This window comes from Ramlibacter montanisoli (assembly GCF_013087525.1).
GTDB lineage: Bacteria > Pseudomonadota > Gammaproteobacteria > Burkholderiales > Burkholderiaceae_C > Ramlibacter > Ramlibacter montanisoli.
On record NZ_JABFCS010000001.1, the window covers coordinates 3,444,792 to 3,499,482 of the forward strand.

Consider the following 54,691-nt stretch of genomic DNA (forward strand, 5'->3'; position numbering starts at 1 on the left):
GCCACCTGCGCGGCCGACGGCACGCCCAACGTCGCCTACATCTCGCAGGTGTTCTACGCCGACGAGCGCCACGTGGCGCTGTCCTTCCAGTTCTTCAACAAGACGCGGCAGAACATCCTGGCCAACCCGCGGGCCACCGCCCTGCTGCTCGACCCGGGCACCGCGCAGTTCTACCGCCTCCACATCCGCTACCTGCGCACGGAGACCGACGGCCCGCTGTTCGAGGGCATGCGCGCGCAGCTCGCCGGCATCGCCTCGCACAGCGGCATGCAGGACGTGTTCCGCCTGCTCGGTTCGGACGTGTACGAGGTCGAGCGCATCGAGGTGCTGGAAGGCGAACCGCTGCCTCCGCGGCCGCCGCGCACCGGGCTGCTCGGGGCGGTGCGCCGTGCCGGCGAAAGGCTGGCGCGCTGCGCAAGCCTGGACGAGGCCCTGAACGCGGTGCTGGCCAGCCTGAACGACTTCCTCGGCATCCGCCACGCGATGGTGCTGATGCTCGATGCCGGGGCGCAGCGCCTGTACACGGTGGCCAGCTGCGGCTACGCGACCTCCGGCGTCGGCTCGGAGATCCGGGTCGGCCAGGGCGTGATCGGGGTCGCCGCGCGGGAACGCACGCCGGTGCGCATCGGCCACATGACCAGCGCGGCGCTGTACACGCAGGCCATGCGCAGCAGCCTGGATGCCAGCGCCCCGGACTTCCCGGCGGTCGCCGAGATCCCCTACCCGGGTCTCGCGCAGCCGCACAGCCAGCTGGCGGTGCCGATCCAGAACGGCGGCCGCATCCTGGGCGTGCTGTTCGTGGAGAGCACGCAGGAACTGCAATTCAGCTACGAGGACGAGGATGCGCTGGTGGCGATCGCGGGCCACCTGGGCGCGGTGATCGAGCAGATGCAGGCGGCCAACGACGCCGCCGACGCGGGGCGGCCCCGCCGCCCCACTCCCCGGGTGCGCCGGCCGCCGAAGCGCCCATGGTGGTGCGCCATTTCGCGGCCAACGACAGCATCTTCCTGGGCGACACCTACCTGATCAAGGGCGTGGCCGGCGCGATCCTGTGGAAGCTGCTGCGCGACCACCGGCAGCTGGGGCGCACGGAATTCAGCAACCGCGAGCTGCGGCTCGACCCGGCGCTGAAGCTTCCCGACGTCTGCGACAACTTGGAGGCCCGCCTGCTGCTGCTGCAGCGTCGGCTGGCCGAGCAGGGCGGCGGCCTGCGCATGGAGAAGACGGGCCGCGGCCGCTTCCGCCTGGTGCTGGCGCGCCCCGTGGAACTGGTGTCCTCGTAGGCAGGGGTGCGCCGGCGGGCGCCCCCGGCACCCCTCAGGCCTCCACCAGGCCGCGCACCGGCGCGATGCCCAGCGCCCGCGCCAGCTTGGTCCACTCCGCGGCCGTGAGGTGCGGCAGCGCCGTATCGACGATCGCGTCGAACACCTCGGGCGGCGCCTTGGCGCGCACGTCCGCCAGCATGTGGAAGCGTTCCAGCGGGTTCATGAACGGCACCAGCCAGCGGGCGATCGCCATCATCTCCTGCGGCGGGATGGAGGCCACCAGCGCGTCGTGGATCGCCACCAGCTCGGCGTCGGTGTAGCGCGCCCACAGCACGGCGCCGTGGGCCGTTTCCTCGACGTGCATGTGCTCGAAGTTGCCAGCCACGAACAGGGCCAGTTCGCGGTACAGCTCCAGCGCGTCGGCGTGGCGCCGGGCGGGCGAGGCGGCGCCCATTCGCGCCGCCATCTGCGCCAGCCTTTCGATGTGCCGCACGTGGTCCTCGTGCTCGTGCGCGATGCGGTCGCTGGCGCCCGGTGCGCGCGCCTCGATCGCGGCGTGCACGAACGCGTTCTCGTGCGCCAGATGCGCGCCGCAGAAGCCGAGCAGCTGCAGCACGCGCTCTTCGGTGCGCGCGACCTCGGCATCGTCGGCGGGGTCCATGCGGCCGACGGCCAGCAGGGTGTCGGCCATGAAGGCGCGCAGCGCCTTGTGGATGCCGGTGTACATGTCGAAGCGAGGCGCTTCGGCGGCCGCGACGCGGGCCAGTTCCTGGGAGGTGATCTTCATGGGCTTCTTTCGCTTGGGAGACGGCAGGTTCGCCGCGGAAAGAAGTCTAGGAACGCGGCCCCGCGCGCGTTCTGAAGAAAGCCTTAAGCGAACCCTCAGCAAACCTTAAGCGGGCACGGGCTCCGCCGGGACGTGAACTGCTTCACGCTGCGCCTGCGCCGACTGCCTGATCATCTCCGCCGCCTTCTCCCCGATCATGATCACCGGCGCATTGGTGTTGCCGCCGACGATGCTGGGCATGATGGACGCATCCACCACCCGCAAGCCCTCGATCCCGCGCACGCGCAGCTGCGCGTCCACCACGTCCATCGGCCCGTTGCCCATGCGGCAGGTGCCCACCGGGTGGTAGATGGTGTCGGCGTGGTTGCGCACGAAGGCTTCGATGGCCGCGTCGTCGCGCGCGCCGGCGGAGGTGGCGAGCTCGCGGCCGCGGAAGCCCGCCAGCGCCGGCTGCTCCAGGATGTGGCGCATCACCTTGAAGCCACGCACCAGGCGGCGCACGTCGTCGGCATCGGCCAGGAAGTTCGGGTCGATGCGCGGCGCGGCCAGCGGGTCCGGGCTGTGCAGCTGCAGCGTGCCGCGGCTCTTCGGGCGCAGCAGGCAGACGTGGCAGGAATAGCCGTGGCCGAACACCGTCTTGCGGCCGTGGTCCACCAGCTTGCCGATCACGAAGTGCAGCTGCAGGTCCGGGATCGCTTCCTCCGGCGCGCTGCGGATGAACCCCCGCCTCGGCGAAGTTGGTCGTGAGCAGGCCGCTGCGCTGCCGGCGCCATTCGAGGATGCCCTTGACCGTGTTGACGATGCCCCGGGGCGACAGGCCGAACAGGTCGGTGAGGTGCGGCGCATCCACCACCTGCACCACGTCCACGTGGTCGTGCAGGTTCTGGCCGACGCCGGGCAGGTGGTGCTCGATCGGGATGCCGTGCTGGCGCAGGTGCTCCGCCGGGCCGATGCCCGAGAGCATCAGCAGCTGCGGCGACAGCAGCGCGCCCGCGCTCAGGAGCACCTCGCGCCGGGCGCGCAGTTCCCGGTCGTGACCGTCCTGCCGGAAGGTGACACCGACCGCGCGCCGGCCTTCCAGCAGCACGCGCGTGGCGTGGGCGCCGGTGAGCACGTGCAGGTTGGCCCGGTGGCGGTTCGGCGCCAGGTAGGCCTTGGCGGCGCTGAAGCGCTCGCCGTTCTTGTGGGTCACCTGGTAGAGGCCGACGCCTTCCTGCTCGGCGCCGTTGAAGTCCCTGTTTTCCGGGTAGCCCGCCTGCTTCGCCGCCTCCACGAACACCGGGCCGAAGCGGTGCGGGCTGCGCAGGTCCATCACGTTCAGGGGACCGTCGGCGCCGTGGAAGGCGTCGGCGCCGCGCTCGTTGTGCTCGGACTTGCGGAACCAGGGCAGCACCTCGTCCCAGGACCAGCCGGCGTTGCCTTCGGCCGCCCAGCGGTCGTAGTCGCTGCGGTGGCCGCGGGCGTAGATCATCGCGTTGACGGAGCTCGAGCCGCCCAGCACCTTGCCCCGCGGCTGGTAGCCGCTGCGCCCGTTCAGGCCGGCCTGCGGCACCGTCTGGAAGCCCCAGTTCGCCTGCCCGTTCTTCGCCAGCAGCGCGAGCCCGGCCGGGCAGTGGATCAGCACGCTGGTATCGGGCGGGCCGGCCTCGAGCAGCGCGACCTGCACCTGCGGGTCCTCGCTCAGGCGGGCGGCCAGCACGCAGCCCGCGGAACCGCCGCCCACGATCAGGTAGTCCACGGCGGGGGAGGCATAGCGGCCATCGATCTCTCCTCAAGCTGCGCCCAGTCTAGGGAAACCCTCGCCCGCCCGGCCGGGTGGCTGCTCTAATGTGCGTCATGGAAAACGCCATGCCGCCCGCCGAGGGCACCATCACCACCGAGCGGCGCGGCGCGCTGCTGCTGGTGGGCATCAACCGGCCCGCCAAGCGCAACGGCTTCACGCCGCGCATGTTCCGCGAGCTGGCACAAGCGTACACCCTGCTGGACGACGATCCCGCGCTGCGCGTGGGCGTGCTGTTCGCGCACGGGGACCACTTCACCGCCGGCCTCGACCTGCCGACCATCGCCCCTTCCATGCAGAAGGGCGAGAAGCTGTGGCCGCAGGACGCCGTGGAGCCGCTGAACCTGGGGACGCCCGGCTACCGCCGCCGTACCAAGCCCATGGTGGTCGCGGTGCAGGGCATCACCTTCACGCTGGGCATCGAGCTGATGCTGGCCGCCGACATCGTGGTGGCGGCCGACGATTGCCGCTTCTCGCAGCTGGAGGTCCAGCGCGGGATCATGGCCACCGGCGGCGCGACCCTGCGCATGGCCGAGCGGGCCGGCCTGGGCAATGCGCTGCTGCACCTGCTGACCGGCGACGAATTCGGCTCCGCCGAGGCGCTGCGCCTGAACTTCGTGCAGAAGGTGGTGCCCAAGGGCCGGCAGCTCGACGAGGCGATCCGCATCGCCGAGAGCGTCGCGGCCCAGGCGCCGCTGGCGGTGGTGGCCACGCGCCTCAATGCCCTGAAGGCGGTGGAGCGCGGGCCGCTGGAAGCCATGGCGGAGTTCGTCTCCGTGCAGCAGCGCCTGTCGCGCACCGAGGACGCGGCCGAGGGCCTGAAGTCCTTCGTCGAGAAGCGCCCGTCGCGGTTCAGCGGCAGGTAATTCCCTCGCTGCCGCGCCTGTCATTCCGGGCCTGACCCGGGATCCATTCCCCTGTTGCCCGCATTGAATTGCACGCAATTCAATTTCGAGCTACAGTTCATCCCATGCCGGCACGCAAGCTCTCCCCCGACCAGGCCCTGCTGCTGGACAACCAGCTGTGCTTCGCCTTGTATTCCGCCTCGCTGGCCATGACCAAGCTGTACAAGCCGCTGCTCGACGAGCTGGGCCTGACCTACCCGCAGTACCTCGTGATGCTGGTGCTGTGGGAGACCGACGGCCTGATGGTCTCCGAACTCGGCCAGCGGCTCACGCTCGACTCCGGCACGCTCACCCCCTGCTCAAGCGGCTCGAATCCTCCGGGCTGGTCAGCCGCCTGCGCGCGGTGGAGGACGAGCGCCGCGTGCACATCCACCTCACCGCCGCGGGCCGCAAGCTCAAGGCCAGGGCCGCCAAGGTCCCGGGCTGCGTGCTGGCGGCCAGCCAGTGCTCCATTCCCGAGCTGTTGCAGCTCACCGGACAGATCCGCACCCTGCGCGAGCGCCTCGCGGCGTGAACGCACCGTTTCCACCCGCTTCGACGAAGCATTTCCCCACCAAGGACAAGACATGACCACGCCCCTGAACAAGGTTCTCTACACCGCCCGCACCCACGCCGTCGGCGGCCGCGAAGGCAGCGGCCGCTCCGACGACGGCCGCATCGACGTCAAGCTGTCCTCGCCCGGCGGTCCCGGCAACGGCACCAACCCCGAGCAGCTGTTCGGCGTCGGCTACTCCGCCTGCTTCATGGGCGCGATGAAGGCGGTGGCGCCCAAGCTCGCCATGACGGTGCCGGCGGAAACCGCGATCGACACCGAAGTGGACCTGGGCCCGACCGCCAACGGCTACGGCATCGCCGTGCGCATGAAGATCACGCTGCCCGGCGTCGAGCGCGCCAAGGCGGAGCAGCTGGTGGCCGAAGCGCACAAGGTCTGCCCCTACTCCAACGCGACCCGTAACAACATCGCCGTCGACATCAGCGTCGCCTGAGGTCCCGCGGCGACAATGCCGCATGACCGCAGACGCCCGCCATCCCTACGAGACGCTCACGCCCGACGTCGTGCTGGACGCACTGGCGTCTGTGGGCCTCTACGGGGACGGGCGGCTGCTCGGGCTGAGCTCCTACGAGAACCGGGTCTACCAGATCCACCTGGAGGACCCGTTCGAAGGCTCGGCCATCGTGGTGGCCAAGTTCTACCGGCCGGGCCGCTGGAGCGAGGCGCAGATCCTGGAGGAGCACGCCTTCTCCGCCGAGCTGCAGCGCTCCGAGGTGCCGGCGGTGGCGCCCTTTGCGCCCGGCGGCCGCACCCTGCACACCTTCGCGGGCTTCCAGTTCAGCGTGTCGCCGCGGCGCGGCGGCCGTGCGCCCGAACTGGACGACGCCGAAGTGCTGGAGTGGATCGGCCGCTACCTCGCGCGCCTGCACACGGTGGGCGGCAAGTCCGCCTTCAGCGTGCGGCCGGCGCTGGACGTGCACACCTTCGGCGAGGAGCCGCGCGACTGGCTGCTGGCGCACGACGGGATCCCGCTGGACGTGCAGGGCGAGTGGCAGCGCGGCTGCGAGCTCGCGCTGGCACAGGTCCGCACCGCCTTCGACGTCGCACGCGAAGCCGGCGTGAAGCACCTGCGCCTGCACGGCGACTGCCATCCCGGCAACATCCTCTGGACGCCCGATGCGGGGCCGCACTTCGTGGACCTGGACGACGCGCGCACGGGCCCCGCGGTGCAGGACCTGTGGATGCTGCTGTCGGGCGACCGCGGCCAACGGCAGAAGCAATTGGGTGCGCTGGTGGACGGCTACGAGCAGATGCGCGACTTCGACCGCGCGGAACTCGCGCTGATCGAGCCGCTGCGCACGCTGCGCCTGATCCATTACAGCGCGTGGCTGGCGCGCCGCTGGGACGACCCGGCCTTCCCGATCGCGTTCCCGTGGTTCGGCAGCTCGGATTACTGGCGCGGGCAGGTGCAGATGCTGGAGGAGCAGCGTGAGGCGATGGAGGAGCCGGCGCTGGTGGCGTGAGCTACTTCAGCGGGTTCTCCAGCACCCCGATCCCGCCGATCTCGATCTTCACCACGTCCCCCGACTTCAGGTACTTGGGCGGCTTGTAGCCGATGCCCACGCCGGCCGGCGTGCCGGTGGCGATCAGGTCGCCCGGGTACAGCGTGATGCCGGCGGAGATGCACTCGATCAGCGTCGGGATGTCGAAGATGAAATCCTTGGTGTTGGCGTCCTGGCGCAGCTCGCCGTTCACCCAGCACTTCACGTCGGTGTTCTGGCCGTCCATCTCGTCGGCCGTCACCAGCCACGGGCCCATGGGGCAGAAGGTGTCGAAGGACTTGCCCAGCAGCCACTGCGAGTGGCGGCCCTGCCAGTCGCGCGCCGTCATGTCGTTGATGATCGTGTAGCCCCACACGTGCTTCATCGCGTCGGCCTTGCTGATGCCCTTGCCGCCCTTGCCGATCACCACCGTCAGTTCCCTTCGTAGTCGATCGCGGTGGAGACTTCGGCCGGGATCACGATCGCGTCCTTGGGCCCGATCACCGACTCGGGCACCTTCGAGAAGATGATGGGTGCCGACGGAATGTCGCCACCGGACTTCGCGCTCGAGTCGAAGCCGCTGCCCGCGAACTCCTTGGCGTGCGCGTGGTAGTTCTTGCCGACGCAGAACACGTTGCGGCGCGGACGCGGGATCGGCGCGGTGAGCTGCACCTGGTCCAGCGCGATGGCCTTGCCCGTCGCCAGAAGCGCGCGTCCTGCGGCCTGCGCCTCCACCAGAGGCAGGGCGCCGAGCGCCGCTTCGGCGGCCGAAAACTGGAAGGGCTCGATGCTGCGGGCGTCAGCGGAAATGCGGCCCACGCCCTGCTGGCCCTGGTAACGATATGCTGCGATCTTCATCGGGAAAACTCTCTTTCTCGGCCAGAACGGCGCTCTGTAGCATGCTAACAAAACGTCCCTCAGGAGTTCCCCCAATGTTCCGTCGAATTTTCCTGGCTGCGGGCCTTGTTACCGCCGCCGGCCTCGCTGTCGCGCAGGCTGCCTACCCGACCAAGCCGATCACCATGATCGTGCCCTTCCCGCCGGGCGGGCTGGCCGACACGGTCGGGCGGCCGGTGGCGGAAGCGATGGCGCGGGACCTGGGCCAGCCGGTGGTGATCGAGAACAAGGGCGGCGCGGGCGGCGGCATCGGCATGGCGCAGGCCTCCAAGGCAGCGCCCGACGGCTACACGGTCCTGATGGCACTGTCCTCGTACAGCGTGCTGCCCGAAGCCGACCTGCTGCTCGGCCGCCAGCAGATGTACGCGTACAACTCGCTGCGGCCGATCGCGCGCTTCACCGCCGACCCGACCGTGCTGGCCGTGCGCGCGGACGCGCCCTGGAAGAGCGTGAAGGACTTCGTGGAAGACGCGCGCAAGCGGCCCGGCGCGATCAACTTCGGCTCCTCCGGCAACTACGGGACCATGCACGTGCCGATGGAGATCCTCAAGCAGGTCGCCGGCGTCAGCATGACGCACATCCCCTACACCGGCGCCGGCCCGGCCGTGGTCGCGCTGCTGGGCGGCCAGGTCGACGCGCTGTCCACCGGCCCCGCGACCGTTCTGCAGCACGTCAAGGCAGGCAAGATCCGCGTGCTGGGCCACTGGGGCACCACGAAGTTGGAGACCATGCCCGAGGTGCCTTCGCTCAAGCAGGCCGGCTACAACGCCGAGTACGCGCAGTGGTCGGGCCTGTTCGTGCCCGCCGGCACGCCGGAGCCCGTGGTGCAGCGCCTGCGCCAGGCGGCGCGCGCGGCGGCCAACGACCAGAAGGTGAAGGACGTGATCATGAACGCCGGCAGCCCCATCCTTTACCAGGACGCGCCGGACTTCGAGAAGTACGTGCAGGGCGACGTCAGGCGCATGGCCAGCGTGGTCAAGCGCATCGGCAAGGTCGAGTGAAGGAGCCTCCCATGAAGCGCCACCTGTTCCTGCGCTGGCTGGCCGCCGGCGCCTGCGCCGCGGGCCTGCTGCATGCCCTGCCTGCCGCCGCGCAGGAATGGCCCACGCGCCCGATCCGCATCGTCGTGCCCTTCGCCACCGGCGGGTCGGCCGACGTGTACGCGCGCTTCCTGGCGCAGCGGCTGCCGGCGATCCTCGGCCAGCCCGTGGTGGTGGAGAACCGTCCCGGCGCCGGCGCGGTGATCGGCACCGACCTGGTGGCCAAGGCTCCGGCGGATGGCTACACGTTGCTGCTGATGTCGAACACCCACACGGTGAACGAAACGCTGGTGGCCAGCAAGCCCTACAACCTCACGCGCGACTTCGTCGCCGTGGCGCCGATCAACTACGCGGACCTGATCTTCGTCGCCCATCCCTCGGTGCCGGCGGCCAACGTGCGCGACCTGCTGAAGATGGCCAAGGAGCGGCCGGGCAAGTTCAACTACGCCTCGTCGGGCACCGGCACGCCTTACCACATGGCCGGCGAGCTGTTCAAGGCGATGTCGGGCGTGTACCTCGTGCACATCCCGTACAAGGGCAGCTCCGGTGCGCGCACCGACCTGCTCGGCGGCCAGGTCGACCTGATGTTCGACGCGGTCACCACCATGGTGGAACAGGTGAAGGCCGGCAAGGTCAAGGCGATCGCCACCACCGGCAAGTCGCGTTCCGCCGCGCTGCCCAACGTGCCCACCGTGCACGAGTCGGGCGTGCCCAACTACGAAGCGACCATCTGGCTGGGCGTGCTCGCACCCAAGGCCACGCCGGCCGCGGTGGTCAGCAAGCTGAACGACGCCATCACCAGGATCGTGTCGCAGCCCGAGGTCCAGCAAGGCTGGACCCAGCAGGGCGCCACCGCGATGGTGATGAACCCGCAGGTGTTCGACAAGTACGTGCAGGACGACATCCAGAAATGGGCGAAGCTGATCCAGTCCGCCGGCATCAAGGCGGACTGATGACGAAGACGCTGCGCATCCTGAGCGGCGGCGCCGCCCAAGGCCTGGTGGGCCGGCTGCAGGCGGAGTTCGAGAAGAAGCACGACTGCCGCATCGAGGGCAGCTTCGGCGCGGTCGGCGCCATGCGCGACAAGCTGCTGGCCGGCACGCCCTGCGACCTGCTGATCCTCACGCAGGCGCTGGTCGACGAACTGGCGGCGCAGGGCCGCGCGCAGACCGCGTCGGTCACGCCGGTGGGCCGGGTGAAGACCGGCGTGGCGCTGAAGGAAAAGCATGCGCCGGTGGCGATCCGCACGCCGGAAGACCTGAAGGCACTGCTGCAGGCCGCGCCCGAGATCTACTTCCCCGATCCGGCCAAGGCCACGGCGGGCATCCACTTCATGAAGGTGCTGCAGGCACTCGACCTCGCCGGCGACCCGGCGAAGCTCAAGACCTACCCGAACGGCGCCACCGCGATGGCGGCGCTGGCGCAGGCGAGCGAGCCCGAGGCCGTGGGCTGCACGCAGGTGACCGAGATCCTGATCACGCCGGGCGTGCGCCTCACCGGCCTGCTGCCCGCGCCGCACGAACTGGTCACGCTCTACACGGCGGCCGTGGCGACCGACGCGCAGGAGCCGCAGCTGGCGCGCGCGCTGGTCGAGGAACTGACCGCGGCCGGCGCCGCCGAAACCCGCCGCCGCTGCGGTTTCAGCGAGGCGTCCCAGGCCTAGCCGGCACGCGCTTGCGCGCAAAAGTTGGCAACCGGGCCGTCGCCGACCAGGGTTTACCCCAGCCTGCCCGACAGGGTCGATCCGCCCTAATCCGTTCACATTTAGTAACGGAGAGATACAAATGGATCGTAGCCGTCGCCTGACTTCCGCCTCGCTCCTGGCTGCCTTCGGCGGCCTGGTGCTGCCCGGGTGCGCCAGCCGCACGCCGCTGGCGGAGGACAAGCCCACCGTCCACATCCTGAGCGGCGGCGCCGCGATGGGCCTGGTGAACCGGCTGCAACCCGCCTTCGAGGCGCAGCATGGCTGCCGCATCTCCGGCACCTATGGCGCGGTGGGGCCTGATGCGCGAGAAGCTGCTGGCCGGCGAGCCCTGCGACCTGCTGATCCTGTCGCAAAGCCTGATCACGAACCTGGAAGGCAGCGGCCACGCCGTCGCCGCCAGCTCGCGCCCGGTGGGCCAGGTGAAGACCGGCGTGGCGCTGATGGATGGCCGTGCGCCCGTGAACATCCGCAACGAGGCCGACCTGCGCGCGCTGCTGTCCTCCGCTTCCGCGCTGTACTTCCCCGATCCCGCCAAGGCCACCGCCGGCATCCATTTCATGAAGGTGCTCAAGTCCCTGGGCCTGGACCAGGACACGGCGAAGCTGCGCGCCTTTCCGAACGGCGCCACCGCGATGGCCGCGATGGCCAAGGCCGGCGACCCGAACGCGATCGGCTGCACGCAGGTCACCGAGATCATCATCACGCCCGGCGTGAAGCTGACCGGGCTGCTGCCCCCGCCGCACGAGCTGTCGACGGTCTACACCGCCTCGGTCACGAAGGCGGCGAAGCAGGCGCAGCTGGCGCAGGCGCTGGTCGCGCGCCTGATCGCCGCCGAGCACGCGGAGACGCGCCGGATCTCCGGCTTCGTCTGACGCTGGCTCAGGCCAGCAGCGCGTTCACCCGCTTCACATAGGCTGCCGGGTCCTCCGGCAGCCCGCCTTCGGCCAGCAGCGCCTGGTCGAACAGGATGTGCGCCAGGTCGTGGAAGGCCGGCGAGCCATCCAGCTTCTTCACCAGCGGGTGCGAGGCGTTCACTTCCAGCACCGGCTTCGTCTCGGGCGCCTTCTGCCCGGCCTGCTTGAGCAGGCGCGCCAGCTGCAGGCTCATGCCGCCATCGCTCACCACCAGGCAGGCCGGTGAATCGACCAGCCGCGTGGTGACGCGCACGTCCTGCGCCTTGTCCTTCAGCGCTTCCTTCAGCTTGGCAAGCACCGGCTTGAAGGACTCGGCGGCTTCTTCCGCGGCCTTCTTCTCGGCCTCGTCCTGCAGCTTGCCCAGGTCCACCTGGCCCTTGGCCACCGACTGCAGCGGCGTGCCCTCGAACTCGTTCAGGTACGACAGCGCCCACTCGTCGACGCGGTCCGTCATGTACAGGACCTCGATGCCCTTCTTGCGGAAGATCTCCAGCTGCGGGCTGTTGGCGGCCGCGGCCTGGGTGTCGCCGGTGATGTAGTAGATCGCGTCCTGGCCTTCCTTCATCCGCGCCTTGTAGTCGGCCAGCGAGACGGCGACCGTGTCGCTGGCCGTGGATGCGAAGCGCAGCAGCTTCGCGATGCGCTCGCGGTTGGCCGCATCCTCGCCCAGGCCTTCCTTGAGCACGGCTCCGAACTCGCCGTAGAACTTCGCGAAGCGGCCCTTGTCCTCCTCGCCCGCGCCTTCCTCGCGCTCGGCCTTCGCCAGGTCCTCCAGCATGGACAGCACGCGGCGCGTGTTGCCCTCGCGGATCGCCTTCACGTCGCGGCTTTCCTGCAGCAGCTCGCGGCTGACATTCAGCGGCAGGTCGGCGGAGTCCACCACGCCCTTGACGAAGCGCAGGTAGGCCGGCAGCAGCGCTTCCGCGTCGTCCATGATGAACACGCGCTTGACATAGAGCTTCACGCCCGCGGCCTTCTCGCGGTTCCACAGGTCGAAGGGCGCGTGCGAGGGGATGAAGAGCAGCTGCGTGTATTCGGTGCTGCCTTCCACCCGGTTGTGGCTCCAGGCGAGCGGGTCCTCGTAGTCGTGGCTGACCGACTTGTAGAACTCCCGGTACTGCTCCGGCGTGATGTCCTTCTTGGGCCTCGCCCACAGCGCGGTCGCCTGGTTGACGGTCTCCCATTCCTCGGAGAGCAGGTGTTCGCCGGGCTTGCCGTCCTCGCCTTCCTTCCACTCCTCCTTGCGCATCAGGATGGGCAGCGCGATATGGTCGGAGTAGCGGCCGATGATGGACTTGAGCTTCCAGCTGGAAAGGTAGTCCAGTGCGTCCTCGCGCAGGTGCAGCGTGACGCTGGTGCCGCGTTGCGCGCGCGTGATCGTCTCGACCTCGAAGTCGCCGGCGCCGCCGCTCACCCAGCGCACGCCCTCTTCCGGCTTCAGCCCCGCGCGGCGCGACTCGACGGTGATCCTGTCGGCCACGATGAAGCCCGAATAGAAGCCGACGCCGAACTGCCCGATCAGCTGCGCGTCCGCCTTCTGGTCGCCCGACAGCCTGTTCATGAACTCGCGGGTGCCGCTCTTGGCGATGGTGCCCAGGTTGTCGATGGCTTCCTGCTGCGACAGGCCGATGCCGGTGTCGGCGATCGTGAGGGTGCGCGCGTCCTTGTCGAAGGAGACGCGCACCTCCAGCTTGGGCGCGTCCTCGTACAGGCCGGGCTGGTGCAGGGCTTCGAAACGCAGCTTGTCGCAGGCGTCCGAGGCGTTGGAGATCAGCTCGCGCAGGAAGATCTCCTTGTTGGAATACAGGGAGTGGGTGACGAGGTGCAGCAGCTGCGCGACCTCGGCCTGGAAGGAGAGGGTCTGTTTCTGGCTCATGGCGTTGGGTGGGAATGCGGCGCTCACGAGCTAGGGGCAACCCGTGAACTTTTCAAGGCGGCTGATGCTACTGCACCCCGACGTGAATTTTTCGACGTTTCCCGCCGAGTATCGGCGCCCGGCGGCTCGGAAGTCGTGCAACGAGTGGTTACAGTGCATTCCTATGAGGATCGAGCTGCCTTCCACTTCCTGGGCCGACACGGTGCAGCGCGCCGAGGACGACGCGCACACGCTGACCGTGGCCACGCAACCCGCCACCGAGTGGCTGGGTGGCTCCTGGCGTGCCGAGCCGCAGCAGGCGCTGCGCACGCAGGTCAGCGAAGCGGAGCCGGTGTTCGTCACGATCACCTTCTGAAACCCGCCTCTCCATGAAAAAAGGGCTGCAGTCGCAGCCCTTTTTCATTGCGGCGCGTGCCGCTTCAGAAGCTCAGTTCGCCCGAGGGGATCTTGCCCAGGCGCAGCGCCTCGACCGCTTCGGCACGCACTTGCTGGACCTGCAGCGAGGACTTCAGCGGCGCGGCGACGCGCGAGCCGGCCGGCTCGATGCTGCGGGTGCGCGACACCTGCGCGGCTTCGGCCATCACTTCGGCGCGGGTGCGCTGGCCTTCGAACTTGATGACGTACTGCGACGCATCGGCATCGTCGGCGCGGGCGACGCCGGTGGCGGAAGCGGCGATGGCCAGGGTGGCGAGCAGGAACTTGGCATTCATGGCAGTGACCTTTCAGTGAGTGGTGGAGGCATTCATCGGTGGCGGCGGGAGGCTTCTTCTTTTCCCCCGCGACCACCGTGATCTCACTGTAGGCAGCGCTCTTTAGGCGAGGCTTAGCGCTTTCTTAGCCAGGGATTAGCGCGCCTCACGCGGCCGCCTCGATGCGCGCGATCAGGCCGCTGCGGTCCTGGCGGTTGCGCAGCGTGAGCAGCAGGCCCGAGCGCTGCGCGGCCGCCTGCGCGATCGCCAGGCCGAGGCCGCTGCCGTTGACGCCGTTGCCCGGCACGCGGAAGAAGCGGTCGAACACGCGCGGCAGCATCTCCTGCGGGATGCCCGGTCCGGTGTCCACCACCTCCACGGCGACGCGGCCCTGGTCCTGCAGCAGGCGCACGTCGACCACGCCGCCTTCGGGCGTGTAGCGCAGGGCGTTCTCGATCAGGTTGTCCAGCAGGCTGCGCAGGTCGCCGGCGGCGCAATGCAGCGGGATCGGCGCGTTCTGCTCGTTGCCGACGAACCCCAGGTCGATGCCGCGCTGGTCGGCCAGGCCGATCAGCGTGTTCATGCTCTCGCGCAGCTGCGTGCGCAGGTCCACGATGGCGGGCCCGTCGGCACCGGCGGCCTCCTGCCGCGACAGGCGCAGCAGCTGGTCCACCAGGCGCTGCGCGCGCCGCACGCCGGCCTCGAGCTGGCCGAAGCGGTCGGCGGCCTCGACGCAGTTGACATGCTGGCGCATGTTCTCCACCTGCAGGCCGATGGCTGCGATCGGCGTGCGCAGTTCGTGCGCGGCGTCCTGCACGAAGCGCCGTTGCGTCGCGAAGGCGTCGCGCAGCCGCCGCAGCAGGCTGTTGAAGGACTGCACCAGCGGCTCGATCTCGCTCGGGATGTTCTTCACCGACAGCTCGGAGATGGTGTGCTCGTCCTGCTGCGCGGCCTGGCGGCCGATGTCCTGCAGCGCACGCGACATCGCGCGCGCCACGCACCACAGGGCGAACATCGACAGCGGGATCAGCAGCAGGATGGGCGCGATCGCCGCGCCGGCGCGCTCCGCGGCGAGCTTGGCGCGGAAGCCCTCGCTCTGCACCACCTGCACGGCCTGGCTGCCCGGCTGGTAGGCCGGCAGGGTGTACACCCGCCAGCTGCGGCCGTCCTGCTCCACGTCGTGGAAGCCGGGCGTGGCCTGCAGGCCGAGCTTCAGCTCCGGCCAGGTCGTCACCTTGGGGGCGCCGCCGACGTCGTAGGTCTGCACGACGTAGGCACCCCACTTGAAGACGCGTTCGGCGTCGAGCGACGCCGGCTGCGCGCCGCGGTTGTCGGACAGCGCAGTGGCCAGCTGCTGCATCTGTTCGTCCATGAACATGTTGACCATGCGCGAGAACGACCAGTAGGAGACGACCGCGCCGATGGTGCCCACCGCCAGGAACAGCGGCACCAGCCAGAGCATCAGCGCGCGCCGGATCGAGCACATCGGCCCGTTGGGGAAGACCTGCCATTTCATGATGCGACTCCCATCGTGCCGCCGGTCACGCGCCAGCCCAGCCCGCGCACGTTGCGGATGGTGTCGGGACCGAGCTTGCGCCGCATGCCGTGGATCAAGACGTCGACGGCGTTGCTGCTCACCTCTTCGCCCCAGCCGTAGATGCGGTTCTCCAGCTGCTCGCGCGAGAGGATCGCGCCCGGGCGCTCCAGCAGTGCGTGCAGCAGCGCGAATTCGCGTGCGGAGAGCTGGGCCCGTTCGCCCTGCACCAGCACTTCGCGGGTGGTCAGGTCCAGCTGCACGGCCGCATTGCCGATCAGCGAGTGGGCACTGCCGTCGCGGCGGCGGATCACGGCGCGCATGCGCGCCAGCAGCTCGCGCATCTCGTAGGGCTTGAGCAGGTAGTCGTCGGCGCCGAGGTCCAGGTTCTCCACGCGGTCGTCCAGGCCGTCGCGCGCGGTCAGCACCAGCACCGGCGTGGCGTCGCCGCGGCTGCGGGCATGGCGCAGCACTTCCACGCCATCGCGCTTGGGCAGGCCGAGATCGAGCAGCACGCAGGCGTAGTCGCCGTCCGCCCAGGCGCTCTGCGCCAGCAGTCCGTCCTTGACCCAGTCGACCGACCAGCCCTGCGCGGACAGCGCCTCGCGCAGGCTGTGCCCGATCATTTCGTCGTCTTCCACCAACAGCACACGCATAGACGCCCTCCAGCGGCGAGGCCTGAAGCTTAGGAGACCAGTCTTATCCCTGCGTTAGGTGGGGCGCTGCAACAGTCCGCAGAGCCGTTCGTCCAACGAGGGTTTACCCGCCCGTCCCCGTACCCTTGCCGTTCATCGCCGCCACGCCCTCCGGAAGAGGCATGAATGTGACAAAACGTGTATCCGGCATCCGCTCGTCCTTGTAAGTCTTTGATTTAGCTGACGCGGCACGTTGCAAGACGTTACTTATCCACCTACATTCCTAACCACGGTAGGGGAGATGCCTAACCGCCACTAGCCACCTCGTTAACTTTAAAGGAGTCGTTGGAAATGAAAAAACTGAGCCTGATCGCCGCCGCCCTGGTCCTTGCCAGCTCCGGCGCCTCCGCTGCCAGCGTGAGCGACAGCTTCGACGTGTCCGTCACGCTCACCAGCGCCTGCTCGGTGACGACCGCCGCTGCCGACATCGCGATGACGTACACCGCTTTCGCCCTGGTCGCGTCCACGGGCAGCGCCAACACGACCTTCTCGTGCACCCGCGGCCTGACGCCCACCTTCCAGTTTGACACCGCGGCAGCCGGCGCCACCTCTTCCGCCGCCGACGGCACCGTCGGCAACACGATCACCAGCGAAGGCGTGCTCAAGGGCCTGCTGTACACGCTGTCGGCCACCGTGCCCACCAAGTCCGCGGGTACCGCGGCCAGCGCCGGTGCCGGCGGCACCGGTGGCAGCATCGGCACGGCCGACACCTACTCGCTGACGATCAACGCCGCCATCCCGGCCGGCCAGGCGGGCAGCGGCGCGTCCGGCGCTGCCAACCAGGCGCGCACGCTGATCATCACGTACTGAGCATTGAAACCGGCGCCTCCACGAGAAATGCTCGCGGGGCGCCTCGCGCCAGGCCACCATGACCTCACCAAGCTCCTTCCTCCAGCGCCAGCCGCCGCTGCTGCGCGCCGCCCTCGCGGCGGCCGCTGCGGGGCTGTGCCTGGTGGCGGATCCGGCGACGGCGGGGCAGGCGGGAGCGAACTTCCAGATCAGTGTGACGCTGATGCCCTCCGGCTCCAACAGCTGCACGACGGCCACCGGCACCAATGCGCCGCAGGTGACCTGCCGGCCCACGGTGGTCGGCACGCCGACGACGGGCACGGGCAACCGGCCGGCCGGATCGACCGTCCTGGCCCCGCGGCAGCGCGAACCGGCGCTGCGGGTGGCCGGCGAGATGGTCGAAATCAACGAAGAAAACCACTACGCGTGGGCCGAGAGCAACTACTTCGCGCTCGGTGAATACTCTTCGCGGCTGATCGTGGCCGGACGCATCGAATACGTCGAGTTGACGGTCTCCTGGTGAGTTAAGCTGTCCAGCTGCTCCCACCTCGAGTCCCCGCGATGAAGCATTCCATCCAAGCGGCCCTCCTGCTGGCCGCAGCCGCCGCCTGCACCCTGCCGGCCGGCGCCGCCCAGTTCACCATCACGCCCGTGCGCATCTTCATGACGCCCCGCGACCGCGCGGTGGCCGTCACGGTGACCAACGACAGCGACGACGAGGTCGTGATGCAGGCGGACCTGTACAGCTGGAAGCAGAAGCCGGACGGCACGGACGACCTGGCGCTCACGGAGGACCTGATCCTCACGCCCCCGATCCTGAAGCTCGCGCCGCGCGCGCGGCAGGTGGTGCGGCTGGCGCGTCTTTCGCCGCCGCCTGCCGGCGTGCAGCAGACCTACCGCCTGATCATGCGCGAAGTCCCCGAAGCCCGCAGCAGCGACAAGCTGCGCTGCAGGTGGCGCTGGCCTTCTCGCTGCCGGTCTTCATCAGCCCGCCGGGGTCAAGCGCGACCTGCAATGCGGCCTGGAACGCGTGGCGGCCGACACGGTGCGCGCCGTGTGCACGAACGCGGGCAACGCATACGCGCAGATCCGCGCGATCGAGGTGCTCGACGCGCGCGGCATCAAGGTCGCGGCGCGGGAATCGGGCGGCTACCTGCTGCCTTCCATCAAGCGGTCCTTCGAGCTCAAGGGGTCGGAGGGAAGGATCGCCGCCGGCAGCGTCAAGCTCCAGGTTGCCCTCGACGACGGCAGCCTGCAGGCTTTCGACGCGACCTTGCCACAATGATCCGGCCCAGGGCATGCACCATCATGGCGGCTGTCCTCCTGCAAGCGGCCCTGGCCACCGGAACATTCGCCCAGACCACGCGACCTGACACGCCCGCGGGCGCCCTGCCGGTCCAGGACCGGATCGTGCCCCTGGAGGCCACCGTCAACGGCGCGCGCGCCGGCGGCTGGCCCTTCGTCGAGCGCGAAGGCAACCTGTACGTGGGAGCCGATGCGATCGAGGAGTGGCGCCTCCGCATGCCGGGCGACCTGCCGCCGATCCGCGTGCGCGGCGCGCAGTTCTATCCGCTGGCCGCCTTCCCCGGCTACAACGCGCGCGTGAACTACACCACCTTGACGGTGGAACTGACCTTCTCGCCCGACGCCTTCACCGGCACGCGCCTGACCATGGAACGCGAACTGCAGCGGCCCAAGCCGAGCGCCGTGCTGCCCAGCGTCTTCGTCAACTACGACCTGAACTACCAGCGCTCGGCCACCCGCGGCAACCTGACGGCCACCGACGTCGGCGCGCTGCTGGAGCTGGGCGCATCCAGCGAGCTGGGCGTGTTCACCACCAGCGAAGTGGGCCGCAACCTGACCCGCGGCGTTCCGGGGCAGCCGCGCGAGTGGCTGCGGCTGGAATCGACCTTCACCCGCAACTTCCCCGAACGGAACCTGTCGCTGCGCCTGGGCGACAGCAGCACCCGCGTCGGCCTGTGGGGACGCAACGTGTACTACGGCGGCTTCCAGCTGGGGACCAACTTCGCGCTCTCCCCGGCTTCCTCACGCAGCCCCTGCCGCTGCTGGCGGGCGTCTCCTCCGCCCCTTCCACCGTGGAGCTGTACGTGAACGACGTGCTGCGCAAGGTCTCGCAGGTGCCCACGGGCCCTTTCGTGGTGGACAACAACCTGGGCCTCACCGGCAGCGGCGAGGCGCGCCTGGTCGTGCGCGACGTGCTGGGCCGTGAAGTGGTGATCGTGCAGCCCTTCTTCACCAGCGCCCAGCTGCTCGCCCCGGGGCTCAACGACTGGAGCGTCGAAGCCGGCTACCTGCGCGAGAACCTCGGACTGACCAACGCCGACTATGGCCAGCGCTTCGCCAGCGGCACCTGGCGGCGCGGCGTGACCGACCTGGTGACGCTGGAGGGCCGCGCCGAATGGACGCGTGCGCAGCGCACGGCCGGCGCCGGCGCCATCGTCGCCCTGCCGGGCGATTACCTGGTACGGGGCACCGTCGCGCGCAGCATGCACGACCGCGTGGGCGACGGCGCCTTCGCCCTGCTGGGCATGGAGCGGCAATGGGTGCACACGGCGCTCACGATGCAGCTGCTCGGCGCCTCGCGAGGCTACCGCGAGCTCGGGACCAACGAGCTGCAGCTGCCCACGCGGCGCCAGCTCGCCGCCAACCTCACGCACCACATGGGCAACAGTTCCATGGGCGTCGGCTTCGCCCGCATCGACCGCTACGACGCAGCCGCCGTGACCACCGTGAGCCTCAACCTGGGGCACCGCTTCGACAAGGCCGCCTCGCTCAACGCCAACCTGAGCAAGGTGCTCGGGCAGTCGAACGGCACCTCCTTCGGCGTGACGCTGCAGGTGCCGCTGGAGAACAACCGCTTCGCTTCCGCCTCCTACAGCACCCGCGGCGGCGTGCACGACTTCTATGCCACGGCGGCGGAATTCTCCGGCGAGCGCAGCCCAGTCGGCTGGCGCGTGCTGGGCGGCCGCCTCAACCGCGAGGAACACGGCGAGGCCGGTGTCGAATACTCCGGGCAGTACGGCCGCGTGTATTCGGACGTGAGCGCCTCGCCGTCCCAGCACTCGCTGCGGCTGGGCGCATCGGGCGGCATGGCGGCGGCGGCCAGCCGCGTCTTCTTCACCCGCCGGCTGGACCAGAGCTTCGCGGTGGCCGAGCTCAAGGGCTATCCGGGCATCGGCGTCGGCCTGGGCTCCAACACGCTCGCGACCACGGACGCGGGCGGCGTGGCCTTCATCCCCTTCCTGAGCGCCTACCAGGCCAACCAGGTGCGGCTGAACGCGCAGGACCTTCCGATCAGCGTGGACCTCGACTCCATCGAGCGCACGGTGGTGCCGTCCTGGCGCAGCGCGGTGAAGGTGGACTTCCCGGTGCGCGGCGGCCGCGCCGCGGTGGTGAAGATCCACCAGGAAGACGGCGAGCCGGTGCCCGCGGGCGCCGTGGTGCACGTGCGCGGCCAGCAGGAGGACGTCTTCGTGGGCCGCCGCGGGGAAGCCTTCGTGCCCGGCCTGCAGCCGGCCAACGAGGTCGAAGTGCGCTGGCGCGGTTCCGTTTGCGCGTTCACCCTCGCGCTGCCGCCCGCCGCGAACGACGAGATCCTGCGCCTGGGGCCGGTCACCTGCCGGAGGAACCGATGAAGACCTGCTGGACCCGCCTGCTGTTCGCGCTGCTGATGCTGCTGGCCTTGCCGGGCGCGCGCGCGGCCATCACCTGCACCATCGGCACGCCCGGGGTGTCGATCAACTACGTCAACGGCACGACCATGAGCGTGCAGACCTACTTCACGGTCAGCTGCACGCGCACCAGCACGGGCGACCCGAACAACGTCAACTACGACGTGCAGGCGGACAACGGCCTGTATCCCAACGGCCAGAACAACAATGCCAAGCTCGGCACCGCGACCCTGCGCTACGACGTCTTCACCAGTGCCGCGTGCAACAACACCTGGAAAGGCAATCGCAAGATCAGCGACTCGATTTCCTGGACGGGCAATGCAACCGGCACCATCACCAAGCAGACCGCCTACTGGGCCTGCATCGTCACCCCGGCGACGGCGACCACGGCCGGCACCTATACCGACAGCGTCGGCCTGACGATGACCTACGGCGCGGCCAGCAGCGTGGCCCTCGGGACGATGTCGGTTGCCATCTACGCGCCGGCCCTGTGCACGATGGTGACGCCCGCCGCCAACCTGAACCTCACTTATGCGGCCTTCGGCCCGCAGGTGTCGCAGAGCACCAGCTTCGCCGTCACCTGCACCAGCGGCATGCCCTACACGTGGCGACCGACGTGACCGACAACGTGATCACGGGCCTGCGCTACTCGCTGGTCCTGAGCGCGAATGCGGGCAACGGCACCGGGGCGCCGCAGACCTACGGCATCACGGCCACCTTCCCGGCGGGCCAGGCCGGCACCTGCGCCGGCGCCATCTGCAACGCGACCCAGGCGCACACGCTGACCATCACATACTGAGGGCGCAGCGGAGGATCAGACCGCGCCGGGCGGGACGGCCGTGGTGACGTCCGTGGCGGCGGCCGGGCCTTCGCCGTATTCGTTGGCCGCGCCGCTGGGCTGCACCAGGAAGTAGATCAGCACGGCCCAGCCCAGGAAGGGAATGAGCCACAGCAGCTGGAACCAGCCGCTCTTGCCGATGTCGTGCATGCGGCGCGCGCCCACGGCCAGGGAGGGCAGCAGCAGCGCCAGGTTGACCAGCATGCCGATGATGGCCAGCCCCAGGATGTTGAAGACCATGCCGACCGCGAAGCAGGCCAGCGCGAACACCACCAGTACTCGGAGCGGCCGGCACGCCCGTTGAAGTCGGCGTACTTGTCGCGAACGCAGCGGATGACGGATTGCTTGAAGTCCATGATTCCCTTCCTCTGTGTAATGGCGTCGTGATGATACGGAGAGGGGTGCGGAACGCAAGGAAAGGGGCCCGGCACCATGGCGGGAGCGCTACAAGTTGGCATCCCAGTCGGATCGGTCACGAACCGCGGCGCGCAGGTGCAGCAAGGCCTGCTTGTGGATCTGGGAAATCCGGCCCTTGGTGAGCCGCAGGCTGGCCGCGATCTCGTCGAAGGGCATTTCCTGCAGGTAGTGGTTGCGGATCACGGTGCGCTCCTGCGGCGCCAGCGCGTCGACGGCGCGCAGCAGGCGCTCGCGCGCCTGGCGCAGCGCGTGGCTCTGGTAGAACGGGATGGCCGTGGCGGCTTCCGTGTTCTCGATCATCGCCGTTCCATCGAGCATCCAGCACAGCGCCAGGCCGATGCCGACGTCCGACACGAAGCGCATCAGCTGCTCGGGCTGCTGCGGTGCCGCTCCGCCGGCTTCCTGCGCCAGCGATTTCAGGTCCTGCATCCGGTCGGCGCGCAGGCGCTGGCGCGCCGCGATCTGCTGCTGCTTCTCGGTCAGCCTCTCCAGCCCGTTGAGGATCGCTCCGTGCATGCGCCGCGCCGCGAAGGTCCGGAACTGCACGCCGCGCGCCGGGTCGTAGCGGTCCATCGCCTCCAGCAATCCGACCGAGGCGTATTGAAGGTAATCGCCGAACTCGATCTCATCGTGGAAACGGCGCGAGTAGTACGAAGCCGCCACCACCTTCGCATAAGGCATGTGCATGGCCAGCAGCGCATCGCGCGCGCCGGTGTCCGCGCCGTCACGCAGCCGCTTCCACAGCGCGCTTTCCTGAATGGCCGCTACGACGGTGCCCATGCGCGTTCAATGGAAGGAGCCGACCAGGGCCTTCAGCACCAGCGACCAGCCGTCCACCAGCACGAACATCAGCACCTTGAGCGGAAGGGCGACAGTGGTCGGAGGCATCATGACGAGCCCCACCAGCATGGTGATCCCCAGGATCGGCAGGCACACCAGCAGTCCCGTCCAGAACAGGTCCGCGGTCATCTTCAATGCGAGGTCGCTGTGCACAGGGGCTCCGGCAAGAGGTGGGAGCAAACTGTGCGCCGGGCTCGGGGAACTGTTTAGTGCTGCGCGTCACAGCTTCCGGATCCAATCGAACCTCATCCGAATGAGGGTCGGATCGCGTGCCAGGAATCTGCATTTCATTCAGCGCCCATTCACCGACCCGCTCGCAAACTCACCTCCACGTTCAACCAACCTGTGTGAGGTGACCCATGAAATCCACTCTCCGTTCCAAGATCGCCGCCGCCGCGATGCTGCTGGTGCCCGTGGGCGCCATGCTGGCCGTGACGCCCGCCTCCGCCGAACACCGTGACGGCTATTCCGACCGCGGCCACGGCTACGGCCACGACCGCGATCGCTTCCGGCGACAACCGCGCCCCGCGCATCTTCGACGTGACGCCGGACCACGGCGAGCAGGTCAGCGAGCGTGGCTGGACGCGCATCTCCGCCCGCTTCTTCGACCGTGGCACCGGCGTGGCCGCCGTCAGCCTGCGCGTGGACGGCCGCGACGTGACCAGCCATGCCCGCGTGGACGGCGACGACATCCGCTACGCCGAGAACCTGCGCCCGGGCCGCCACTTCGCGGAACTGGTGGTGCGTGACCACGCCGGCAACACCTCGCGCCGCGCCTGGGTGTTCGACGTGGCCAACGACGTGCGCAACCACGGCTACGGCTACGGCCGCGACGGCGGCTACGGCCAGCCGCAGCGCTGGTAAGCCGGGCTGGCCGGGCGGGTGGGCCCCGCCCGGCCGCCGATCTGCGTTCCATTCAGGCTGCGTTCACCCTCCCGGGCGCAAACTGGTTTCCATCGCAATCCGACCTTCCAGAGGTGCACATGAAATCCACTCTCCGTTCCCAGCTCGCCACCGCCGCGATGCTCCTCGTTCCGGTGGGCGCCATGTTCACCGCCGCGCCCGTGGCTGCCGGCCCCTTCCTGCAGGGCGTCATCGCGGAGGTCGCCGCCGAGAACCAGCGCCGCGGCGAGGCGGGCGCGCAGCTCGCGCCAGCCGGCGGCGATGGCTATGACGCCCGCGGCAGCTACTACGGCCGTGACGGCTACTACGGCCGCGACGGCTACGCGCGCGACAACCGCGCCCCGCAGATCGTGTCCTTGTCCCCTGCCAACGGCGGCCGCGTGGACGACCGCGGCCGCACGCAGATCGCGGCCCGCTTCGACGAGCGCGGCAGCGGCATCGCAGCCGTCACCCTGCGCGTGGACGGCCGCGACGTGAGCCACCGCACCCGCGTGGACGCCAACGAGATCCGCTACGCGGAGAACCTGCAGCCCGGCCGCCACGTTGCCGAACTGGTGGTGCGTGACCGCGCCGGCAACACCACCCGCCGCAACTGGAGCTTCGACGTGGTGGACCATTACCGCGGCCGCGGCAACGCCTACGGGCGGGACCAGGGCTACGGCTACGACCGCGACGACGGCTACGGCCGCCGTTGGTGAACGCGCGAAGTTGAACGGACGTTCACGTCCGTTCAGCAAGCGTTCACCCGGTCCCGCCTAAGCTCCTCAGTACAACGACCACCCAGGAGTCTTTCAATGAAACGCATCGCCCTTCTCGCCCTCCTCGCCACCGGCACCGTCGCCGTGCAGGCGCAGACCTTCGTGGACCGCGCCCGCGTGCAGGACGTGCAGCCGCAGTACGAGACCGTGCAGGTCCCGCGCCAGGAGTGCACCAGCCAGATCGTGCAGGAAGCGCAACCGGTCGCCGGCGAGCGCGGCTACGGCGGCGCCATCATCGGCGGCGTGGCCGGCGGCATCCTGGGCAACCAGGTCGGCAAGGGCCACGGCCGCGAGGCGGCCACCGCCGCCGGTGCCGTGATCGGTGCCATCGCGGGCGACCGCATCTCCAACAACCAGCCCCAGGGCTACGTGAGCGCGCCGCGCGAAGTGCGCAGCTGCCGCACCGTGCACGACGTGCAGCAGCAGCTGACCGGCTACCGCGTGACCTACGAGTACCACGGCCAGCAATACACCACCGTCACGCGCGAGCAGCCGGGCCGCAGCCTGCCCGTTCGCGTGTCCGTCACGCCGCTGGAAGAGCGGGAGTACGATCGCCGTCGTTGACAGAGAGGAAGCCGCCCGCCGTGAACACCCCCGCAAGCTCCTGTGCGCCATGCTGCTCGCGCTGGCCGGCCTGCCCGCCTCGGCGGCCGGCTCCCGCGACGAAGCCGCGGCCGTGGCCCAGCGCGAGACGGGGGCCGCGTGCTGGCGGTGGACCAGGCCGACGCGGGCGGCCGCCCGGTCTGGCGCGTGAAGGTGGTCACCCCGCGCGGTGAAGTCCGCGTCATCCTGGTGGAAGTGACCGGCGGGCGCGACGATCGTGGCCGCGGCCGGGGCGGCGACAACTTCGACGGCCGTGGCCGTGACGACGGCGATGGCCGCGGTCGTGGCCGCCGTGGCGGCCGCGACTTCTGAGCACGGAGCCCGGGCCGCCATGCGCCTCCTCGTGATCGAAGACGACGCCGCGCTGCGCCTGGGCCTGGCCCTGCAGCTGGAAAAGGAAGGCTACCGCGTCGACCAGGCCAAGGACGGCGAGGAAGGCCTGTTCCTGGCCCGCGAATATCCCTTCGACCTGGCGATCGTGGACCTGGGCCTGCCCAAGGTCAGCGGCCTGACCATCGTGCAGCGGCTGCGCCAGGAGGGCAAGACCATGCCCCTGCTGATCCTTACCGCGCGCAGCAGCTGGCAGGACAAGGTGAGCGGCCTGGAAGCCGGCGCCGACGACTACCTGACCAAGCCCTTCGAATACCCCGAGTTGGCCGCGCGCGTGAAGGCGCTGCTGCGCCGCTCCATGAAGGCGGCCAGCGAGGTGATGTCCTTCGGGCCCGTCACCATCGATTTCTCCTCGCAGTCCGTCAAGCTCGATGGCGAGCCGCTGGAGCTCACGGCCTTCGAATACCGCATGCTCGAATTCCTGGTGCGCGAACGCGCGCGCATCGTGCCCAAGCAGGAACTGTCGGACTACCTCTACCCGCACGGGGAGGACCGCGACAGCAACGTGCTGGAGGTGCTGATGGGGCGGCTGCGGCGCAAGCTGGATCCCGACGGCAAGCTCACGCCCATCGAGACGGTGCGCGGGCGGGGCTACCGCTTCACCCTCGGATGACGCCCGGATACTCGATCCGGGCCCGTCTCCTCCTCGGCGCCGCGCTGGTGCTGGTGGCCTTCATGGCCGGCGCCGGCTTCGCCGTGCAGCGCGCCCACGCGGACAGCGTGCGGGCCGTGCACTTCGGCCGCCTGCAAAGCACCATCTACCTGCTGCTCGCGCGTGCGGAGCTCGACGACGCGGGCGCGCTGGTCATGCCCTTCGGCTTCGCCGAGCCGCGGCTGTCGCTGCCGCAGTCGGGGCTGTACGCCAGCATCTGGAACGTCAACCGCAACGAGCAGTGGCGCTCGCCCTCCACGCTGAACATCGACCCGCCGTTCCGGCGCCAGGGCGTGGAGACCGGCCGCTGGCGCAACGAGGTGATCGAGGGCAAGGACCGCTCCTTCCTGGCCGTGAGCTACGGCGTGAACTGGGCGGCCGGCAAGAGCCAGGCGCCGCTGGTGCTGTCGGTGGTGGAGGACCGCTTCGAGTTCGACCGAGAGGTGGCGGTGTTCGCGCGCACGCTGTGGCTTTGGCTGGGCGGCGCGGGCCTGCTGCTGCTGCTCGGGCAGCTGCTGCTGCTCGGGTGGGGCCTGGCACCCTTGCGCCGGGTGGCCGCGGAAGTCGGCCGCATCGAGAGCGGCGCGCAGGAGCGCATCGAGGGCCGCTATCCCACCGAGATCCTGCCGCTCACCGACAACCTCAACACGCTGATCCAGCAGGAGCGGGTGCGGCAGGGCCGCTACAAGGAGGCCCTGAGCTTCCTGGCCCACAGCCTGAAGACGCCGCTGGCGGTGCTGCGCAATGCGCTCAACGATCCGGCGCAGCTGCCATCGGCGGTGCGAGAGCAGGTGGCGCGCATGGACGACATCGTGCAGCACCAGCTCGGACGCGCGCGCGCCGGCGGCGCCACCCGCTTCGCCCCGCCCGTGCTGATCGCTCCCGTGCTGGATCGCGTGCGCGATGCGCTGGTGAAGGTCTATGCGGAGAAGGGCCTGGCCATCACGACCGAGTGCCAGCCGGACCTGAGCTGGCGCATCGACGAAGGCGACCTGTTCGAGATGCTGGGCAACGTGATGGACAACGCCGCGAAGTGGGCGAAGTCACGCGTGGTCGCGCGCGCCTCGCGCGAAGGCGGCAAGCTGGTGATGCGGGTCGAGGACGACGGGCCGGGCTTCTCCGACACCGAGTCGGTGCTGCAGATCCACGTGCGCGGCGACGAGCGCGTGCCGGGCCACGGCGTGGGGCTGGCGGTGGTGAACGACCTGGTGGGCAGCCACCATGGCCAGCTGAAGCTCTCAGCGTCCGTGTTCGGCGGCGCACGCGTGGACATCGTGTTGCCCGCGCCCTGAGGCGGGCGGCTTGCTGAACACGACCTCGCCGCTGGCCACGTGCACGACCTCGATCACGGCGCCCGGGGCGGTGCTGCTCTTGGCGGCCAGGGTGATCGCGGCGCAGCGATCCTCCACCAGCACTTCCTGCTCGCCGGGACGGCGGCACAGGATCCCCACATCGGCGCGCTGCACTGCACGCGGTAGCCGCGGGGTGCATCGCAGGCGCCTCCCCTTCCTGCAGCTTGCAGGTCTTCATCTTTGTCTCCCCACTTCCACTGCCTGGGATGCGGAGGATTGGCGAGCGGAGATGCCTTTGGTGTAGGACGAATCCGTCAAACAGGCCTGCGGCAGCGATTCCTGACATGCATCAAACTGGCGTGACCGCCAATGCGCAGGAGACGCAATGTCCGACCAGGCTATCCCCTACATGGAGCGAACGCACGCGTGGTACCGGGCGCTCGGCTACGGTGATCCTTACCGCTACGCGCACTTCGAGGACGTGCCCTTCCAGCCCCTGGCGAAGCCGCTGCGCGACTGCCTCCTCACCCTCGTCACCACCGCGGCGCCCTACCAGCCCGGCAAGGGGCCGCAGGGGCCCGGCGCGCCGTACAACGCCGCCGCGAAGTTCTTCGTGCCGTATGCGGGCGACACCGCGCAGGACCACGACCTGCGCATCGCGCACGTCGCCATCGACCGCAAGCACACGTCGATGGAGGACAGCAGCAGCTGGTTCCCGCTGCCGCTGATGCGGCGCTGGGCGGGCGAAGGGCGCTTCCGGCTGGCGCCGCGTTTCCACGGCGCGCCGACCAACCGGAGCCAGCGCCACACGCTGGAGGTGGACATCCCGCTGATCCTGCAACGCTGCCGGGAAGACGGTGCCGACGCCGCCGTCCTGGTTGCCAACTGCCCGGTGTGCCACCAGACCCTGGCGCTCACCGCCCGCGCGCTGGAGGCCGCCGGTATCGCCACCGTGCTCATGGGCTGCGCGCGCGACATCGCCGAGCATGTCGGCGTGCCGCGCCTGCTGTTCTCCGATTTCCCCCTGGGCAATGCGGCCGGCAAGCCGCACGACGCCGCCTCCCAGGAGGCGACGCTCGCCCTGGCGCTGGAACTGCTGGCGTCGGCCAGGCAGCCCCGCACGACTGTCGCTTCCCCCAGCGCTGGAGCGATTCACCGGACTGGAAGCTCGATTACTGCAATGTGGAACGGGCCAGCCCCGGGGAGCTCGCCCGCCTGCGGGCGGAGTTCGACGCCGGCAAGGAAACGGCGCGGGCGCTCCGGCCCCCGGTTCCCCCTCTTGACTCAGCCGTAAGCCGCTCCAGAATGTGACAAACGGTGTCGCGTAGCCGATATGCGGCAAGCGCGTCCTGGAGGTTGTGAAATGTTGAACTGGTTGAAACGCCCGGCCGGTGGGCAAGTCGCGAAGCCGGTGCGGGCCCAGGGGGCTCGTCACCCGCGGCCCGCCCCGCGGCAGGAACTGGAGGCCGCGCCCGCCGCCCTGCCGGAGGTGGTCGCCGAAGGCAACACACAGGCGGACTGGAGCGCCTGGGAAGATTCCATGATGGTCCTGGACAGCCAGTTCCAGGCCCTGGATCCGGGCGCCCGCATCCAGGTGCGCGACACGCGCCCCAGCCAGCTCGACGAGCTCGATCCCTTCGCCGGCGTGGCGTCGCGGCGCCAGCGCTGAAGCCTCAGCGCAGCGAGCCGATGTAGGCCGACAGGGCGCGGATCTCCTGGTCGGTCAGGGCCTTGGTGGCCTTGAACATCCGGTCCTCGGAGCGATCCTTGTTCTCCCGGTAGCGGCGCAGGCTCATGTCCAGGTAGCTGGGGTGCTGGCCGGCGATGCGCGAATTGCGCTCGCTGCCGCCGCCGGCCACGCCGTGGCAGCGCTTGCAGGCGTCCTCGTACAGCGTCTTGCCGGTGGCGGCGAGCGAAGGGTCGGAGACCTTGAAGCTGGCCGGTTCCTGGTTCGTGTAATAGACGGCGACGGCGAAGCGTTCGTCGTTCGACATCGCCTTGACCAGGCCTTCCATGAAGAAGTTGCCGCGGCGGCGGCCGTCGTGGAACTTGTTCAGCTGGTTCAGCACGTAGACCGTGTTCTGGCCCGCCAGGTTCGGCACTTCCGGCAGCACGCTGTGGCCCGCGGGGCCGTGGCAGTTGGCGCAGAAGGTCGCGAGCTTGGCGCCGTGCTTGTAGGCCTGCTCCATCAGCCTGGGGTCCTGCCGGGCGGCGACCACCTTGTCCTGGGCCCACTGCGGCAGCACCAGCAAGGGATTGGACGCGGGCGGCGTCGCGGGGCTGGCCGCGGGGGCGGCGGTGGCAGGCGCCGCCACGGGAGTCGCGGTCTGCGCCCACGGGGCAAGGCTGGCAGCGCCCAGGACTGCAAGGACGGCGATACGGGCTAGGACTGGAACTTTCATGGTTCCATGATGCAGAGCCATACGCAAGTTGCATTGAGAAACATCAAGTGGCCTGCCGAAGCGTTTTGCCGCCGGTCCGCGGCCAGCGGTTCGCGCGGCAAAGCAGCACTTCGCCGCGCATCAGGTGGTCGGAACGAACGCCCCTTGAACAACACCGGGCCGGTCGGCCCGCCGCCCGCGGGCGCGCCGCCCCGGGGTTCCAGGCTGATGGCCAGCGCCGGCACCTGCCGCAACTGGCCCTCGCCCGCATGGAGGTGGACGACGGTGCCGCCACCCACGACGCCCAGCGACCGTGGCGCCGCGCCGGGCGGCAGGGCCCACAACTCCAGCGAGTGGCCCGGCGCCTCCTGGTAGCTGCCCAGGCGCTTGAGGATCAGCGTGCCGTGGCGCGCGTCGAAACTCACCAGCATGGCCGGCGCCGCGCGGTCGTCGTGCAGCATGGCGACGTAGCGGATCTCGGGCGTCGCACTCATCTGCGACACCTGCGCGCCGGTGTAGGCCGCCAGCGTGAAGGCGACGATCGCGGCGAAGCCGCCGGCCAGCGCCGCGCCGCGCCAGAAGCCGAGGGAGCCGCGGCCCTTCGCGGGCGCAGCCGCGCGCGCGTCGTCCTCCTGCCGCAGCTGGATCGCGATGCGCTTCCAGACGTTGGGGCCGGGCGCTTCGCGCGCCTGCAGTTCGGTCATGGCGGACAGGCGCTCCTGCCACACCAGCGCGCCGGCGCGCAGCGTGGGGTTCTGCCGGGCGATCGCCTCGAAGCGGCGGCGCGCGCCACCGCGAAGCGTGCCCAGCGCATAGGAGGCGGCCAGCCGGTCGGCGAGTTCGGGATGTCGGGTCAGGTTCATGGCGGCGTCCTCAGGCGAAGCGCGACATGCAGCCGCGCAGCTGCTCCAGGCCGCGGCGGATCCAGGTCTTGACGGTGCCCAGCGGCAGCTTCAGCTGCGTGGCCAGCTCGCCGTGGCTCAGGTCGCGCAGATAGGCCAGGCTCAGGACCTCGCGCTGGCGCGACTCCAGCTTGCGCAGGCATTCGTGCAGCGCCCAGGCCGTCTCGCTGGCCTGGTGCGTGTCCAGCGGGTTGGGACTGTCGCCGGCCACCCCCTCCTCGAAGGCGCTGTCGATTTCCACCGTCACGTCGGCCCGCTCGCTGGTGCGGCGGCGCAGGAAGTCGATGGCCCGGCTGCGCACGATCATCCCCAGCCAGGCCATGGGCGGGCTGAGCGTGGTGCGGTAGCTTTCCGCCGAGCGCCAGACCTGCAGGTAGGCTTCCTGCAGCACGTCCTCGGCCCAGTCGCGCTTGCCCACCACGCGCAGCGCCAGCCCATAGAGCTTGCGCGAGGTCAGCTCGTACAGGGTGCGGCAGGCCTCCTCCCGCTGCGCGAAGGGCAGCGCGCGGGCCGCCATGCGGTCCAGGAGGGCGATGAGTTGCGGGTCGTCGGACGGGTCCATGACCTGAAGCTACGCGACCAGCCGGCGAACGGATTCAAACCCGTCAGGCAGGAAAGGGATTGGCGGCGGCGCTCAGCGGCGCGCGAACAGCGGCTGGTCGAAGTGCGCCACCCGCGTCAGGCGGCCTGCGATGCACAGCTCGCGGAACTGGTAGAGCACGGCGGCCGTGGGCGCGGAGATCCAGGTGCGGCCCACGGGCATGCGCAGGATCTGCCGGCCGGCGTCTTCCGAGGGCTCCAGCAGCGGCGAGTCCGCCCGCATGAACTCCGTGACCGGGATGCGGTGCACGCTCGCCACTTCACCGGGGTTGGGCACCAGCTTGCGGGCGGCGCCGGCCCAGACCACCACCGGGGTGATCACGAAGCCGGAACGGCTGACGTAGTCGTCCAGCGTGCCCAGCACCTCGGCGGGGGCGATGCGCAGGCCGACTTCCTCTTCCAGCTCGCGCAGCGGCGGCCTCCGGCGTCTCGTCCTCGTCGATCAGGCCGCCGGGCAGCGCCCACTGGCCGGCGTGCGAGCTCAGGGTGAGCGCGCGGCGCGTGAGCAGCAAGGCGGCGTCGCCGCTCCAGCCGGCCGGCTGCGCGATGCCCTCCACTTCGGCGCCCGTGCCTTCCTCGACCAGCGCGACGGCCACGGCGGCGGCGCGCTGCGGGCCGTGCGGCGCGCGTTGCACCGGCAGCGTCCGCAAGTTGTCCATCACCCGCTCCCGCAGGCCCTCGTCCAGCAGCATGGCCCATTCTGCACCGCGTCGCTGGCGGCCGGGGCGCGGGCCTGCCATCATGGCGGCCTCATTCCGCAGGCGGGGACGGCATGGACCTGGGCACGGTGGCGCGCGGCAGCACGGTGGAGATCGCGGCGGCGGTGCGCATGGGCGCGGTGTCGGCCACCGACGTGGTGCGCGCCTGCCTGGAGCGCATCGAGCGGCTGGAGCCGCGCTTCAACACCTTCGTCACCGTCACCGCGGATGAAGCGCTGGCCGCTGCCGGGCGGGTAGATGCGATCGTGGCCGCGGGCGGCGACCCCGGTCGGCTGGCCGGCGTGCCGGTGAGCGTGAAGGACCTGATCGCGATGAAGGGGGTGCGCCAGACCTTCGGCTCGCTGCTGCTGGCGGACAACGTCGCGCAGCACGACGCGCCCGCCGTCGAACGGCTGCGCGCCGCGGGCGCCTGCATCGTCGGCAAGTCCACCACCAGCGAGCTCGGCTCCAAGGGAGTGGGCGATTCGCCGCTCACCGGCATCACGCGCAATCCCTGGGACCCGGGCCGCACGCCCGGCGGGTCGAGCTCCGGGGCAGCCGCAGGCGTGGCCGCGGGCATCGTGCCGGTGGCGCTGGCCACCGACGGCAGTGGCTCGATCCGCATACCCGCCAGCTTCTGCGGCCTGTTCGGCATCAAGGCGCGCTTCGGCCGCGTGCCGGTGTGGCCGCCTGCCGCGACCCCATGCTGGCGCACGTCGGGCCGATCACGCGCACGGTGCGCGATGCGGCGCTGATGCTGTCCGTGATCGCCGGCCACGACCCGCGCGACCCCAACGCGGTGCCGGCACCGGTGCCGGATTTCAGCGGCAGCCTGGACGCCGGTATCGCCGGGCTGCGCATCGGCTGGTGCCCGTCCTTCGGCTACGGCCGCGCCGATGCGCAGGTGCTGGCACGCTGCGCGGAGGCCGCGCTGGCACTCGCGGCGCACGGCGCGCAGGTGGAGGAGGTGCCGCCGCCCTTCGCGCGCGATCCGGGTCCGGCATGGAACCACATGTTCTACGGCCGCATCGCGCAGCGGCTGGCGGAGCTCGCGCCGACACCGGAGCGCATGGCGCTGGTGAACCGCGCCCTGCGGGAAGCGGCGGCGCACGAGCAATCGGCGGCAGCGCTCGATGATGCGCAGGCCGAGGCCCTGCGGATGCAGGTACTGGCCGAAGCGCAGGACCTGTTCCGCCGGGTCGACGTCCTGCTCACGCCCACGCTGCCCGTCACCGCCCTGCCGGTGGAAGTGGACGTGCCCCGGGCCACGCCGGCCGCAATGCGGTCGACTGGTCCTGGTTCACCTATCCCTTCAACCTCACCGGACACCCGGCTGCCTCCTTCCCGGTCGGCAATGTGGACGGCCTGCCGGTGGGCCTGCAGCTCGTGGCCGGCCTCGACGGCGAGCGCGCCATCCTGCGGGTGGCGGCGGTGCTGGAGCAGCTGTACCCCCTGCGGCTGCCGCGCGTCGACTAGGAACTACTCCTCGAGGCGGACCACGGGCCGCGCGCGCTCCACCTCGGCGCGCTCGGCGACCACCAGGCGCACGCCGGGCGCAGGCAGCAGCGGCGCCGCCGGGTCGATGCTGACGTTGCCGATGCCGAACAGCGCCATGTCCTGCGGCGACAGCGCGTAGAAGTCCTGCGCCTCGTGGGGCGGCAGCTTGGCGAACCAGCAGACGAAGCCGTCGACACCGGCGCGCGCGAAGAAGGCCGTTTCCCGCTGGGCCAGGCTGCGCGCCGCCGCCAGCTCGGCATCGCTCCAGCGGCCCAGGCCCGCCTGCTGCAGGTAGAGGACGTGCGTCATGTTGCCGTGCCAGCCGACGGCGGTGGCCGCGCCCAGCCGCTTGTTGCGCGCGGCGGGAAAGATGTAGTTGGCGCAGGAGGACATGCAGGCCTCCGGCACCTCGAGGTCCAGGCCGCGCGCGTGGATGGCTTCGGCCATGTCGAGCGCGAAGGCCACCAGCCCGCCGGGCGAGGTGATGACCAGGCGCTTGACCGCCGGGTCGCGCAGCAGTTGCCGGAACGCGGCCGCCGAGGCTTCGTCGATGCGGCCGCGGAACACGATGGCATCGCCCGAGCGCTCGACGCTGGCGCGCGCGGGCTGCGCCTGCGGGAATGACGCCGCGGCCATCCCGCAGAGAAGCCATGCGGTGCGCAGCAGCCGGCTCACCGTGCGAGCTGCTTGTGGAAGAAGGTGGTGGCGCAGAACGCGCCGTCGGGCATGAGCGCGTAGCGCGGCACGCTGCCCACGCGTTGCCAGCCCGCGCGCTCGTAGACGCGCTCCGCATCGCCGCCCGTCACGGTGTCGAGCACCAGCACCTTGCGGCCTTCGCACAGCGCTTCGCGGTCCAGCGCCGCCAGCAGGGCCTGCGCCACGCCTTGCCGGCGCGCGCTGCGTCGCACCAGCATCTTGGCGACGTCGGCGCGGTGCGGCTGGTTCTCAGGCAGGTCCAGCAGGAGCTGCACGGTGCCGACCACCTGCCGTTGCGCATCCTCGGCCACCAGCAGCACCCGCTCGCCAGACCGCACGCCGCTGGCCACGCGGCGCCAGAAGGCCAGCGCCTTGTCGCGTCCGAGCGGCCACATGAAGCTGACCGACGCGCCGCCTTCGACGCAGTCCATCAGCACCTCGGCCAGTGCTTCCGCGAGGTCGTCCGCCTCTTCGGGACGGACGCGGCGCACGGTGATGGCCGGCGGGTTCATGCGGGTCGGCCGCCGCGCAGCCGCCGCAACAGTCCCGCCGTGGACGGATCCAGGCCTTCCACGCTGCCCGAGGCGAGCCGCTGGGCGATGTCGGTGGCCAGCACCTTGCCCAGCTCCACGCCCCACTGGTCGAAGCTGTCGATGCCCCACACCGCGCCGCTGGTGAACACGCGGTGCTCGTACAGCGCGAGCAGCGCGCCCAGCGATGCGGGAGAAAGCGCGTCCAGCACGAAGAAGGTGCTCGGACGGTTGCCGGCGAAGTTCCTGTGTCCGCCGGCGTCCGCCTTGCCCTGCATCAGCGCCTGCGCCTGCGCGAGCGCGTTGGCCAGCAGCAGCTCGTGGTGGCCCGGCAATTCGTGGGCGGGCTCGCGCACGGCGATGAATTCCACCGGCACGCGGTCGGTCCCCTGGTGCAGCATCTGGAAGTAGGCGTGCTGCCCATTGGTGCCGGGCTCGCCCCACAGCACCGGCGAGGTGCCGAAGGCCAGCGGCCGGCCCTGCGCGTCCACGCTCTTGCCGTTGCTTTCCATCTCCAGCTGCTGCAGGTAGGCCGGCAGCCGGCGCAGGGCGCTGTGGTAAGGCGCGATGCTGCGGCTGCTGAAGCCGTGGAAGTTGCGATACCAGGACGTCCAGCAGGCCCAGGCGCACCGGCAGGTTGCGCGCCAGCGGCGCCGTGCGGAAGTGCGCGTCCATCGCGTGCGCGCCGGCGAGCAGCTCGCGGAAGCCCTGCGCGCCGATGGCGATGGCGATCGGCAGGCCGATGGCCGACCACAGCGAATAGCGGCCGCCCACCCAGTCCCAGAAGCCGAAGGTGGTGGCGATGCCGAACTGGCGCGCGGCTTCCACGTTGGTGGTCAGCGCCGCGAAGTGGCGCGCGATGTCCGTGCCGCCCTGCTGCCCGAACCAGGCCTTGGCCGAGCGCGCATTGGTCATGGTCTCCAGCGTGCTGAAGGTCTTGGACGCGACCAGGAACAGCGTGCCTTCCGGCCGCACGCGCCGCAGCACCGCATCGAGTTCGTGGCCGTCGATGTTGGAGACGAAGTGGAAGCGCTTGCCGGGAATCGCGAAGGACTCCAGCGCGGCCACCGCCATCTGCGGGCCGAGGTCGGAGCCGCCGATGCCGATGTTCACCACGTCGGTGATGGCCGCATCGCCGCGCACCTGTTCCGCGAAGGCCAGCATCGCGTCCAGCGTGTCGTGCACGGCCGCCGAGTCGGGGTCGCTGTCCTTGCGCGGCGCGCGCAGCAGCCAGTGCTTGACCGCACGCTGTTCCGTGTTGTTGACCGGCTGGCCCGCGAACATCGCGTCGCGGTGTGCCTCCAGCTGCGTCTCGCGCGCCAGGGCGAGCAGCGCCTGTTCGGTGGCCGCATCGAGCAGGTTCTTCGACAGGTCCGCGAACACGTGCGGCGCCTGCTGGCTGAGGGCGTCGAAGCGCGTGGCGTCCTGCGTGAACGCCGCGCGCAGGTCGAAGCCAGCACCACCGGCGCGCAAGCGCTCCTGCAGCTGGCGCCAGGCGGCCGTCTCGTCGCAGCGGGGGCGCGCCATGGGCTCAGGCCGCCTGGATCAGCTTTTCCAGCTTCACAGCGTCCACCGCGAAGGCTCGGATGCCCTCGGCCAGCTTCTCGGTGGCCATCGCGTCCTCGTTCAGTGCCCAGCGGAACTGGCGCTCGTCGTACTGCACGCGCTGGATCTCCGCGGCCTTCGCGTGAGCGGGGTCGAGCGCGCGCTGCACCGGTGCGTCCGACTTCTGCAGCTCCGCCATCAGCTCGGGGCTGATCGTCAGCAGGTCGCAACCGGCCAGCGCCAGGATCTGGCCGGTGTTGCGGAAGCTCGCGCCCATCACTTCGGTCTGGATGCCGAAGTGCTTGTAGTACTCGTAGATCTGGCGCACCGACTGCACGCCGGGATCGTTGGCGCCGGAGCTGGCGGCCTCGTTCCACGCAGCCCCCGCGCTCTTCTTGTACCAGTCGTAGATGCGGCCCACGAAGGGCGAGATCAGCTGCACCTTCGCCTGCGCGCAGGCCACGGCCTGGCAGAAGGAGAACAGCAGCGTGAGGTTGGTGTTGATGCCGCGCTGCTGCAGCTTCGCCGCCGCCTGGATCCCTTCCCAGGTGCTGGCGACCTTGATCAGCACGCGCTCCACCGGCACGCCCTCGGCCTGGTACAGCTCGATCAGGCGCTCGCCGCGGCTGAAGCTCGCTTCGGTGTCGAAGCTCAGGCGCGCATCCACTTCGGTGGAAACGCGGCCCGGGATGTGCTGCAGGATCTCGGTGCCGAAGCGCACGATCAGCCGGTCCATGGCCTCGTCGAGGGGCCGGCCGCGGAAGCGCTGCATGGTTTCCTGCAGCAGGTGCGCGTACTCGGGCTTCTGCACCGCCTTGAGGATCAGCGACGGGTTGGTGGTGGCGTCCTGCGGGTGGTACTGGGCCAGCTGGCGGAAGTCGCCGGTGTCGGCCACGACGGTGGTGAACTGCTTGAGGGCATCCAGTTGGTTCATGCGGCCATTATCCGGCCGCCGCGCGGCAGGCGGGACGGCTCAGGTTTCCTGCACGACTGAGACGCCGTGCGGCGCCAGCTGCAGGCCGACGTCGCTGCCAATGCTGAGCACCTGGCCCACGTCGGGCGACACCACGAACACCGGGCCCAGTTCGGTCTCGAAGGTGTACTCGTAGCCGCTGCCCAGGTAGGCGAGCTTGGCCAGCCGGCCGTTGAGGCCGTGGCCGGGCGGGCCCACGTGCCAGGCCTCGGGCCGCACCGCCACCTTCACGCTGCCCGCGGGCACGGGCTGGCGCGGCGCGATGCGCAGCGGCCCCAGCGTGACCGCGCCGCTGTCGTCCACGCGGGCCGGGAACAGCATGGCCTCGCCCATGAAGCCGGCGACGAACTCACTGGCGGGGGATTCGTACAGCTCCTGCGGCGTGCCGCGCTGCGCGATCACGCCCTGGTCCATCACGATGATGTGGTCGCTGACCGCGAGCGCCTCGGACTGGTCGTGCGTGACGTAGGCCACGGTGAGCTGCAGGCGCTGCTGCAGCGAGCGGATCTCGTCGCGCATCTCGCGCCGCAGCCGCGCGTCCAGGTTGGACAGCGGCTCGTCGAACAGCAGCACCGCGGGTTCCAGCACCAGCGCGCGTGCCAGCGCGACGCGTTGCTGCTGGCCGCCGGACAGTTCGCTCGGCAGCCGAAGGTCGTAGCCCACGAGTCCCACGTTGCGCAGCGTGTCGGCCGCGCGCCGCAGGGCCGAGGGCTTGTCGACGCCGGACATGCGCAGGCCGTAGCTCACGTTCTCCAGCACGTCCATGTGCGGGAACAGCGCGTAGCTCTGGAACATCATGCTGACGTTGCGCTGCGCGGGCCCGAGCGCCGTGACGTCCTGCCCGTCGATCAGGACCTGCCCGCCGGTGGGCGACTCCAGGCCCGCGATCATGCGCAGCGTGGTGGTCTTGCCGCAGCCGGAGGGACCGAGGATGGTGGTGAGCGTGCCGCGCGGCACATGGAAGCTGACGCCGCGCACGGCCGCGGGCGCCGCCGGGTCGTCGCCATAGCGCTTGCTGACGTTGCGCAGCTCGATGCCGGCGCTCATGTCCGCCCCGCCACCTGCAAGGGCGCCACGGGCGCGCGGCCGAGCCGGCGCTCGCCCACCAGCCACTGGATGCCCGCCGTGGCCAGGCTCATGATGACGATCAGCACCGTGCAGTAGGCCAGCGCCACGCCGTAGTCGCCGTTGCTGACGCGGCCGATGATGTAGGTGGTGGCCAGTTCGTTCTCCGCCGTCACGAGGAAGATCACCGCCGACACCGTGGTGATGGCGCGCACGAAGCTGTAGACCAGCGCCGCCACCAGCGCCGGTTTAAGCAGCGGCAGCACCACGTGGCGCAGCGTGGCGGCGGTGGACGCGCGCAGCATCAGCGAGGCTTCGTCCAGCGAGCGGTCGATCTGCTGGAAGGCGGCGGTGCCGGCACGCACGCCCACCGGCAGGTTGCGGAACAGGAAGCACAGCACGATGATCAGTGCGGTGCCGGTCAGCTCGAAGGGCGGCACGTTGAAGGCCAGGATGTAGCTCACCCCCAGCACGGTGCCCGGAATCGCGAAGGCGAGCAAGGCGGAAAACTCGAACAGGCCCTGGCCGCGGAACCTGGTGCGCGCCAGCAGCCAGGCGATCAGCAGGCCCAGCGCTGCGGTCAACGGCGCGGAGATGGCGGCCAGCTTGAGGGTGGTGAAGAAGGAGTTCCAGGCCGTGCCGGCCCACACCAGGCCGAAGGCGCCCCACTCCAGCGCGAAGGCGGTCTTCAGGTGCGCCAGCGTCGGCGTGTAGTCGCGGCCCCAGGTCTGCACGAAGCCGCCGGCGAAGGCGAACAGGTAGACCAGCAGGGTGAACGCGAGCCAGGGCAGCGCGAGCACCTGCACCAGCCGCAGCACCCGCGGCGGCAGCGGCATGGGCACGCCGCCGTCGCCCTTGCCGCTGACCGTGGTGTAGCTGCGCCGGCCCAGCACCCACCGCTGCAGCGCGAACACCGCCAGCGCGAACAGCGTGAGCAGCCAGGCCAGCGACGCGGCGCGGCCCTGGTCGTACTGCGCGCCGACGATGGCGAAGAAGATCTCGGTGGACAGCACCGAGAACTGGCCGCCCACCACGATGGGATTGCCGAAGTCCGCCATGCTCTCGATGAAGCCGACCAGGAAGGCGTTGGCCAGCCCGGGCCGCAGCAGCGGCAGCGTGATGCTGGTGAAGGTGCGCTCCGCGTTGGCGCGCAAGGTCTGCGCCGCCTCCTCCAGGCTGGGCGCGATGCCCTGCACCACGCCGCGCATGATCATGAAGGCGATCGGCGTGAAGGCGAAGGTCTGCGCCAGCCACACGCCGAACCAGCCATAGAACCAGCGCGTGGGCTGCACGCCGAACACCGACTCGAGCAGCTGGTTGACGATGCCGGCGCGCCCGAACAGCAGGATCAGGCCCAGGCCCACCACGAAGGGCGGCGTGATGATCGGCAGCAGCGCCAGGATGTTGAGCGGCTTCGCGTAGCGGCGCGGGCCGCGCTCCGCGACCAGCGCGAGCAGCGTCCCCAGCAGAGTGGTGCTGGCCGCCGTCGCCACGCCGAGGAACAGCGTGTTCCAGGCGACGCCGCAGCGCACGCCGCCGCCCAGGCACTGCAGGCCGAAGTTGCGCTCGCTGGCGACGCGCTGCACGAAGGTCGCCAGCACGCCCTGCCCGGGCTCCGCGACGAAGGCACCGCCCAGCGCCCGCAGCACCGGGAAGACGATGAAGAGGCCGAGCAGGCTGGCGCTGGCGATCACCGCGGCGGCGACGAACAGGTCGCCGCGGAACATCCCCCTGCGCGCCAGGCCGAAGGCGCCCAGCACGGTCAGCGCCACCAGCACGACGCCCGCGCCCCAGCCCATGCCGAACTGCTGCACGCCCAGCTCGCCGAAGGCACGCTCCAGCGCCGCGAAGCTCCAGCCCTTGGCGCCGATCGCGAAGCCGCAGGCCAGCAGCGCGATCGCCCCGCCGAAGCCGCCGGCGAGCAGCAGCGTCGCCTGCCGGCGCCCCGGCGCCATCGCGCCCGCCGCTGCGCAGACCAGCAGCCCGGCGAGTCCCGCCAGCAGCCAGGGCCGGCCATGGACGGTGGACTGCAGCAGGCCGTTGGCGGCGTCGGCATCGCTCCACACGCGGTGCAGCGCCAGCAGGCCGTTGGCATCCTGCAGCGCGTACCAGGGAAGCAGCAGGAAGGCGAGCAGGCCGGCCGCCGTCCACGACCAGAGCGCGGCGTTGGCCGTGCGCAGCCGCCCCGCAGCGCGCGGCACGGCGAGCGCCGCGGCTTCCTCCGGCAGCAGGGCGGGCGAAGCCACGGGTCAGCGCGGCAGCGAGTTCACTTCCTTTTCCCAGCGCTGGATCAGGCGGCGGCGCTCCGCGCTGGCACCGTACTTCGCGTAGTCGTAGTCGATCATCCTGATCTTGCGGAAGTCCGGCACGCGCGGATCGACCTTCGCGCCCTTGTTGCTCGGGAGCTGGAAGCTCTTGGCGGCCGCCGCCATCTCCTGCGCGGCCGGCGTGAGCGCCCAGTCGTAGAACTTCTTCGCCGCGTCCATGTTGCGCGCGCCCTTGATCAGGCTCATCGAGCCGATCTCCGCGCCGGTACCGTCGGCCGGCGTGACCGTCTCCAGCGGGAAGCCCTGCATCTTCTCGCCCGGGCCGTCGTGCACGAAGCTGATGGAGACTGCGGTTTCACCCCGCGCCACCGCCTTGATGGGCGCCGTGCCGGAACGCGGATAGGCGCCCACGTTCTTGTGCAGGCCCTTGAGGTAGTCGAAGGCCTTCTCCTCCCCCATCAGCTGTACCAGGGTCGCGATCATGGTGTAGGCCGTGCCGCTGGAGGCCGGGTTGGCGACCTGCACCTCGCCCATGTATTCCGGCTTGGTGAGGTCCGCCCAGGTCTTCGGCACCTGCAGCTTCTTCTTGGCCAGCAGCTCGGGGTTGTAGCCGAAGCCCAGCGGCCCGGAGTAGATGCCCACCGTGCGGTAGTTCGATTGCTTCGCCTGCTGCTGCGCCCAGTCGTGCAGCTGCGGCAGCAGCGGCGACTTGTACTCCAGCGTCAGGCCCTGCTCCGCGGCCTGCAGGTGCGGGCGCCGGTGCCGCCGAACCAGACGTCGGTCTTGGGGTTGTCCTTCTCGGCGATCAGCTGCGCGAGCGCCTCGCCCGAGCCCTTCAGGCTCATGTTCACGCGGGCGCCGGTCGTGCGCGCATAGACGGTGGAGATCATGTTGCACCACTCGGCCTGCACGGAGCAGATGACGTTGACCTGCCCCTGGGCAGCGGCGCCGCCGGCGAAGGCCAGGGCGGCGAACGCGAAACAGAAATTGCGCATGCTTCCTCCGGGTAACGGAATTACACGGGCAGCTTAGTCGCCGTGCCGCGCGGGAAGCGCTGGGGTTAACACCAGCGGGCATTGGGTTGGTTTTCGGTTGGGCGCCCGCTCCCCAAGGGCGCCTGAAACTAAGTTACAGTGTTTCGACCGTACGCAGAAAAACGCCCATGAGTTTCGACCTCGTCCTGTTCGGCGGCACCGGCGACCTCGCCTGGCGCAAGCTGATGCCCGCCCTGTTCCAGGCCTTCCGCCACGGCACCCTGCCCGAAGGCGGCCGCATCATCGGCATCGCCCGCGACGACCTGAGCGACCAGCAGTACCGCGAGCTGATCCGCTCGCGCTTCGACGACGTGGAGCTGGCCAAGCGGCCGACGCCGGAGGAGTTCGACCGCTTTGCCGGCCTGCTGCACTTCCTGCGGGTGGACCTCTCGCAGCCGCAGGACTACCGCAGGCTGGCGGACATGCTGCGCGCGCGGCACGCGGAAACGGTCGTCATGTACCTGGCCACCGCGCCCGACCTGTTCACGCGCGCGGTGGAACAACTCGCCGCCGCGGGCCTGAACCGCCCCAACACGCGGCTGGTGCTGGAAAAGCCGCTGGGCCACGACCTCGCCTCCAACCGCGAGATCAACGAGGCGGTGCGGCGCGTGCTGACCGAGCGGCAGATCTTCCGCATCGATCACTACCTGGGCAAGCCGGCGGTGCAGAACCTGTTCGCCATGCGCTTCGGCAACGCGCTGTTCGAGCCGGTCTGGCGGCGCGAACACATCTCCAACATCCAGATCACGATCGCCGAGGACCTGGGCGTGGAGCGGCGCGGCGCCTTCTACGACAAGACCGGCGCCTTGCGCGACATGGTGCAGAACCACGCACTGCAGCTGCTGTGCGCGCTGGCCATGGAGCCGCCGATCAACTCGCATGCCGATGCGATCCGCGACGAGAAGCTCAAGGTGCTGCGCTCGCTCCAGCGCTGGACGCCGGAAGGGATCGACCAGCACGTGGTGCGCGGGCAGTACGCGGCCGGCAGCGTGGCCGGCAACGCCGTGCCCGGCTACCGCGAGGAGCCGGGCGTGGACCCGAACAGCAAGACCGAAACCTTCGTCGCGCTGCGCACCGAGATCGCCAGCTGGCGCTGGGCCGGCGTTCCCTTCTACATCCGCACCGGCAAGCGGCTGGCCGCGCGCGAGGCGCACATCGTGGTGAACTTCCGCGAGACCCCGCACGCGATCTTCAGCGCGCCGCCCGGCAGCGGCAACCGGCTGGTGATCAACCTGCAGCCGCGCGACGGCCTGGAGCTGCACCTGCTGGCGCAGGGACAGCAGAACCGGCGCAACGGCCCGGCCCTGGCGCCGGTGCAGCTGGACCTGGACTTCGACAAGCGCTTCGGCTCCGAGCGCGTGGGCGCCTACGAGCGCCTGCTGCTCGACGTGATCGCCGGCCGGCTGAACCTGTTCGTGCGCAGCGACGAACAGGAAGCGGCCTGGCGCTGGGTGGAACCGGTGATGGAGCACTGGGCGGCGGATGACCGCGGCCCGCGCCCTATGCCGCCGGCTCCTGGGGGCCGAGCGCGTCCAGCGCCATGATCGCGCGCGACGGCTTCTGCTGGCCGGAGGAGTGCTGAGTGCTGGATCGCATCAAGGCCTCCATGTCCTCCCTGGCGCCCGCGGAACAGCGCGTGGCCAAGCTGGTGCTGGGCGACCCGCGCAGCTTCGCCAACCTGCCGGTAAGCGAACTCGCCGAACGCGCGCACGTGAGCAAGCCCACGGTGGTGCGCTTTTGCCGCAGCATGGGCTACGACGGGCTGTCGGACTTCAAGCTGAAGCTCGCGGGCAGCGTGAGCGAGGGCGTGCCCTTCATCCACCGCAGCGTGGATCCGGACGACAAGACCGGCGACGTGCTGGTCAAGGTGATCGACAACGCGGTGGCGGCCTTCCTGAAGTACCGCAACGACGCATCGACCTTCGCCATCGAGAAGGCGGCGGAGGCGCTGGCCTCCACCTACAAGACCGGGCGCCGCATCGAGTTCTACGGCGTCGGCAATTCCGGCGTGGTGGCACTGGACGCGCAGCACAAGTTCTTCCGCCTGGGCGTGAACACCATCTCCTGGAGCGATGGCCACATGCAGGTGATGAGCGCGACGCTGCTCGGCCCGGGCGACTGCGTGGTGGTGATCTCCAACTCGGGGCGCACGCGCGACCTGATGGATGCCTGCGACATCGCCAGGCGCAACGGCGCCACCACCATCGTGATCACGGCCACCGCCTCGCCGCTGGCGGCCGCGGGGCAGATCCACCTGGCCGCGGACCACCCGGAGGGCTACGACCGCTACAGCCCGATGGTGTCGCGGCTGCTGCACCTGATGATCATCGACGTGCTGGCGACGACCGTGGCGCTGCGCATCGGCGGGGGCAAGCTGCAGCCGCTGCTGCGGGAGATGAAGAACAACCTGCGGACGAAGCGGTATGCGTGAACGCTGGGGTTCCTTCGTCACCGCCAGCCTACGAAGATCCCCGTAGGCTGGCGGTGAGCGCAGCGAACCCCGCTAGATGCGACCCTCTTCCACCGCGTGGCAAGCCACGCGCACGCCCTGCAGCTCCAGCAGCGCCGGCCGCTCCACGCGGCAGCGCTCATTGGCATGCGGGCAGCGGGGGTTGAAGGCACAGCCGGTCGGCGGGTTCAAGGGGTTCGGCACCTCGCCCTGCACCGGCGTGCGCGCGCGGCCGGTGTCGTGCATCTTCGGGATCGCATCGAGCAGCATGCGCGTGTAGGGATGGCGCGGCTGCGCAAACAGCTGCTGCTTGCCCGCCACTTCCACCAGGCGGCCCAGGTACATCACGCCGACCTGGTCGCTCACGTGCCGCACCACCGCCAGGTTGTGCGAGATGAACAGGTAGGTCAGGCCGTGCTTGCGCTGCAGGTCCTTCATGATGTTGAGGACCTGCGCCTGCACGCTCACGTCCAGCGCGGAGGTGGGTTCGTCGCACACCAGGAACTCAGGCTGCGTCGCCAGCGCGCGCGCGATCGAGATGCGCTGCCGCTGGCCGCCGGAGAACTGGTGCGGGTACTTCACCATGTCCAGCGGGCTCAGGCCCACGGACTTCAGCAGCTCGCCCACGCGGTCCTTCAGCTGCGCCGCATCGGTGACCAGCTCGTGCTCCTTGAGCGGCTCGCCGACGATGTCCTCCACCTTCCAGCGCGGGTTCAGGCTGGCATACGGGTCCTGGAAGATCATCTGGATGCGCCGGCGCAGCTTGCGGCCTTCGCTGGTCTTGAACGCGGCGTGCGCGTCCTGGCCGTCGAAGGTGAAGCCGCCGCGCGTGGGGTGGTACAGGCCCACCAGCAGGCGGGCCACCGTGCTCTTGCCGCAGCCGGACTCGCCCACCAGCGCGAGCGTCTGGCCCTTCTCGATGCTGAAGCTCACGCCGTCCACGGCATGCAGCAGCTGGCGCGGGCGGCGCTCCAGCACGCGGTTCAGCCAGGGGACGGAGACGTCGAAGGTCTTGGCGAGGTCGTGGGCCTGGACCAGCGGCACCGTGCCGCTCGCGCCCTTCACCCCGGCTCTCTCCCCGGAGGGGAGCGGGAGGGAAGCGGCGGCTCCCTCGCCCGCTTGCGGGTGAGGGGTGGGCTGAGGGCCGGAGTGGGGATCGACGACGATGGTGCTCATTGGACTACCCTCCGCGCTGCGCGCTGCGGGATTCGCCTTGGGGCGGCCCGGCGGCTCATGCCGGCATCTCCGCGTTGGCGTCGTGCAGCCAGCAGGCACGGGTGGCGCCCGCATTCAGCAGGTCGGGTCGCTCGCGCGTGCAGCGGTCGAAGGCGCGCGGGCAGCGGGGGTTGTAGGCACAGCCCGAGGGGATCGCGTTCAGCCGCGGCATCGCCCCGTCGATCTGGTTCAGGCGCTCGCGGTCCACGGTTATGTCGGGGATCGCCGCCATCAGGCCCATGGTGTAGGGATGCGCCGGCTGGTGGATCACCTCGTGCACCGGGCCGATCTCGGCGACGCGGCCCGCGTACATCACGGCCACGCGGTCGCAGGTCTCGGCGATCACGCCCATGTCGTGCGTGATCAGCATGACGGCCGCGCCGCGGTCCTTGCAGACGCGCTTGAGCAGCTGGATGATCTGCGCCTGGATCGAGACGTCCAGCGCGGTGGTCGGTTCGTCGGCGACGATCAGCTTGGGCTCGGCCGCCAGCGCCAGCGCGATCACCACGCGCTGCCGCATGCCGCCGGAGAACTGGTGCGGATAGTGGTCGATGCGCTCGGCCGCCGCCGGGATGCCGGTGTCTTCCAGCAGGCTGACCGCTCGCCGGCGCGCTTCGTCCGTGCTGACCGGCAGGTGCGCCTGGATCGTCTCGATCAGCTGCCGGCCGATGGTGTACAGCGGGTTCAGCGAGGTGAGCGGATCCTGGAAGATCGCGCCGATCTTGCGGCCGCGGATGTGGCGCATGCGCTCGAACGGCAGGTTGTCGATGCGCTCGCCTTCCAGCACGATCTGGCCGGAGGCGATGCGGCCGGGCGGCTCGAGCAGGCCGATGATGGCGGCGCCGGTGAGCGACTTGCCGGCACCGGACTCGCCGACCACGCCCAGGATCTCGCCCGGGGCGATCTCGAAGGAGACGTGGTCCAGCGCGCGCAGCGTGCCGCGGCGGGAAGGGAACTCGACGACGAGGTCCTGGACTTGGAGGAGGGACATTTCGCGTGCTCGCTAGCGAAGGCGCGGGTTGAGCGCATCGCGCAGCCAGTCGCCCAGCAGGTTCACCGACAGGGCGATCAGGATCAGCATGAGGCCGGGGAAGACGGTGATCCACCACTCCCCGGAGAACAGGTAGTCGTTGCCGACGCGGATCAGCGTGCCCAGCGAGGGCGAGGTGGGCGGCACGCCCACGCCCAGGAAGGACAGCGTCGCTTCGGTGATGATGGCGGTGGCGACGTGGATGGTCGCCAGCACCAGCACCGGGCCCAGCACGTTGGGCAGCACGTGCCGCATCATGATGCGCAGCGGCGCCACGCCGGTGACGCGCGCGGCCTGCACGTATTCCTTGTTGCGCTCCACCATCGTGGAGCCGCGCACGGTGCGCGCGTACTGCACCCAGCCGGTGAGCGTGATCGACACGATCAGCACGCCGAAGGCCACCGTGTCGTGCGCGTTGGGGAACAGCGCGCGGCCGACGCCGGCGATCAGCAGCGCCACCAGGATCGGCGGGAAGCTGAGCATCACGTCGCACAGGCGCATGAGGAAGGCGTCGATCCAGCCGCCGCGGAAACCCGCCAGCAGGCCCAGCGCCACGCCGATCACCATCGACAGCAGCACGGACACCACGCCCACCACCAGCGAGATGCGGGCGCCGTACATGAGCGCCGACAGGATGTCGCGGCCCTGGTCGTCGGTGCCCAGCACGTACTTCGCCGTCCCTTCGGCATCCCAGGCCGGCGGCTTGCGCGCGTCGCCCAGGACGAGCGTGGTGAGGTCGAAGGGGTTGTGCGGCGCCACGAGGTCGGCGAACACCGCCGCGAACACGCACACGAAGGCGATGGAGCCCGCGAGGATCGCCATCGGCGAGGTGCGGAAGCTGTGCCCGACATCGCTGTCGAACCAGCGCAGGATGGCTTGTTTCATGGGGAGCGGAAGCGCGCGCGCCGCGGTCCGGCCGCGGCGCGCACAGGCGTCACTTCTTGACGGTGATGAACTTGAAGGGCATGAAGTTGTCGGCGAGTTGGACCAGGTCCACCTTCTTCGACACGCCCCAGGCCAGCGACTGCTGGTGCAGCGGCAGGTGGCCGACGTCGGCGGCATGCACCTCGAAGGCCTCCTTGATCATGGCGCCGCGCTTGGCCTTGTCGGTCTCCGACTGGATGGCCTTGGTGAGCTGGTCGACCTTCGGGTTGCAGTAGCTGCCCAGGTTGAACTGGCCGGTCCCTTTGTCGTCCGGGCAGGCCATCAGCGCATTCAGCGCGTTGTGCGCGTCGTAGGTCCCGGGCGTCCATCCCAGCAGGTAAAAGCTGGTGTCGCGGCGCAGGATCTTGGGGAAGTAGGTGCCCTTGGTCTCGGCGGCCAGGTTGATCTTCACGCCGATGCGCGACAGGTTGGCCGCCACCGTCTGGCAGATCCGCGCGTCGTTCACGTAGCGGTCGTTCGGGCAGTTCATCGTCACTTCGAAGCCGTTCGGGTAGCCGGCATCGGCCAGCAGCTTCTTGGCGCCGTCCGGGTCGTAGGCCAGGCGCTTGTTCAGGCCGGAATCGAAGCCGTTGATGCCGGGGCCGACCATCAGGCCGGTGGGGCGCGCGGCGCCGCGCATCACCGTCTTCTGGATGCCGTCGATGTTGATGGCCTGGTAGAAGGCCTGGCGCACGCGCTTGTCCTTGAAGGGGTTCTTGCCCTTCACGCTGGAGTACAGCAGCTCGTTGCGCGACTGGTCCATGCCCAGGAAGATGGTACGCAGCTCGGGGCCGACCATCACCTTGGCGTTGGCGGAACCGTTGACGCGGTCGATGTCCTGCACCGGCACCGGCTCCATGACGTCGATCTCGCCGGACAGCAGCGCGGCCACGCGGGTAGCGTCGTTGCCGATCGGGGTGAAGATGACTTCCTGGACGTTGCCCTCGATCTTGCCCCAGTAGTTGCCGTTGCGCACGAAGGTCGTGCGCACGTTCGGCTGGCGCTCGCGCAGGCGGAACGGGCCGGTGCCGTTGGCGCGGAAGGAGGCGGCGTTCTCCACGCCCTTGCGGCGGTCCACCGGGCGCGTCGCCTGGTTGTCCTCCGCCCACTTCTTGCTCATGATGAACACGAGCGAGATCACGTCCGGCAGGATGGGGAACGGCGCCTTGGTCTCGATCTCCACCACGTGGTCGTTGACCTTGCGCACTTCCTTCACGTCGTTGGTGTAGCTCTTCATGTCCGAGCCTTCCACCTGCGTGCGGGCGAAGGAGAACAGCACGTCGTCGGCCGTGAAGGGCTTGCCGTCGTGGAACTGCACGCCCTTGCGCAGCTCGAAGCGCCACACCGTCGGCGAAGTCTGGCGCCAGGAGGTCGCCAGCGCGGGCGCCAGCGAGAGGTCCTTGTTGCGGCCCACGAGGGCTTCGTACACGTTGCCCGTGACGGACAGCTGCAGCGACTCGTTGAGGGAGTGCGGGTCCATCGACAACGCGTCGCCCTGGTTGGCGATGCGCGCGGTCTGCGCCTGCGCGCCGAGGGCGGCGCACAGCGCGGCCGCCGCGATCAGGTGGGTCTTGAAGTGCATGGTCGGAACTCCTTGTGGAAGTGGCTGTCCTGTGGGACTTGGTGTGCGCCGGCGGGGGTCAGTGGCCCGCCTGCGGCATGGCTTGCTCCACCAGGCTGGCGTGCAGCGCCGAGCCGAGCGGGAGGATGTCGTCGTTGAAGTCGTAGCGGCTCATGTGCAGCATGCAGCTGCCCTCGCCGCCCTGGCCGATGCGCATGTAGGCGCCCGGCTTGGCCTGCAGCATGAAGGAGAAGTCCTCCGCCCCCATGCTCGGATCCATGTCGCGCACCACGTTCTCCGCGCCGACCAGCGACTCGGCGACGTCGGCGGCGAACTGCGTCTCGCGCGGGGTGTTGATGGTGGCGGGATACACGCGGTCGTAGTGCACGGTGGCGGTGGCGCCGAAGCCCAGCGCCACGGCGCTGCACAGCTCGCTCAGGCGCCGCTCGATCATGTCCTGCACTTCATGGTTGAAGGTGCGCACCGTCCCCACCAGCGTGGCCTTGCCGGGGATCACGCTCATCGCGTTGAGGTCGCCCGCGTGCATGGCGCACAGGCTGATCACGGCCACGTCCACCGGCTTCACGTTGCGCGAGACGATGCTCTGCGCGGCGGTGATGATGTGCGCCGCCACCAGCACCGGGTCCACGGCGAGGTAGGGATGCGCGCCGTGGCCGCCCTTGCCGGTGATCTCGATCGTCACGCGGTCGGCCGAGGCCATCATGGCGTTCTCGCGGATGCCGAAGCAGCCGGGCTTGAGCCCCGGCCAGTTGTGCATGGCGTAGACGGCGTCCACCGGGAAGCGCTGGAACAGGCCGTCGTCGATCATGGCCTTGGCGCCGGCGAAGCCTTCCTCGCCGGGCTGGAAGATCAGCACCGCGGTGCCGTCGAAGTTGCGCGTCTCCGACAGGTAGCGCGCCGCGCCGACCAGCATGGCGACGTGGCCGTCGTGGCCGCAGCCGTGCATCATGCCGTTGCGCGTGGACTTCCAGGGAAACTCGTTGCTCTCCGACATGGTCAGCGCGTCCATGTCGGCGCGCAGTCCCACCATGCGGCCCGACGCCGTGCTGCGGCCGCGGATCACGCCCACCACGCCGGTCTTGCCGATGCCCGCGTGCACCTCGTCCACGCCGCACAGCCGCAGCGCCTCCTGCACGCGCGCGGCGGTGTAGACCTCCTCGAAGCCCAGTTCGGGATGCGCGTGCAGGTCGCGCCGGAAGGCGGTGAGCTCCGGGTGGTACTGCGCGATCTGCGAGAACGCGCGCCCCCGGGCGCCCAGCCGCGGCGGGGCCGCGGGCGCGAGCATCAGTGGCCTCCCGCCGTGCCGACGCGCAGGCGCGGGTCGACGGCGAAATACAGCAGGTCCACCACCAGGTTGATCACCACGAAGATCAGGGCGATCAGGCACAGGTAGGCCGCCATCACCGGGATGTCCGCGAAGGTGACGGCCTGGATGAACAGCAGGCCCATGCCGGGCCACTGGAACACGGTCTCCGTGATGATGGCGAAGGCGATCAGGCCCCCGAGCTGCAGGCCGGTGATGGTCATGACCGGCACCAGCGTGTTCTTCAGGGCGTGGCCGAAATGGATGGCGCGGTTCGGCAGGCCGCGGGCGCGCGCGAACTTGATGTAGTCGGTGCGCAGCACCTCCAGCATCTCCGCGCGCACCAGCCGCATGATCAGCGTGAGCTGGAACACCGCCAGCGTGATCGCCGGCAGCACGATGTGGTGCCAGCCCTTGGCCTTGAGCAGGCCGGTGCTCCACCAGCCCACCTGCACCGTTTCACCACGGCCGAAGCTGGGGAACCAGCCGAGCGAGACGGCGAACACCAGGATCAGGAGGATGCCGATCAGGAAGGTGGGCAGAGACACGCCCAGCAGCGAGATCGTCATGAACACCTGGCTGAGGAAGGTGCCGCGCCGCAGGGCCGCGTAGACACCCATGGGAATGCCGACCAGCAGCGCCAGAGAGGCGGCGATCAGCGCCAGTTCCAGCGTGGCGGGGAAGCGTTCCGCGATCAGGCGCGAGACTTTGGCCCCCTGGCGCAGGCTCAGCCCGAACTCGCCCTGCACCGCATTGGCCAGGAAGTGCCAGAACTGCACGAAGAAAGGCTTGTCCAGCCCCAGGGCGGAGCGCAGCTCGCGGATCTGCTCCGGCGTGGCGTCCTGGCCGAGGAGGAAGACGACGGGATCGCCGACGTACTGGAACAGGAGGAAGGCGATGAAGGCCACCGTGACCATGACGACCATGGCCTGGATCAGGCGGCGCAGGATGAAGGCGAACATGCGTTGTGCGGCGAAAGGGCTGCCGATGCTAGCAGAGCAAGCTGTGTGCCGACACCCGGGTTTCCTTTAGGTCTAAAGCAATTAGGGCGGCCACTCCAGGGAGCGGCCGCCCTTGCCGGGGCGAATCAGTTCACCTTGATGACACGCCAGTCCAGGCGGTTGTCCGGGCGGTGCACCACGTCGATGTTGCGCTTCATGGCCCAGGGGATGACCTGGTTGTGCAGCGGGATGTGCGACACGTCGTCGTTGCTCATCTGCAGCGCCTGCGTCAGCAGCCGGTTGCGCACCAGCAGGTCGGTTTCGACCTTGGCGCGGTCGATCACGGCATCCACCTGCGGGTTGCTGTAGCGGCCCACGTTGTAGTTGCCGTCGCCATCGGTGCCCACGGTGCGCACCAGCGACTGCAGGCTGTACATGGCATCGAAGGTCGGCACGCCCCAGCCCAGCATGTAGATGCTGGCTTCATAGCGCTGGATCATCGGGAAGTAGGTGACCAGCGGCAGGGTGCGCAGCTTGGCCCGCACGCCGACGCGCGACCACATCGCGGTGACGGCCTGGCAGATTTCCTCGTCGTTGATGTAGCGGTTGTTGGGGCAGGCGAAGTCGACCTCGAAGCCCTGCGGGTAGCCGGCCTCGGCCAGCAGCTTGCGCGCGCCTTCCAGGTCGTAGGGCATGCGGCGGTGGATGCCTTCCGTCCAGCCGTTCACCTGCGGGGCGATCAGGGCGCCGGTGGCCTGGCCGAGGCCGCGCATGGTCACGCGCATCAGCGAATCGATGTCGATCGCCTGGTACAGCGCCTTGCGCACGCGCTGGTCCTTCAGCGGGTTCTTGCCCTTGATGTTGGAGCCGGGGAGCTCCTCGCGGTTCTGGTCCATGCCGAAGAAGATCGTGCGGCTCTCGACGCCGTCCACCACCTTCAGGGCCGGGCTGTTGCGCAGCCGCGGCAGGTCCTGCGGGCTCGGGTCGAGCACCAGGTCCACTTCGCCGGAGAGCAGCGCCGCCACGCGGGTGGCCTCGGACTTGATCGGCGTGTAGACGATCTCGGTGAGGTTGCCTTCCAGCTTGCCCCACCAGTTGGGGTTGGCGGCCATCACCATGCGCTGGTCGGGCAGCCACTGGCGCAGGATGAAGGGACCGGTGCCCATCGCATTGCGGTTGGCGAAGGTTTCCTGCGTGACGTTGCGGATGTCCTTGGGCTCCACCGAGTTGTTCTTCTCGGCCCAGGCCTTGCTCATCATGCGCAGCTCGGTCAGCTGGTTCAGCAGCACCGGGTTGGGACGCTTGGTGAAGATGTCGATCGTGTTGGTGTTCACTTTCACCACGCGGTCGATGCCGGCCGTGTAGGGCGTGAAGTTGGACGTCTTCATCATCGCGCGCTCGATGGAGTACGCGGCGTCGTCGGCGGTGAAGGCGCTGCCGTCGTGGAACTTCACGTTCTGGCGCAGGTTCACGCGCAGCTGGGTCGGGGAGACCTGGGTCCACGACGTGGCCAGCACCGGCTCCAGCTTGAAGGTGCGGCTGTTGTAGTAGACCAGCGACTCGTAGACGGCGGCGTGGATGCCGTTCTGCAGCGCGTTGTTCTGCGAATGGATGTCCCAGGTGGAGATTTCAGCGGCGCTCGCCCAGCGGAACGTCTTGGCGTGCAGCGCCGGGACGGCCAGCAAGGTGGTGGCGGTGGCACATAGCAGTGCGTACTTGACCCTCATGGATACCTCATGATTTTGGAAAGCGCGACTATGCAACAGCGCCGCCCGAGGGTCAAAAGGGGTTTCCCCGGGACGCAGCGCGGAAGGCGCGGGCCGCGCTCAGCGCGCGCCGGCCGAAACGGGCAGGAAGCGCACGGGCCCGTACCAGGCGCTGGCGCGCGACTGCGTGTTGTCGCTGTCCGTCATGATGGCGATGCCCACCAGCGCGCCGGGCGCCTCGCCGAACACCCGCTGGTAGTCGGCGCGGATGTCGCGCTCGTATTCGAGCCACCGGTTGAGTCCGTGCGCGCCCGACTCCACCACCAGCTTGCGGACCCGGTCGGTGCGCGGGTTGCGGATCACGGTGCCGGGCTCGCGCCGGTTGCACCAGACATACATCAGCGTGGCATAGGGCATGGGCTCGCCGGTCAGCAGGTGCGCCAGCTCGGACAACGCCGCGTCACGCGCGGAAAGGCGCGACCGGTCGCCCTCGAAGGCGAGCACGACGCGCACCGGCGCATCGTCCTTGTCGCGCAGCGCCATGTCGGCCTGTTCGATCAGGGCCGGCACCTTCCAGGAGAAGCGCACGGCGCCCAGTTCCTCCGGCTCGATGCGCAGCACCTGCCGCAGCATGCTGGCGGAACCCTTGGCCGTCACGGAAATGGCATCGCGGCCCTCGAGCCGCGCGTAGCTGAATTCGGAAGCCGCCTTGCCGGGGAAGGTCCTGTGGTTCCACACCTCGGCGTCGAAGCCGGGATGCACGCCGGACTGCTCGGCCCAGGGCGTGTCGGCGACGTCGGTGCCGTCCAGGGGCGGACTCGCGCAGGCGGACAGCAGCAGGAGTGCGGCGCCCCGAGAGCGGTCCACAGCTGGCGGCAGGTGTCCGGATGTTTCATGGAAGCGGATTGAAGCACGAAAAAAAGCCGCCCGAAGGCGGCTTTTCAAGTTTCTTGTTCTCTGCACCGGCCTTGCGGCCGGTTCGAAAATCAGAAGCTGTGGCGGATGCCCAGGTCGAAGCCGCGGGAGTTGCCGCCGGTGTTCGCGCCGCTGGTGACAGCCAGGCCGTTGTTGTAGTTGATGTCGGCGCTGTCCTTGTTGTTCACGCGCGAGAACGTCGTGTAGACGGCGGTGCGCTTGGACAGGTTGTGGACGTAGCCGATCGCGATCTGGTCGCCGCGCACGAAGTCGTCGTCGCCCTTGCCGCGGGTGTAGGAAGCGCGGATTTCGCCAGCGCCGACCGGCACCAGGGTGCCGAGCATCCAGGTCGTGTGCTTGGCGGTCTCGCCGAAGCCCTTGATCTTTTCCTGGTTCCAGTGACCCATCAGCTTGGCCATGCCGAAGTCCCACTGGCCGGCGATGTTCTGGTTGATGTAGTCGATCTGGGAACCGGCGGGAACCACGACCGAGAACGGAGCGGCGGTCAGCGCGCCCAGGACGCTGGTGGCATCCGTGCGGCCATAGGCGGCAGCGATGTTGAACGGGCCGGAGGCGAAGCCCAGGCGCAAGCCGACGTAGCGGCCGTCGTTCTTGTCGGAACCGGCAGGGGTGACCGGCTCGGCCACTTCGCCGAACGCGTACATGACCTGGCCGTAGAAGCCGCCCAGGTTCGGGGGCAGGAAGTAGCCGACCGAGTTGGACGCGCGCACGGTCGTGGGCACGCCCAGGGCGGTACCGAGGAACAGGCTCAGGTTGCTGGTGGCGCCCACGCCGTTGGTGCCGAACGGATCGAACACGGTGTGGTTCCAGAAGGACGGCACGTAGTCACGGCCCAGACGCAGTTCACCCCAGCCGCCGGCCAGGCTGACCGTCGAACGACGGTTGAAGGTCAGGCCTTGCGTGCCCGGGCGGGGGCCGCGACGGTAGAGACGCGGTTGTTGACGTTGCTGGCCGCACCAGTGCCGTCGTCGTTGTTCACGCCGGCTTCCAGCCAGAAGGAGGCGGACATGCCGCCACCGAGGTCTTCCGTGCCACGGAAACCCAGGCGGGAGCTGTTGTAGCCGGAGTTGTGCAGGCGGCTCAGCTTGTTGCTGCCGGCGGCGGCGGTGCCGTCAGAGCGCA

At 69.8% G+C, this 54,691-nt stretch carries 55 protein-coding genes and 8 pseudogenes (2 of these 63 only partly in view); 30 read left to right on the plus strand and 33 right to left on the minus strand.

The annotated features are described in order from the left end of the window. Together HK415_RS17020 and HK415_RS25405 are read left to right on the plus strand one after the other, a co-directional pair. A protein-coding gene (locus HK415_RS17020; protein WP_309246725.1) for a GAF domain-containing protein crosses the window boundary here: on the plus strand, positions 1-1,026 show its 3' portion. The gene continues 63 nt to the left of window position 1, outside the view; 1,026 of the gene's 1,089 nt are visible here — the last part of the coding sequence; its start codon lies beyond the left edge, outside the window; its stop codon occupies positions 1,024-1,026. After that, positions 969-1,283 carry a hypothetical protein gene (locus HK415_RS25405; RefSeq protein WP_253261930.1) on the plus strand — a complete coding sequence of 105 codons (315 nt, stop codon included), beginning with the start codon at positions 969-971 and terminating at the stop codon, positions 1,281-1,283. The genes HK415_RS17020 and HK415_RS25405 overlap by 58 nt, the downstream gene beginning before the upstream one ends. Before the next feature lie 34 nt (positions 1,284-1,317). Here the strand turns inward: HK415_RS25405 and HK415_RS17025 are convergent, their stop codons facing one another. Both HK415_RS17025 and HK415_RS17030 read right to left on the minus strand, forming a co-directional pair. Further along, positions 1,318-2,052: a hemerythrin domain-containing protein gene (locus HK415_RS17025; protein ID WP_171561337.1), complete on the minus strand. Its 735-nt coding sequence runs from the start codon at positions 2,050-2,052 to the stop codon at positions 1,318-1,320. A gap of 105 nt (positions 2,053-2,157) precedes the next feature. Continuing rightward, positions 2,158-3,790: pseudogene (locus HK415_RS17030) on the minus strand (GMC family oxidoreductase). A 110-nt stretch (positions 3,791-3,900) separates the two neighbouring features. Here HK415_RS17030 and HK415_RS17035 point away from each other — a divergent pair. From HK415_RS17035 to HK415_RS17050, 4 genes and pseudogenes are all read left to right on the plus strand, one after another. Continuing rightward, positions 3,901-4,698 (plus strand): crotonase/enoyl-CoA hydratase family protein, encoded by a 798-nt coding sequence (locus HK415_RS17035; RefSeq protein WP_253261931.1) that lies wholly within the window; start codon positions 3,901-3,903, stop codon positions 4,696-4,698. A 104-nt stretch (positions 4,699-4,802) separates the two neighbouring features. Beyond that, a pseudogene (locus HK415_RS17040) lies at positions 4,803-5,251 on the plus strand (MarR family winged helix-turn-helix transcriptional regulator). A gap of 52 nt (positions 5,252-5,303) precedes the next feature. Further along, on the plus strand, positions 5,304-5,723 hold the full coding sequence (locus tag HK415_RS17045; protein WP_171561341.1) for an organic hydroperoxide resistance protein: 420 nt from the start codon (positions 5,304-5,306) through the stop codon (positions 5,721-5,723). A 22-nt stretch (positions 5,724-5,745) separates the two neighbouring features. Continuing rightward, positions 5,746-6,753 carry a serine/threonine protein kinase gene (locus HK415_RS17050; RefSeq protein WP_171561343.1) on the plus strand — a complete coding sequence of 336 codons (1,008 nt, stop codon included), beginning with the start codon at positions 5,746-5,748 and terminating at the stop codon, positions 6,751-6,753. Position 6,754: 1 nt separating this feature from the next. On the opposite strand, the pseudogene HK415_RS17055 reads toward HK415_RS17050, so the two are convergent. Beyond that, positions 6,755-7,629: pseudogene (locus HK415_RS17055) on the minus strand (fumarylacetoacetate hydrolase family protein). A 74-nt stretch (positions 7,630-7,703) separates the two neighbouring features. On the opposite strand from HK415_RS17055, the gene HK415_RS17060 reads away from it, so the two are divergent. The 4 genes from HK415_RS17060 to HK415_RS17075 all read left to right on the plus strand — a co-directional run bounded on the left by HK415_RS17060 (position 7,704) and on the right by HK415_RS17075 (position 11,285). Beyond that, entirely contained in the window at positions 7,704-8,669 is a 966-nt protein-coding gene (locus tag HK415_RS17060) for a tripartite tricarboxylate transporter substrate binding protein (RefSeq protein ID WP_171561345.1), read from the plus strand. A gap of 11 nt (positions 8,670-8,680) precedes the next feature. Then, positions 8,681-9,661, plus strand: coding sequence for a tripartite tricarboxylate transporter substrate binding protein (locus HK415_RS17065; protein ID WP_171561347.1), 981 nt, complete (start codon positions 8,681-8,683; stop codon positions 9,659-9,661). After that, positions 9,661-10,371 (plus strand): molybdate ABC transporter substrate-binding protein, encoded by a 711-nt coding sequence (locus HK415_RS17070; protein ID WP_171561350.1) that lies wholly within the window; start codon positions 9,661-9,663, stop codon positions 10,369-10,371. Before HK415_RS17065 ends, HK415_RS17070 begins: the two co-directional genes overlap by 1 nt. Positions 10,372-10,670: 299 nt before the next feature. Beyond that, positions 10,671-11,285, plus strand: coding sequence for a substrate-binding domain-containing protein (locus tag HK415_RS17075; RefSeq protein WP_171561352.1), 615 nt, complete (start codon positions 10,671-10,673; stop codon positions 11,283-11,285). A gap of 7 nt (positions 11,286-11,292) precedes the next feature. Here the strand turns inward: HK415_RS17075 and htpG are convergent, their stop codons facing one another. Next, positions 11,293-13,203 carry a molecular chaperone HtpG gene (htpG, locus tag HK415_RS17080; RefSeq protein WP_171561354.1) on the minus strand — a complete coding sequence of 637 codons (1,911 nt, stop codon included), beginning with the start codon at positions 13,201-13,203 and terminating at the stop codon, positions 11,293-11,295. Positions 13,204-13,366: 163 nt separating this feature from the next. Between htpG and HK415_RS17085 the strand changes: the two genes are divergently transcribed. Then, the gene (locus tag HK415_RS17085) at positions 13,367-13,558 is read left to right on the plus strand and encodes a hypothetical protein (protein ID WP_171561357.1); all 192 of its coding nucleotides are present in this window, start codon (positions 13,367-13,369) and stop codon (positions 13,556-13,558) included. Positions 13,559-13,622: 64 nt separating this feature from the next. On the opposite strand, the gene HK415_RS17090 is transcribed toward HK415_RS17085, so the two are convergent. The 3 genes from HK415_RS17090 to HK415_RS17100 form a co-directional block, all read right to left on the minus strand. Continuing rightward, positions 13,623-13,913, minus strand: coding sequence for a DUF4148 domain-containing protein (locus HK415_RS17090; RefSeq protein WP_171561359.1), 291 nt, complete (start codon positions 13,911-13,913; stop codon positions 13,623-13,625). A gap of 145 nt (positions 13,914-14,058) precedes the next feature. Further along, positions 14,059-15,408 carry a sensor histidine kinase gene (locus HK415_RS17095; protein ID WP_171561362.1) on the minus strand — a complete coding sequence of 450 codons (1,350 nt, stop codon included), beginning with the start codon at positions 15,406-15,408 and terminating at the stop codon, positions 14,059-14,061. After that, on the minus strand, positions 15,405-16,082 hold the full coding sequence (locus HK415_RS17100; RefSeq protein WP_171561364.1) for a response regulator: 678 nt from the start codon (positions 16,080-16,082) through the stop codon (positions 15,405-15,407). The genes HK415_RS17095 and HK415_RS17100 overlap by 4 nt, the downstream gene beginning before the upstream one ends. A 330-nt stretch (positions 16,083-16,412) precedes the next feature. Between HK415_RS17100 and HK415_RS17105 the strand changes: the two genes are divergently transcribed. From HK415_RS17105 to HK415_RS17130, 8 genes and pseudogenes are all read left to right on the plus strand, one after another. Continuing rightward, a complete protein-coding gene (locus tag HK415_RS17105) occupies positions 16,413-16,931 on the plus strand; it encodes a spore coat protein U domain-containing protein (RefSeq protein WP_171561366.1) in 519 nt (172 codons plus the stop codon). A gap of 58 nt (positions 16,932-16,989) precedes the next feature. Beyond that, entirely contained in the window at positions 16,990-17,433 is a 444-nt protein-coding gene (locus HK415_RS17110; RefSeq protein WP_171561369.1) for a hypothetical protein, read from the plus strand. A gap of 140 nt (positions 17,434-17,573) precedes the next feature. After that, a pseudogene (locus tag HK415_RS27210) lies at positions 17,574-17,783 on the plus strand (fimbria/pilus periplasmic chaperone); the annotation flags it as partial. 157 nt (positions 17,784-17,940) lie between these two features. Beyond that, positions 17,941-18,195 carry a fimbrial biogenesis chaperone gene (locus HK415_RS25410; protein ID WP_253261932.1) on the plus strand — a complete coding sequence of 85 codons (255 nt, stop codon included), beginning with the start codon at positions 17,941-17,943 and terminating at the stop codon, positions 18,193-18,195. Between the two features lie 23 nt (positions 18,196-18,218). Continuing rightward, a complete protein-coding gene (locus HK415_RS25415) occupies positions 18,219-19,022 on the plus strand; it encodes a fimbria/pilus outer membrane usher protein (RefSeq protein WP_253261933.1) in 804 nt (267 codons plus the stop codon). Beyond that, positions 19,007-20,566 (plus strand): fimbria/pilus outer membrane usher protein, encoded by a 1,560-nt coding sequence (locus HK415_RS17120; RefSeq protein WP_171561374.1) that lies wholly within the window; start codon positions 19,007-19,009, stop codon positions 20,564-20,566. Before HK415_RS25415 ends, HK415_RS17120 begins: the two co-directional genes overlap by 16 nt. After that, complete coding sequence (locus HK415_RS17125) at positions 20,563-21,222, plus strand: spore coat protein U domain-containing protein (protein WP_171561376.1); 660 nt, start codon at positions 20,563-20,565, stop codon at positions 21,220-21,222. Before HK415_RS17120 ends, HK415_RS17125 begins: the two co-directional genes overlap by 4 nt. Beyond that, positions 21,219-21,401: a hypothetical protein gene (locus tag HK415_RS17130; RefSeq protein WP_171561378.1), complete on the plus strand. Its 183-nt coding sequence runs from the start codon at positions 21,219-21,221 to the stop codon at positions 21,399-21,401. Before HK415_RS17125 ends, HK415_RS17130 begins: the two co-directional genes overlap by 4 nt. A gap of 15 nt (positions 21,402-21,416) precedes the next feature. Here the strand turns inward: HK415_RS17130 and HK415_RS17135 are convergent, their stop codons facing one another. From HK415_RS17135 to HK415_RS17145, 3 genes are all read right to left on the minus strand, one after another. After that, positions 21,417-21,713: a DUF805 domain-containing protein gene (locus HK415_RS17135; RefSeq protein WP_309246726.1), complete on the minus strand. Its 297-nt coding sequence runs from the start codon at positions 21,711-21,713 to the stop codon at positions 21,417-21,419. Positions 21,714-21,884: 171 nt separating this feature from the next. Further along, on the minus strand, positions 21,885-22,637 hold the full coding sequence (locus HK415_RS17140) for a sigma-70 family RNA polymerase sigma factor (RefSeq protein ID WP_171561381.1): 753 nt from the start codon (positions 22,635-22,637) through the stop codon (positions 21,885-21,887). 6 nt (positions 22,638-22,643) lie between these two features. Further along, on the minus strand, positions 22,644-22,850 hold the full coding sequence (locus HK415_RS17145; RefSeq protein ID WP_309246727.1) for a hypothetical protein: 207 nt from the start codon (positions 22,848-22,850) through the stop codon (positions 22,644-22,646). Positions 22,851-23,153: 303 nt separating this feature from the next. Between HK415_RS17145 and HK415_RS17150 the strand changes: the two genes are divergently transcribed. The 6 genes from HK415_RS17150 (at position 23,154) to HK415_RS17180 (ending at position 27,295) form a co-directional block, all read left to right on the plus strand. Beyond that, positions 23,154-23,561 (plus strand): hypothetical protein, encoded by a 408-nt coding sequence (locus tag HK415_RS17150; RefSeq protein WP_171561383.1) that lies wholly within the window; start codon positions 23,154-23,156, stop codon positions 23,559-23,561. A gap of 119 nt (positions 23,562-23,680) precedes the next feature. After that, entirely contained in the window at positions 23,681-24,298 is a 618-nt protein-coding gene (locus HK415_RS17155; RefSeq protein ID WP_171561385.1) for an Ig-like domain-containing domain, read from the plus strand. A 96-nt stretch (positions 24,299-24,394) separates the two neighbouring features. Beyond that, on the plus strand, positions 24,395-24,922 hold the full coding sequence (locus HK415_RS17160; protein ID WP_171561387.1) for a glycine zipper 2TM domain-containing protein: 528 nt from the start codon (positions 24,395-24,397) through the stop codon (positions 24,920-24,922). A 138-nt stretch (positions 24,923-25,060) separates the two neighbouring features. Beyond that, entirely contained in the window at positions 25,061-25,273 is a 213-nt protein-coding gene (locus HK415_RS24030) for a hypothetical protein (RefSeq protein WP_216369817.1), read from the plus strand. A 19-nt stretch (positions 25,274-25,292) separates the two neighbouring features. Further along, the gene (locus HK415_RS17175) at positions 25,293-25,964 is read left to right on the plus strand and encodes a response regulator transcription factor (RefSeq protein WP_171561389.1); all 672 of its coding nucleotides are present in this window, start codon (positions 25,293-25,295) and stop codon (positions 25,962-25,964) included. Next, positions 25,961-27,295 (plus strand): ATP-binding protein, encoded by a 1,335-nt coding sequence (locus HK415_RS17180; protein ID WP_171561391.1) that lies wholly within the window; start codon positions 25,961-25,963, stop codon positions 27,293-27,295. The genes HK415_RS17175 and HK415_RS17180 overlap by 4 nt, the downstream gene beginning before the upstream one ends. Here the strand turns inward: HK415_RS17180 and HK415_RS17185 are convergent. Further along, positions 27,242-27,469, minus strand: a complete 228-nt coding sequence (locus HK415_RS17185; protein WP_171561394.1) for a hypothetical protein — start codon at positions 27,467-27,469, stop codon at positions 27,242-27,244. The two genes, HK415_RS17180 and HK415_RS17185, sit on opposite strands and share 54 nt — an antisense overlap. 211 nt (positions 27,470-27,680) lie before the next feature. Here HK415_RS17185 and HK415_RS17190 point away from each other — a divergent pair, with 211 nt between their 5' ends. Together HK415_RS17190 and HK415_RS17195 are read left to right on the plus strand one after the other, a co-directional pair. Continuing rightward, positions 27,681-28,589: a reductase gene (locus tag HK415_RS17190; RefSeq protein ID WP_216369818.1), complete on the plus strand. Its 909-nt coding sequence runs from the start codon at positions 27,681-27,683 to the stop codon at positions 28,587-28,589. An 81-nt stretch (positions 28,590-28,670) separates the two neighbouring features. Next, the gene (locus HK415_RS17195; protein WP_171561396.1) at positions 28,671-28,964 is read left to right on the plus strand and encodes a hypothetical protein; all 294 of its coding nucleotides are present in this window, start codon (positions 28,671-28,673) and stop codon (positions 28,962-28,964) included. Between the two features lie 4 nt (positions 28,965-28,968). On the opposite strand, the gene HK415_RS17200 is transcribed toward HK415_RS17195, so the two are convergent. From HK415_RS17200 to HK415_RS17215, 5 genes are all read right to left on the minus strand, one after another. Beyond that, on the minus strand, positions 28,969-29,610 hold the full coding sequence (locus tag HK415_RS17200) for a c-type cytochrome (protein WP_171561398.1): 642 nt from the start codon (positions 29,608-29,610) through the stop codon (positions 28,969-28,971). 83 nt (positions 29,611-29,693) lie between these two features. Beyond that, a complete protein-coding gene (locus HK415_RS17205) occupies positions 29,694-30,539 on the minus strand; it encodes an anti-sigma factor (RefSeq protein WP_171561401.1) in 846 nt (281 codons plus the stop codon). A 10-nt stretch (positions 30,540-30,549) separates the two neighbouring features. Continuing rightward, the gene (locus tag HK415_RS17210; RefSeq protein WP_171561403.1) at positions 30,550-31,140 is read right to left on the minus strand and encodes an RNA polymerase sigma factor; all 591 of its coding nucleotides are present in this window, start codon (positions 31,138-31,140) and stop codon (positions 30,550-30,552) included. Between the two features lie 72 nt (positions 31,141-31,212). After that, on the minus strand, positions 31,213-31,488 hold the full coding sequence (locus tag HK415_RS25420) for an NUDIX hydrolase (RefSeq protein WP_253261934.1): 276 nt from the start codon (positions 31,486-31,488) through the stop codon (positions 31,213-31,215). After that, positions 31,439-31,870, minus strand: a complete 432-nt coding sequence (locus HK415_RS17215; protein ID WP_253261935.1) for an NUDIX domain-containing protein — start codon at positions 31,868-31,870, stop codon at positions 31,439-31,441. Before HK415_RS17215 ends, HK415_RS25420 begins: the two co-directional genes overlap by 50 nt. A 137-nt stretch (positions 31,871-32,007) precedes the next feature. Here HK415_RS17215 and HK415_RS25425 point away from each other — a divergent pair. Then, a pseudogene (locus tag HK415_RS25425) lies at positions 32,008-33,098 on the plus strand (amidase); the annotation flags it as partial. Between the two features lie 257 nt (positions 33,099-33,355). Here HK415_RS25425 and HK415_RS24040 read toward each other — a convergent pair. From HK415_RS24040 to HK415_RS17255, 7 genes and pseudogenes are all read right to left on the minus strand, one after another. Beyond that, positions 33,356-34,048: a hypothetical protein gene (locus HK415_RS24040; protein WP_216369819.1), complete on the minus strand. Its 693-nt coding sequence runs from the start codon at positions 34,046-34,048 to the stop codon at positions 33,356-33,358. Then, entirely contained in the window at positions 34,045-34,581 is a 537-nt protein-coding gene (locus HK415_RS17230; RefSeq protein WP_171561410.1) for a GNAT family N-acetyltransferase, read from the minus strand. The genes HK415_RS24040 and HK415_RS17230 overlap by 4 nt, the downstream gene beginning before the upstream one ends. Then, a pseudogene (pgi, locus tag HK415_RS17235) lies at positions 34,578-36,126 on the minus strand (glucose-6-phosphate isomerase). Before pgi ends, HK415_RS17230 begins: the two are co-directional and overlap by 4 nt. A 4-nt stretch (positions 36,127-36,130) precedes the next feature. Beyond that, a complete protein-coding gene (tal, locus tag HK415_RS17240) occupies positions 36,131-37,078 on the minus strand; it encodes a transaldolase (protein WP_171561413.1) in 948 nt (315 codons plus the stop codon). 39 nt (positions 37,079-37,117) lie between these two features. Further along, positions 37,118-38,164 (minus strand): ABC transporter ATP-binding protein, encoded by a 1,047-nt coding sequence (locus HK415_RS17245; protein WP_171561415.1) that lies wholly within the window; start codon positions 38,162-38,164, stop codon positions 37,118-37,120. Continuing rightward, positions 38,161-40,362: an ABC transporter permease gene (locus HK415_RS17250; protein WP_253262298.1), complete on the minus strand. Its 2,202-nt coding sequence runs from the start codon at positions 40,360-40,362 to the stop codon at positions 38,161-38,163. Before HK415_RS17250 ends, HK415_RS17245 begins: the two co-directional genes overlap by 4 nt. A 69-nt stretch (positions 40,363-40,431) precedes the next feature. Further along, positions 40,432-41,444: pseudogene (locus HK415_RS17255) on the minus strand (ABC transporter substrate-binding protein). Between the two features lie 167 nt (positions 41,445-41,611). Between HK415_RS17255 and zwf the strand changes: the two are divergent. Further along, positions 41,612-43,065 (plus strand): annotated as a pseudogene (zwf, locus tag HK415_RS17260) (glucose-6-phosphate dehydrogenase). Then, positions 43,066-43,914 carry a MurR/RpiR family transcriptional regulator gene (locus tag HK415_RS17265; RefSeq protein ID WP_171561417.1) on the plus strand — a complete coding sequence of 283 codons (849 nt, stop codon included), beginning with the start codon at positions 43,066-43,068 and terminating at the stop codon, positions 43,912-43,914. 72 nt (positions 43,915-43,986) lie between these two features. On the opposite strand, the gene HK415_RS17270 is transcribed toward HK415_RS17265, so the two are convergent. The 10 genes from HK415_RS17270 to HK415_RS25430 all read right to left on the minus strand — a co-directional run. Then, the gene (locus HK415_RS17270) at positions 43,987-44,997 is read right to left on the minus strand and encodes an ABC transporter ATP-binding protein (protein ID WP_309246728.1); all 1,011 of its coding nucleotides are present in this window, start codon (positions 44,995-44,997) and stop codon (positions 43,987-43,989) included. 166 nt (positions 44,998-45,163) lie between these two features. Next, entirely contained in the window at positions 45,164-46,138 is a 975-nt protein-coding gene (locus HK415_RS17275) for an ABC transporter ATP-binding protein (protein ID WP_171561422.1), read from the minus strand. Between the two features lie 12 nt (positions 46,139-46,150). After that, positions 46,151-47,062 (minus strand): ABC transporter permease, encoded by a 912-nt coding sequence (locus HK415_RS17280; protein WP_171561424.1) that lies wholly within the window; start codon positions 47,060-47,062, stop codon positions 46,151-46,153. A 49-nt stretch (positions 47,063-47,111) separates the two neighbouring features. Continuing rightward, positions 47,112-48,683, minus strand: a complete 1,572-nt coding sequence (locus HK415_RS17285; RefSeq protein ID WP_171561426.1) for an ABC transporter substrate-binding protein — start codon at positions 48,681-48,683, stop codon at positions 47,112-47,114. A 58-nt stretch (positions 48,684-48,741) separates the two neighbouring features. Then, the gene (locus HK415_RS17290; protein WP_171561429.1) at positions 48,742-49,968 is read right to left on the minus strand and encodes a M20 aminoacylase family protein; all 1,227 of its coding nucleotides are present in this window, start codon (positions 49,966-49,968) and stop codon (positions 48,742-48,744) included. Further along, positions 49,968-50,948, minus strand: coding sequence for an ABC transporter permease (locus tag HK415_RS17295; RefSeq protein ID WP_171561432.1), 981 nt, complete (start codon positions 50,946-50,948; stop codon positions 49,968-49,970). Before HK415_RS17295 ends, HK415_RS17290 begins: the two co-directional genes overlap by 1 nt. Before the next feature lie 125 nt (positions 50,949-51,073). Then, entirely contained in the window at positions 51,074-52,654 is a 1,581-nt protein-coding gene (locus tag HK415_RS17300) for an ABC transporter substrate-binding protein (RefSeq protein WP_171561434.1), read from the minus strand. Between the two features lie 99 nt (positions 52,655-52,753). Then, positions 52,754-53,500, minus strand: coding sequence for a DUF3047 domain-containing protein (locus tag HK415_RS17305; RefSeq protein ID WP_309246729.1), 747 nt, complete (start codon positions 53,498-53,500; stop codon positions 52,754-52,756). 119 nt (positions 53,501-53,619) lie between these two features. After that, entirely contained in the window at positions 53,620-54,390 is a 771-nt protein-coding gene (locus HK415_RS17310; RefSeq protein ID WP_373684608.1) for a porin, read from the minus strand. A 68-nt stretch (positions 54,391-54,458) separates the two neighbouring features. Continuing rightward, positions 54,459-54,691 carry the 3' portion of a porin gene (locus HK415_RS25430; protein ID WP_253261936.1) on the minus strand. 106 nt of this gene lie beyond the right edge of the window, so only the last 233 of its 339 coding nucleotides appear in the window; its start codon lies off the right edge, out of view; it ends in the stop codon at positions 54,459-54,461.

Coding starts and splice junctions, on each gene's coding strand:
- HK415_RS25405 (WP_253261930.1), top strand. CDS start 969: ATGGTGGTGCGCCATTTCGCGGCCAACGACAGCATCTTCCTGGGCGAC.
- HK415_RS17025 (WP_171561337.1), bottom strand. CDS start 2,052: ATGAAGATCACCTCCCAGGAACTGGCCCGCGTCGCGGCCGCCGAAGCG.
- HK415_RS17035 (WP_253261931.1), top strand. CDS start 3,901: ATGCCGCCCGCCGAGGGCACCATCACCACCGAGCGGCGCGGCGCGCTG.
- HK415_RS17045 (WP_171561341.1), top strand. CDS start 5,304: ATGACCACGCCCCTGAACAAGGTTCTCTACACCGCCCGCACCCACGCC.
- HK415_RS17050 (WP_171561343.1), top strand. CDS start 5,746: ATGACCGCAGACGCCCGCCATCCCTACGAGACGCTCACGCCCGACGTC.
- HK415_RS17060 (WP_171561345.1), top strand. CDS start 7,704: ATGTTCCGTCGAATTTTCCTGGCTGCGGGCCTTGTTACCGCCGCCGGC.
- HK415_RS17065 (WP_171561347.1), top strand. CDS start 8,681: ATGAAGCGCCACCTGTTCCTGCGCTGGCTGGCCGCCGGCGCCTGCGCC.
- HK415_RS17070 (WP_171561350.1), top strand. CDS start 9,661: ATGACGAAGACGCTGCGCATCCTGAGCGGCGGCGCCGCCCAAGGCCTG.
- HK415_RS17075 (WP_171561352.1), top strand. CDS start 10,671: ATGGCTGCCGCATCTCCGGCACCTATGGCGCGGTGGGGCCTGATGCGC.
- htpG (WP_171561354.1), bottom strand. CDS start 13,203: ATGAGCCAGAAACAGACCCTCTCCTTCCAGGCCGAGGTCGCGCAGCTG.
- HK415_RS17085 (WP_171561357.1), top strand. CDS start 13,367: ATGAGGATCGAGCTGCCTTCCACTTCCTGGGCCGACACGGTGCAGCGC.
- HK415_RS17090 (WP_171561359.1), bottom strand. CDS start 13,913: ATGAATGCCAAGTTCCTGCTCGCCACCCTGGCCATCGCCGCTTCCGCC.
- HK415_RS17095 (WP_171561362.1), bottom strand. CDS start 15,408: ATGAAATGGCAGGTCTTCCCCAACGGGCCGATGTGCTCGATCCGGCGC.
- HK415_RS17100 (WP_171561364.1), bottom strand. CDS start 16,082: ATGCGTGTGCTGTTGGTGGAAGACGACGAAATGATCGGGCACAGCCTG.
- HK415_RS17105 (WP_171561366.1), top strand. CDS start 16,413: ATGAAAAAACTGAGCCTGATCGCCGCCGCCCTGGTCCTTGCCAGCTCC.
- HK415_RS17110 (WP_171561369.1), top strand. CDS start 16,990: ATGACCTCACCAAGCTCCTTCCTCCAGCGCCAGCCGCCGCTGCTGCGC.
- HK415_RS25415 (WP_253261933.1), top strand. CDS start 18,219: ATGGCGGCTGTCCTCCTGCAAGCGGCCCTGGCCACCGGAACATTCGCC.
- HK415_RS17125 (WP_171561376.1), top strand. CDS start 20,563: ATGAAGACCTGCTGGACCCGCCTGCTGTTCGCGCTGCTGATGCTGCTG.
- HK415_RS17140 (WP_171561381.1), bottom strand. CDS start 22,637: ATGGGCACCGTCGTAGCGGCCATTCAGGAAAGCGCGCTGTGGAAGCGG.
- HK415_RS17155 (WP_171561385.1), top strand. CDS start 23,681: ATGAAATCCACTCTCCGTTCCCAGCTCGCCACCGCCGCGATGCTCCTC.
- HK415_RS17160 (WP_171561387.1), top strand. CDS start 24,395: ATGAAACGCATCGCCCTTCTCGCCCTCCTCGCCACCGGCACCGTCGCC.
- HK415_RS17175 (WP_171561389.1), top strand. CDS start 25,293: ATGCGCCTCCTCGTGATCGAAGACGACGCCGCGCTGCGCCTGGGCCTG.
- HK415_RS17180 (WP_171561391.1), top strand. CDS start 25,961: ATGACGCCCGGATACTCGATCCGGGCCCGTCTCCTCCTCGGCGCCGCG.
- HK415_RS17190 (WP_216369818.1), top strand. CDS start 27,681: ATGTCCGACCAGGCTATCCCCTACATGGAGCGAACGCACGCGTGGTAC.
- HK415_RS17205 (WP_171561401.1), bottom strand. CDS start 30,539: ATGAACCTGACCCGACATCCCGAACTCGCCGACCGGCTGGCCGCCTCC.
- HK415_RS17210 (WP_171561403.1), bottom strand. CDS start 31,140: ATGGACCCGTCCGACGACCCGCAACTCATCGCCCTCCTGGACCGCATG.
- HK415_RS17215 (WP_253261935.1), bottom strand. CDS start 31,870: ATGCTGCTGGACGAGGGCCTGCGGGAGCGGGTGATGGACAACTTGCGG.
- HK415_RS17230 (WP_171561410.1), bottom strand. CDS start 34,581: ATGAACCCGCCGGCCATCACCGTGCGCCGCGTCCGTCCCGAAGAGGCG.
- tal (WP_171561413.1), bottom strand. CDS start 37,078: ATGAACCAACTGGATGCCCTCAAGCAGTTCACCACCGTCGTGGCCGAC.
- HK415_RS17245 (WP_171561415.1), bottom strand. CDS start 38,164: ATGAGCGCCGGCATCGAGCTGCGCAACGTCAGCAAGCGCTATGGCGAC.
- HK415_RS17275 (WP_171561422.1), bottom strand. CDS start 46,138: ATGTCCCTCCTCCAAGTCCAGGACCTCGTCGTCGAGTTCCCTTCCCGC.
- HK415_RS17280 (WP_171561424.1), bottom strand. CDS start 47,062: ATGAAACAAGCCATCCTGCGCTGGTTCGACAGCGATGTCGGGCACAGC.
- HK415_RS17285 (WP_171561426.1), bottom strand. CDS start 48,683: ATGCACTTCAAGACCCACCTGATCGCGGCGGCCGCGCTGTGCGCCGCC.
- HK415_RS17290 (WP_171561429.1), bottom strand. CDS start 49,968: ATGCTCGCGCCCGCGGCCCCGCCGCGGCTGGGCGCCCGGGGGCGCGCG.
- HK415_RS17295 (WP_171561432.1), bottom strand. CDS start 50,948: ATGTTCGCCTTCATCCTGCGCCGCCTGATCCAGGCCATGGTCGTCATG.
- HK415_RS17300 (WP_171561434.1), bottom strand. CDS start 52,654: ATGAGGGTCAAGTACGCACTGCTATGTGCCACCGCCACCACCTTGCTG.